Source organism: Microtetraspora fusca (assembly GCF_001570365.1).
GTDB classification, from domain to species: Bacteria; Actinomycetota; Actinomycetes; order Streptosporangiales; family Streptosporangiaceae; genus Microtetraspora; species Microtetraspora fusca.
In genome coordinates, this window is sequence record NZ_BBYK01000083.1 from 1 (window position 1) to 46,297 (window position 46,297).

Below are 46,297 nucleotides of genomic sequence, written 5' to 3' on the forward strand. Positions count from 1 at the left end.
AGGGGTCCAAACCCTGATCCATACCTGCTTCATCGAAGGGCCCGGCTCTCCAGCCGGGCCCTTTCGTTTTGGCCTGAAGCCATAGAGGCACTGCTCGCCCCCGGCCCGCCAACAAGCGGCGGCTGAGCACTGCGGCTCGTCCGTCTCACCACGCTCCCCCGAAACCCCACGGCCACGGCCCCCTTCACGATCACCGTGGTCGTCGCGGCCTCTGTCCGCCGAGGAGCGTCCCCGTCGTTCCCTGTACGCCCCGATGGTTCTCCTCGACAGGAGCAGCGGCTCCGCCGGGGACGGTGACTCAGAACCGGAAGCCGCGGCATTCCGGACAGCGTGGACGAGGGGCGCTGTCCCCCGTAAGCCGGATCGATCGTTGCCGTGACAGCCTGCCCGCTGGCGATTCGCCGCCAGAGACACCTTCTTTCCCCATTTTCGGACGGCGTCAAATAGGCGACCTTCCGCGACCGCTGATCACGATCAGAGCACCGGCGACACCACGACAGAGCGGGGCGACGGCGGATGACCCCGTTCGACTGAGGCTCCGGCGACGCATCTCCGGAGGCGCCGCGTTTGCGGGGGCGCGTTAGACGCGAGACAAGCCGCTTCGGTGCCATGTCGGAAATGTGTTTTACGTCACACAGCCATTTTTCAGGGTCTTTCGGATGTAACGACTTCGCCGCGACGCTCTCGCCCAGGATCGCGGCGTTGATCTGCGGAGATGGAGGGCGCCCGGCCCTCTAGATCAGATTCGAACGTAAGGTCACGGAAAGATCTCTCCGCTCCCTGTGGCGGTCCGGCTCCACCTGACGGCTTTCCTCGCGAAAGATCGCGCCGGTATGTTTCCGGTCATCCCTTTACTGACGCATGGGGCGCAGGATGCGTTCCACGACAGCGCAAGGAGTTCCCTCATGAAGCGCACTCTCGCCTTCGGTGGCCTCGTCGCCACCGCCGGCCTCCTGGCCGCCGGCCTGGCCGCCCCGGCCCAGGCCGCCGGCGACGTGGCCAGCACCCCGCTGGCCGCCAACAAGATCGCCGCCCAGAACGTCGCGGCGTTCTGGACCGCGGAGAACGCGGCCAACCTGATCCAGGCCACGCCGTACAACGTCGAGACCCAGGTCTCGGCCAAGCACGTCTCGACTGGTGGTCCGGCTGCTGACAGCAAGCCTGGCGTCGTCCCGGCCATTGGCGACGAGAAGAAGACCGCCACGAAGTCGAAGAACGTCAACCTCCCGAAGACCACCGGCAAGGTGTTCTTCCTCGGTGCCGACGGCAACCCGCACTGGTGCACCGCGACCTCGGTGCAGTCCTCGTACAAGAACCTGGTCGCGACCGCCGGTAGCTGCGTCTACGACACCAAGAGCAACAAGGCCACCCTGGACCACTGGATCTTCGTGCCTGGCTACTACCAGGGCAAGACCCCGTGGGGCATCTACGTGGGTAAGCAGGCCTTCACCCACTACGACTTCGACGTCTACGAGGACGGCGACCGCGACTACGCCTTCGTGACCGTCTACAACGGTCTGAAGTTCCCCGCCGGCGGCTTCAAGGACTTCAAGGGCATGTCCCGCGAGGAGCGGAAGCAGTACGTGGGCTTCCAGCAGGTCGACAAGGCCACGTACGACGCCTACGTCGCTGCCGACACCGCCAACGACAAGAAGCCCGGCAAGGGCAAGCACGGCAAGCACGGCCGGGGCTACTACGAGGACAAGGACGAGCAGGGCAACCCGACCTACTTCGTCTACAAGTGGACCGACGCCGGCACCCTCGGCGGCAACGTCGGTGGCCAGGGCCTGGCCTACAACCAGAAGATCGGCAAGCCGGTCTTCGTGTTCGGCTACCCGAGCGGCTCCCACCCGGACGGCAACCAGGCCTTCTCCGGCAAGACCCTCAAGTGGAGCTACGGCAAGACCTTCGCCGCCACCGCCCCCTCCATCAAGGGCGAGGAGCTGCAGGGCGTCAAGTCCTCCTTCACCGGTGAGGGCTCGCTCGGCTCCGCGTGGCTGCTCAACTACAGCAACACCCGCCGCGTCGGTTACCTGAACGGTGTCACCATCGCGGTGGCCGACCGTGACGGCAACAAGCGGATCGACACCAGCCTCTCCCCGTACTTCGACGGCGAGACCTACGGCGTCTACAACGCGGCCAAGAACAACTGGTCCGGCTCGATCGCCTAGTTCCCGGCCTGCGGGAACCAGGTGGTCACGGGCCAGGGGTCCAAACCCTGGTCCAACCGCCTGACTCACACAGGGCTCGGCTTCCAGCCGGGCCCTGTGCCTTTCTCTGGAGACGTCTGGGTGGAACGGCGGGCGCGCCGCCTTCCCTCTCGATATGCTCCAGACAACCGAAGGCCCCGGGGCATCCACCCCGGGGCCTTCGCCGTTCTTGGGCCCCTTAGACGTGACCACACGTCGGTTCGGTGCCATCTCACCTATGTGATTTAGCTCACACGATCCATGATCGCTGACTGCGGGGTCACACCGTCATCAAAGCGAGCACTTCACTCTTGATCTGCCCATATGTCATCCGGCGGGCAAATGACTTCCTTCCGAAGGAAGGTAACGGAACGATCACGTCGAGAGGGCGGCGGAATGACCTGATTGAAGTCGCTTCCACGCCGGAAGATCGCGGCTGTATGTTTCCGCCATCCCTTTACTGACGCATGGGGCGCAAGAGGCGTCCCACGACAGCGCAAGGAGTTCCCCCCATGAAGCGCGCTATCGCGTTCGGCGGTGTCATCGCCGCCACCGGTCTGCTGGCCGCCGGTCTGACCTCCCCCGCCCAGGCCGCCGGCGACGTCGCCAGCAAGCCGCTCGCCTCCACCGGCATCGCGGCGAAGAACATCGTGGCCTACTGGTACGCCGAGGACTCGGCGAACCTGAAGGGCGCCACGCCGTACAACGTCGAGACCAAGGCCGTCGCCAAGCACGTCTCCAAGGGCGGCCCGGCTCCCGACAGCAAGCCGGGCATCGTGCCGGCCATCGGCGACGAGAAGAAGGCCGCCGCCAAGTCGAAGAACGTCAACCTGCCGAAGACCACCGGCAAGGTGTTCTTCAAGGGTGGCGACGGCCAGCCGCACTGGTGCACGGCCACCTCGGTGCAGTCCGCGTACAAGAACCTGGTCGCGACCGCCGGTAGCTGCGTCTACGACACCGTGTCCAACAAGGCCACGATGGACTACTGGGTCTTCGTGCCGGGTTACTACCAGGGCAAGACCCCGTGGGGCATCTACGTCGGTAAGCAGGCCTTCACGCACTACGACTTCGACGTCTACGAGGACGCCGACCGTGACTACGCCTTCGTGACCGTTTACAACGGCCTCAAGGCGCCGCACGACGGTGTGCCGCACGGCGACGACAAGCCGAAGAAGAACAACACCGGCGGTGAGGGCTGGGAGAACATCGGCGGCTGGCAGGAGGTCTCCAAGGAGGTCTTCGACCAGTACCGCGACTGGGACAGCTTCCACGGCGACACCCACGAGTACAGGGACCCCAAGGACGGCAAGGTCCACTACTTCATCTGGAAGTTCGAGGACGCGGGTGCCCTGGGCGCCAACGTCGGTGGACAGGGTCTGGCCTACAACCAGAAGGTCGGCAAGCCGGTCTTCGTCTTCGGCTACCCGAGCGGCTCGCACCCGGACGGCAACCACGCCTACTCCGGCCACACGCTCAAGTGGACCTACGGCAAGACCTTCGCCGTCCAGGTTCCGGCCATCAAGGGCGAGGAGCTCGTCGGCACCAAGTCGTCGTTCACCGGTGAGGGCGCCCTCGGCTCCGCGTGGCTGGTGAACTACAACAACGGTCGCCGCCTGGGCTACCTGAACGGTGTGACCATCGGCGTCTCCGACACCGACGGCAACAACCGTTACGACACCAGCTTCTCGCCGTACTTCGACGGTGAGCTGTACGGCGTCTACTCCGCGGCCAAGAACAACTGGTCCGGCTCGATCGCCTAGTCTCCGCTCACGGAAACACAGCGATCCCATGAGAGCAGGGGTCCAAACCCTGCTCTCACAATCGCATCACCCACAGGGCCCGGCTCTCCAGCCGGGCCCTGTGCCTTTTCGGCGGCACCCCTGCCGGAAAGCACGAGAAGTGCCACAGGAAACGCGGAAAGGACGTCACCGGCCTTTATCCCGGCCATCCCCTCGTGGAGGGTGCCGATATCCGTGTGAGCGAGACGTAGGGGTCTCAAGGGGCCGTTTGAGCTCCTCCGAGGAGGGCGTGGCCGAGGGCCGGAGGCGCTGGTCAACAGGGACGTCCCGGCGAAACCCGGATGCGGGATCGGAGAACGGCACCCGTTCCACGTACCCACGTCATTTCCTCCGAGCATCGGCGAACCGGCGCCGGAAACCGCTACGTCGCCGACGATTCTTCGTGGCGAAACGTCTACCGGCTCAGCGAGGAAAGCCGTGGAACAACGGCCCTCGTTTCACCGCGCCACGCGGCTGCGGGCGGAAACTCTTCCACCGTCATCAACGGACGCGGCCCTTCCTGGAGCGGAAACTCTTCCAGCCGCACGCGACCGCAATCGCCATCCGTCCTTATGTCCGTGGAAAGTTGTCAGTGGAAGGCCCCGTCGCCGACTTTCCGCCCGCGGAGACCGCCATTGCGGAGCCGTCCTCGGGGGGCCTCACCGCGTCCCGGCCCCTCGAACGGGTGGCCAGTAGTCGTTCCCAAGTCAGCTCCAAGTGCCCCCACATATGTTGCGTTACATCCCTTTCCTGACGGATGGGACGCAAGTGGCGTCCCACGACAGACCAAGGACAATTCAGATGAAGCGCACTGTGGCATTCGGCGGCCTGGTCGCCGTCGGCGGCCTGCTCGCGGCCGGCCTCGCCGTCCCCGCCAACGCCCAGACCCCGAAGGACGAGGTCCCCACCGTCGTCCTGGCCAACACCAACCTGGCCGCCCGGCAGATCGCCGCCTTCTGGTACGGCGAGCGCCTGGCGAACCTGATCGCCGCCACGCCGTACAACGTGGAGACCAAGGTCGTCGTCAAGCACGTCTCCAAGGGCGGGCCCGCGGCCGACAGCAAGCCGGGCATCGTGCCGGCGATCGGCGACGAGAAGAAGGCCGTCGCCAAGTCGAAGAACGTCAACCTGCCCAAGACCACCGGCAAGGTGTTCTTCATCGGCGCGGACCACAGGCCGCACTGGTGCTCGGCCACCTCGGTCCAGGCCAACTACCGCAACCTGGTCGCCACCGCAGGCCACTGCGTGTACGACACCGAGTCCAACAAGGCCACCCTCGACAAGTGGGTGTTCATCCCGGGCTACTACCAGGGCAAGACCCCGTGGGGCATCTACGTCGGCAAGCAGGCCTTCACCCACTACGACTACGACGTCTACGAGGACGGCGACCGCGACTACGCGTTCGTGACCGTCTACAACGGCGTCCTGCCGGTCGCGGCCGACAAGGAGCGCTACCAGAAGACGTGGAAGACCGAGGCTCTGGCCAAGGCCGACAAGGCCAGGATCGAGAACGACAAGACCACGGGGTACTCGGAGGTCGGGATCGAGGCCGTCCTCACCGGGGACGTCGTCGCGCCGGGGACCGCCGAGTCGCGGAAGGTCGAGAACATCGCGGTCACCGAGTTCAAGCGCCTCAACCCGGGCAAGGACCTGGGCGGCAACGGATCGTGGACCGACGGCACCGGTGCGTCGGCCCCCGTGGAGATCACCAAGGACGCCTACGGGCGCGATGTGGAGTCCTACGTCAGCGACGACGGAAAGACCTACTTCTTCCGCAAGGAGATCAAGGTAATCCCCGCCAGCGCCATGGCGCCCAAGGAGCCCGGCGAGGGCGGCGGCAACGGCGGCGGTGGCGGACGGCCCGGCGGCGGCAACGGCAACCCGGGCGGCGGTAACCCCGGTGGCGGCAACCCGGGTGGCGGCACGGGCGGCGGCACCGGTGGCGGCCAGTCCAAGGAGTACAAGTACTTCAAGCGGACCTTCTGGGCCAACTACGACCTGGACTACCAGGTCTCCGCGAAGTACCTCTCCGTCGGCCTGAAGGACGTCGGGCGGCTGGGTGACAACGTCGGCGGGCAGGGCCTGGCCTACAACCAGAAGCTCGGCGGGCCCGTGTACGTCTTCGGCTACCCGAGCGGCTCCCAGCCCGACGGCAACTACGCCTTCACCGGCAAGACCCTCAAGTGGACCTACGGCAAGACCTTCCCGGTCCAGGCCCCGGCCATCAAGGGCGAGGAGCTCGTCGGCACCAAGTCGTCCTTCACCGGCGAGGGCGCCATCGGCTCGTCCTGGCTGCTGAAGTACAACAACGGCCGCCGCCTCGGCTACCTCAACGGTGTGACCATCGGCGTCTCCGACACCGACGGCAACAACCGCTACGACACCAGCATCTCGCCCTACTTCGACGGTGAGACCTACGGCGTCTACAAGTTCGCCGCCAACCTCTGGTCCGGCAAGATCGTCTGACCCGGGTCCGGCGCAGGACGCCGATCTCCGAGGCCGGAGTCGACGCTGAGGTAAAGGGATGCCCCTCAGACAGGCAGGGGGAGTCCGGCCAGTCGACCGGGGCGTGACGCGCCCGTCACGATCTCGTACGGCACTCTCCCACTGCCTGAGCACAGGGCCTGGCGCGCAGCCAGGCCCTGTGTCATGTCATGGCAAATGAACGGTAATCTTCCTCTTTACCGAGGTAACGGGCGCTGCCAGCGTCCACGCAGAGAGCGCAAGGAGCGTCCGTGAAGCGCGTCGTCCTGGCCGCCACGCGTACGGCGGCCGTCGCCGGGATGCTCTGTGCCGCCACGCTCGCCATCTCCGGCCCGCCCGCACACGCGTACGACATCGCCGCCACCCGCCCCCTCGCCACGGAGGCCCAGGTCCCCTCCGTGCTGGCGTACTGGCTCGGCGGCGACGGCCGCGCCCTCACCGCCGCCACGCCGTACGTGTTGCGACTGAAGGTGACCGCGCGCCAGACGGAGCGCGGCGCGACGGCGGACGGCAAGCGGGGCGGCGTACGGCCCGCCGACAGCAGCCCGGCGGAGGGGAAGGCCGGGCCCGGAAAGACCGCGGACGGAAAAACCGACGCGAAGCCGGAGGGCGGCAAACTCGCCCAGGACGCGACCGATCCGGACCGGACGGCACAGGACGGGAACGGCACGGCCGGCTCCAAGAACGTCAACCTGCCCCGGACCACGGGCCGGGTCTTCTTCGTCGGATCCGACGACAAGCCCCACTGGTGCTCCGGCACCTCGGTCCAGGCCGCGCACCGCAATCTCGTCGCCACCGCCGGGCACTGCGTCTTCGACACCGAGACCGACAGCGCGCCGATGCGAAACTGGATCTTCATCCCCGGCTACCAGCCGGGCGCGGTTCCCTTCGGCGTCTACGCGGGCAAGCAGGCGTTCACCCACCACGACTTCGCGACGTACCGGGACCTCGACCGCGACTACGCCTTCGTCGCCGTCCACAACGGCCTCACGCCGCAGTCGTCGCGCACTCCGGGACGCGTCATCAAGCTGGCCGACGGCGGCCGACTGGGCGACGGCGTCGGGGGCCAGGGGCTCGCCTACAACCAGGAGCTCGGCCGCAGGACCGCCGTCTTCGCACATTCCATGCCACCGGTGCGCGGTGCGACGTTCCCGCTCCAGGATCCGTCCATCCGCGCGGACGCTCTGCTCGGCCTGAAGTCGTCCCGGACGGCCGACGGCTCGTCCTGGCTGATCGGCTACCGCAAGTCCGGGCGGCTGGGCTATCTGAACGGCGTCACCATCGCCATGTCCGGCGGCGCCGCCGTGTCGCCCTATTTCGACGGCGAGCTCTACAGCGTCTACGTCGCGGCCCGGAAGGTCCACTCCGGCACGGTGCCCGGCGGCGTCTTCCGCGACGGCGCAAACGAGATCAACATTCTGTAACAAACCGCTCCGCATATATCAGGACATGGGGGTTCCTGAAGGGGTGCTGTAGGTTTTTTACCATCCCTTTACTGACGATATGGGGCGCAGTAGCGGCCCTCATCAGCGCAAGGAGCGAACCCTCATGCAGAAGCATCTGCTTCTTCCCCTGGGCGGCCTCGCCGCCACCGGCCTCCTGGCCGCCGCCCTGGTAACCCCCGCCACGGCCGCGTCCACCGTGTCGAAGGCCAAGCTCGCCTCCCCCGCGAACGCCGCGGACATCATCGACTTCTGGACCTCCGACAGCGGCGCCAACCTCAAGGCCGCCCAGGCGTACGGCGCCGAGCACAAGCGCGTGCCGAAGCACGTCTCCACCGGCGGACCCGCCGCCGACGGCAAGCCGGGCGTCGTGCCGGCGATCGGCTACGAGAAGGTGGCCGGCGGCAAGTCCAAGAACGTCAACCTGCCCAAGACCGTGGGCCGCGCGTTCTTCGTCATCGGCAACGACCTCTACGCCTGCTCCGCGTCGGCGATCCAGTCGCAGTACCGCAACCTGGTCGCCACCGCCGGCCACTGCGTCTACGACCTCGACAGCAACCGGCAGACCGTGAGCAAGTGGGTCTTCGTCCCCGGCTACTACGACGGCAAGGCCCCGTGGGGTGTCTACGTCGGCAAGCAGGCGTTCACGCACTACGACTTCGACGTCTACGAGGACCTCGACCGCGACTACGCCTTCGTCACGGTCTACAACGGCATCGGGTACGACGCCAAGAAGGAGGCGTTCGTCGACCTCGGCCCGCTCGGCTCCAACGCCGGCGGCCAGGGCTTCGCGTACAACCAGAAGGTCGGCCAGCCGGTCTTCGCCTTCGGCTACCCGGCCGCGCCGCACGACGACGGCAACTACGTCTTCACCGGCGAGAAGATGAAGTGGTGCTACGGCAAGCCCGTCTACCCGGTCGTCGAGAGCAGCGTGAAGGTCGAGGAGCAGATCGGCCTCAAGTGCTCGATGACCGGCGGTTCCTCCGGCGGCCCCTGGATCCTCAAGTACAACAGCAACCGTCGCCTCGGCTACATCAACGGCGTGACCAGCCTCGGCGGTGACACCGACGGCAACCACCGCAGCGACATGATCACCTCGGCCTACTTCGACGGTGAGACCTACGGCGTGTACCGCACCGCCTACTCCCTCTGGTCCGGCTCGCTGGTCAAGAAGGACGGCTCGATCGGCATCACCGAGACGAAGTAACGCGGACGCCCTCCGCGCGCCTTCCTGAGGCGCCGTTCGGCGAAAGCGCAGCCGGAAGTGCCCGCGGCCTCCGACGCGCGTTTTCCCGAACGGCGCCTTTTCCCATGGCGTTCTCCGGTACGGCGTTCTTTCGAGGCGTTCTCCGGTACGGCGTCCTTCCTGAGGGGCGTTCTTCCAAGGCGCTCTCGGGTACGGCGTTCCTCTTGAGGGGCGTTCTTTCACGAGGCCCGGCTCAGGCCGGGCCTCTTCTCATGTCCGCGTTCCCGGTGACGGATCCCCAGGCGCCCCGGCCCCACACGATGGGCCGACACGCTGACGGCAACCCGCCGCACTGGCCCCCAGGCCGGGTCAGCAAATCACGACAAATCCGACAATCGGGCACCCCTGAAGAGGCCACACCGGCGGCGCCCCCTCGGCTCGCGATCGCCTCACCCCTCTCGCCAAACTGTGACTCTTGTCACACCCAAAAAATGCAACCTTTTCCGGACTTCGTGAACCACCCCCGCCCCGAATGCGGCCCCTATCTGCCCATCTGGGGAAATATCTCTTTTCGGTACCAACTCCCTGTGAGTCGAAAAATACCTGTTTGATAACGCTGAGATCACAGGATGCTGTGAGCCGAAGAGGCGCCCAAACAGCCCTTTGGGGGTCGAGATCTTCGCTGTAGGGTCCCGGTCATCCCTTTACTGACGGTTGGAACGCAGAGGCGTTCCACGACAGCGCGAGGAGCGAACCCCCAATGAAGAAGCGCATGCTTCTCCCCCTCGGCGGCGTCGCCGCCGCCGGACTCCTGAGCTCCGCCATGGTCACCCCCGCCCACGCCGCCGGTGACGTCGCCGCCAAGCCCCTGGCGAGCCAGACGCTCGCCTGGGAGATCGCCGCCTTCTGGTACGGCGAGGACAAGGCCAACCTGATCGGCGCCACGCCGTACAACGTGGAGACCAAGGTCGTCGCCAAGCACGTCTCGACCGGCGGCCCGTCCGCGGACACCAAGCCCGGACTCGTGCCCGCGATCGGCGACGAGAAGAAGTCGACCGTCCGGTCCAAGAACGTCAACCTGCCCAAGACCACCGGCAAGGTGTTCTTCATCGGCGGCGACGGCGAGCCGCACTGGTGCACCGCGACCTCGGTGCAGTCCGGCTACCGCAACCTGGTCGCCACCGCCGGCCACTGCGTGTACGACACCGAGTCGAACAGCCAGACGCTCGACAAGTGGGTCTTCATCCCGGGTTACTACCAGAGCAAGACCCCGTGGGGCATCTACGTCGGCAAGCAGGCCTTCACGCACTACGACTACGACGTCTACGAGGACGGCGACCGCGACTACGCCTTCGTCACCGTCTACAACGGTGTCCTCCCGGACAACTCCGGCGCCGAGGTCAGCGAGTCGGAGTACCGCAAGTACCCGCGCACCCCCGACCTGCGTCAGCCCGAGGTCCGGGTGTACGAGACCAAGGCCGAGGCGCTCGCCCACAAGGGCAAGGGCAAGGTCGAGGAGATCGTCGACACCGACCACGTGGTGGCGCACGACACCCCGGGCTCGTCCGACTGGATCGGCATCACCCGTGCGGAGTACCTCCGCCTCACCGGGGGCGCGGAGGAGCAGATCGCCGGCAAGGTCGAGCGGAAGGACACCAAGCTGACCGCCGACGACCCGGCGGTGAAGGGCAAGACGCTCCCCTACGCCAGCTCGGACGGCAAGAAGTACTACTGGAAGAAGGAGATCAAGCCCGCCGAGGGTGAGACTCCGGCCGAGTACGAGTACTACGTCAGCGAGTTCTGCGCGAACTACGACCTGGACTACAAGGTCACGCGGTACTTCGTGCGGACCTTCACCGACGTCGGCCGCCTCGGCGACAGGGTCGGCGGGCAGGGCCTGGCCTACAACCAGAAGATCGGCAAGCCGGTCCACGTCTTCGGCTACCCGAGCGGCTCCCACCCGGACGGCAACTACGCCTACACCGGCAAGACCCTCAAGTGGAGCTACGGCAAGACGTTCGCCGCCAAGGCTCCCGAGATCAAGGCCGAGGAGCTGGTCGGCGTCAAGTCCTCCTTCACCGGTGAGGGCTCGATCGGCTCGTCCTGGCTGCTCAACTACAACAACGGCCGCCGCCTGGGCTACCTGAACGGCGTCACCATCGGGCTGGCCGACACCGACAAGAACGACCGCATCGACACCAGCGTCTCGCCGTACTTCGACGGCGAGCTGTACGGCGTCTACAAGGCCGCGGCCAACCTCTGGTCCGGCAGCATCGTGCCGAAGTACTAGACCACCGGTTCCCCGGGCGGCGCGGTGCCCGCCGCCTGGCAACCCGTACGCGGCCGTCCGCGGCACCCGGACGGCCGCGTACACCGGACGGACCGGCGGGGCACGGCGAAGCGCCTCAAGAGAACGAAAGGGGGCCCGGCCACACGGCCGGGCCCCCTTTCCGATGTCAGCGGCGGGCGACGCCGTCCAGCCGGGCCTGCTCGGCCACGGCCGCGATCACGGCGGGCGCGACGCGGGGGTCGAACGGCGACGGGATCACGTAGTCCTCGGACAGGTCGTCCCCGACCACGGCCGCCAGCGCGTTGGCGGCGGCCACCTTCATGTTCTCGGTGATGGTCCTGGCGCGAACGTCGAGGGCGCCGCGGAACACGCCCGGGAAGGCGAGCACGTTGTTGATCTGGTTCGGGAAGTCGGACCGGCCGGTCGCCACCACGCGCGCGTGCCGCCGGGCCACCTCGGGGTGGACCTCCGGCGTCGGGTTCGACAGCGCGAAGACGATCGCGTCCGGGGCCATCGACATGATGGCCTCCTCGGTCACCGTCGAGCCCGACAGGCCGATGAACACGTCGGCGCCGCTGAGGGCCTCCTCGGTGGAGCCGGTGAAACCGGTCCTGTTGGTGTCCCTGGCCAGGGCCTCCTTGACGGGGTTGAGGCCGTCCCGCCCGGTGTAGATCACTCCCTTGGAGTCCGCCACGGCGACATCGCCGATGCCGGCGCCCAGCAGGATGCGCGTCACCGCCACGCCGGACGCGCCGGCGCCCGCGATGACCGCGCGCAGGTCGCCCAGAGAGCGTCCGGTCAGCCGGGCGGCGTTCTGCAGCGCCGCGAGGGCGACGATGGCCGTGCCGTGCTGGTCGTCGTGGAAGACCGGGATGTCGAGCAGCGAACGGAGCCGGTCCTCGACCTCGAAGCAGCGCGGGGCGCTGATGTCCTCCAGGTTGATGCCGCCGAACGAGGGCGCGAGCCGGACCACGGTCTCGACCAGCGCGTCCACGTCGGTGCAGTCGAGGCAGATCGGCACGGCGTCGACGCCCGCGAATTCCTTGAACAGCAGCGCCTTGCCCTCCATCACCGGCATCGCGGCGGCCGGGCCGATGTCGCCGAGGCCGAGGACCGCGGTGCCGTCGGAGACCACCGCGACGACGTTCGACACCCAGGTGTAGTCGTTCACCAGCTCGGGAGTGTCGGCGATGGCGGTGCAGACCCGGGCGACGCCCGGCGTGTACGCCAGGGAGAGATCGTCGGCGTCACGGACCGGGATGGTGGAGCGGACCTCCAGCTTTCCACCGCGGTGCAGGGCGAATGCAGGATCGACGTCGAGAGCGTCGAGAGAAGCGGGAGTAACAGTCACAGCGACCCCAGTGTCACGAGGAGTTCCTTCGGTAGACGCCGCGCAAGAGCGGTCCGGCCCGGGCTTCGGTAGCCGCCCGGCGGCCGTCGCCGTTGACGGTCGTCTCTTTGGGGGGTACGGGGGTCACCCGTTGTTTGATTGTGCCACATGATGAGATGGCGGCCCCGGAGGCGCAGGGGTTAACAAAGTGTCAGTTTTATTGCGTATGCAACCTAAGCCGCGGCATGTAATACTCGATGTCCGGTCTGATCACTTACAACCGTGGGTCGCACGTGGACTTCACCTCATATGCCAAGCTCGCCGTACTCCTTGTCAACGAGCACGACCGGCTGAGATCCCTCGATTCCCTGCGTGAACTGCTCACCGAGACCGGCCGAAAAGAGGCCGCCGCTCGTGCCACCCGCCGAGATCTCGACGCCATCTGCGAGCTGCGTGAGGAGCTGACGGGCGTCTTCGAGTCCGCGGCGCGGGGAGACGGAGCCGACGCGGTCGAGCGGCTGAACGGCCTCCTCGTCCGCCATCCCGTGCACCCGCAGATCTCCGGCCACGACGGCCAGCCGTGGCACATGCACCTGACCGAGGGCGGACGAGTTGCCGACACCCTCGCCGTCGGGTCGGTCATGGGCCTGGCGACGGTCGTCACCAGCCTCGGCATGGACCGCCTCGGCATCTGCCAGGCGCCGCTCTGCCGCAACGCCTACCTCGACACCTCGTCGAACCGGTCGCGCCGCTACTGCTCGGAGCGCTGCGCCAACCGCGTCAACGTCGCGAACTACCGGGCGCGTAAGCGCGGCACGGCGAGGCGGAAGGCGACGCGCGGCCAGTAGCGCAGCACCACCCGGCCGACGATGTCGGACTCCGGCACCGCGCCGAAGTCCCAGCTGTCCCGCCGTCCCGGCGCGTTCTGGTTGTCGCTCTCGAGCCACCAGCCCTCCCCGGTACGGCGGAACGCGCGCTTGACGATCAGGCCGTGCGTCCGCCGCGCCACCACCAGGTCACCCTCCCTCACGGCGGCGCTGCGCCGTACGAGCAGGCAGTCTCCGGGGCGCAGGACGGGCAGCATCGAATCGCCGACGACGCGCACCGTGGTGAACACATCCCCCTCCACACCTAGATTTCCGAGACGAGTAAGGTCGGTCTTGGACAGTGCTGTCACAGCATTAAGGAAGGATTCCGATGCTCGCACGACTGCTGCGGCCCAAGCACGAGGCGTCCGCCCACTGCGACCTGCCGTGCGGTGTTTACGACCCCGCCCAGGCCCGCATCGAGGCCGAGTCGGTCAAGGCCATCATGGCCAAGTACGCCGACAACGAGGACCCAGTGTTCCGTGCCCGCGCGCTCACCATCAAGGAGGAGCGCGCCGAGCTGGTCAAGCACCACCTTTGGGTGCTGTGGACCGACTACTTCAAGCCGCCGCACCTTGAGCAGTACCCCCAGCTTCACCAGCTGTTCTGGGACGCTACCAAGCTCGCGGGCGCCGCCGGTGCGAAGGGCACCGTCGACGTGGCGAAGGCCGACGACCTCCTGGGCAAGATCGACGAGATCGCGAAGATCTTCTGGGAGACCAAGGCCGCTGCCTGAGCTTGAGATCGTCCAGACCCCGCCCGGTCCACGACCGCGCGGGGTCCGGTGTTTTCCGGGCCGTCCGAACCGTGGAATTCCCCCGTGACGAGCTCCAAGATCGCGACAATCGGCGCGTCCCAGCCGAGCAAACGCGGTCGAGTGGCGGTAGGTTGCAGTGAGCGGCAGTGCGCCGGCTCGATATGGGGCGAGGAGGAACGTGACCGAGGAAACCGAGACGCCTGCGGTGGATCTGGCCGGGATCCGCGACGCTGTGAGTGTCCGGCTGCCCGCCGTGAGCGCCTATCTGTCAGTGCTGCGTACGGCTACCGCCGGGCTGGCCGCCCGGCTGGACTTCACCCTCGACCAGATCGAGGATCTCCGCATCGCGGTGGACGAGGCCTGCGCGATGCTCCTACGGCAGGCCGTACCCGGCACCGATCTGATCGCCGAGTTCGAGCTCACCGGAGAGGAGATGACGGTCCGGGTCGAGGTCAACACGGTCGGAGTGACCGCTCCCAAGCGCGACGACTTCGCCTGGATGGTGCTCACCGCGCTCGCCGACGACGTGGACGCCATCTCCGACTCCCCCGATCACATGGCGATCGTGCTGCGTAAGCGCCGAGGCGCAGCGAGGCCGGCGTGACGGAAAGGACGCGTGCCATGGCCTCCGGCGACTCGGCGGTGCCCGACCGCGTGCGTGCCCGCGCGCTTTTCGGGGAGCTCGTCGAGCTGCCGGCCGACGACCCGAGGCGTCAGCGCATCCGCGACGAACTCGTCGAGCTCCACCTCCCGCTGGTGGAGTACCTCGCCCGCCGGTTCCGCAACAGGGGCGAGTGGCTCGACGACCTCACCCAGGTCGCCACGATCGGCCTGATCAAGTCGATCGACCGCTTCGACCTGGGCCGCGGCGTCGAGTTCTCCACCTACGCGACCCCCACGATCGTCGGGGAGATCAAGCGGCATTTCCGCGACAAGGGCTGGGCGGTCCGGGTGCCGCGCCGGCTTCAGGAGCTCAAGCTGTCGCTCACCAAGGCGATCAGCGAGCTTTCGCAGCGGGAGAGCCGAGCGCCCACGGTCGCCGAGTTGGCGGCCCACCTGCAGATGACCGAGGAAGAGGTCCTCGAGGGCCTGGAGTCGGCCAACGCCTACTCCACCGTCTCCCTCGACGCGCCCGACTCGGGCGACGACGACGCGCCCGCCGTGTCCGACTCGCTCGGCATCGTGGACGAGTCACTGGAAGGCGTCGAGTACCGCGAGTCCCTCAAGCCGCTGCTGGAGCGGCTGCCTCCTCGGGAGAAGCGCATCCTGCTGCTGCGGTTCTTCGGGAACATGACGCAGTCGCAGATCGCGACGGAACTCGGCATCTCGCAGATGCACGTGTCCCGTCTCCTCGCCCGGACCCTCGCCCAGCTTCGCGAGGGCCTGACCGCGGAGGACTAGGTCCTCCCGGCCCGTCCGGCTCAGGACGGGTGCGGCCCGTCCTCGCCCATCAGCGCCTTCGTCGACGGCGGGGCGAGGAGCGTCACCAGGGCGATCGCGACGGCCAGCACCAGCGGCACTCCGTAGGCGTACTGCTGGGACTGGATCAACGTGATCGCCACGGGCAACGCGAAGATCTGGGCGATCACGCCCGGTCCCCTGCTCCAACGCAGCACCTGGAGAACCCCCCAGGCGACCCAGAGCAGGCCGAGGCCGACCAGGATCCCGAAGGCCGCGACGAAGATGGAGGTCACCACGTCGCTCGGCTGTCCGATCAGCGTCTCGACGGCGACGTAACCGCCGAGGATCAGGGCGGCGAGGCCCTCCACGGCCACGGCGGCGGAGGCGACGGTCAGGGTCAGGGGTCGGCTGCTCACAGCGGCCAACACTAACAACCTGGGCGGTAGGGCACGGTTCGTGCTCTACCCTTCAGGGCATGCGGGCTCTCCTTGTCGTCAACCCCAAGGCGACCTCGACCAACCATCGCACGCGTGACGTCCTGATGAGAGCGCTTGGCGCGGCCATGGATCTGACCGTCGAGGAGACCGGCTACCGGGGGCACGCGGCGATGATCGCCGCGACGGCGCACGCCAAGGGGTTCGACGCCGTCGCCGTGCTCGGTGGCGACGGCACCATCAACGAGACGGTCAACGGCCTGCTGCGCGGGCAGCCCTCCGCGACGGCGGCGGAGCGGCCCACATTGATCGTGATCCCCGGAGGGAGCGCGAACGTGTTCGCGCGGGCGCTCGGGCTGCCCAACAACCCGGTCGAGGCGACCGGAGCGGCCCTCGAGGCGCTACGGGACGGCCGGCGGCGCACGATCGGGCTCGGCGAAGCCGTTTGGGACCACGATGTTTCACACGGCGACGCAGGGGCAGTGTCGCCGTCAGGCCCGCACGGGTCACGTTATTTCACATTCTGCGCTGGGCTCGGGTACGACGCCGAGGTCGTCCGGGCCGTCGAGGGGTTGCGAAGCGCCGGCTGCAAGGCGACGCCCGCCCTGTACGTCAAGACGGCGGTCAACCACTACTTCCTGACCGATCGCCGCCGTCCGGCCATGGTGCTGGAGCGTCCGCGGCAGGCGCCGCAGAGCCGGATCTTCATGGCGATCGTGTCCAACGCCTCGCCGTGGACCTACGCCGGGTCCCGCCCGATCAACCCGACGCCGTGGGCCGGGTTCGAGACGGGGCTGGACCTGCTGGCGCTGCGGAAGATGAGGTTGAGCACGGTCCTCGGACTGGTACGGCAGATCATCGGGGAGCGGTCGGGTCTGCCCATGGGTCGGCATCTGGTCCAGGCCCACGATGAGGAGGAGTTCACCCTTTCCGCCTCCCGTCCGGTCGCCTTCCAGTTGGACGGCGACTACCTGGGAGAACGCGAACGGGTGCTTTTCCGGTCTATCCCGGATGCATTACAAGTCCTCGTCTAGCCCGTTACATGCCGTCATAGTGTGACGAATCCGACAGCCATAACCGGCAAAACCTTCTCCCAAACCTCTTGTGCGGTCTTGGCGTCCCTGAAAAGCTGAATGCGACGTCGGAACGTAGGACCTTTCCGGGAGCCACCGCTCCCTGGAGGCCCCGGCGATCAACGGACCCAGCCCGGCACTACCCGTGTTCCGGGCGAAAGTTCACAGCAGTTAGTGAAAGACTTCACAAAGTTGACGGTCAGGAGCCGCGGAGGCTCCACTTACGAAGGAGTGGAACGCATGGACTGGCGCCACCGCGCTGCCTGCCGTGACGTGGATCCCGAGCTTTTCTTCCCGATCGGCAACACCGGCCCCGCGCTCATGCAGATCGAAGAGGCGAAGCAGGTATGCCGGCAGTGCTCCGTCATGGAGCTGTGCCTCAAGTGGGCACTGGAGTCCGGTCAGGACGCCGGCGTCTGGGGCGGGATGAGCGAGGACGAGCGGCGCGCGCTCAAGCGCCGGACCGCCCGTGCCCGCGCCCGCGCGAACGTCTGAATTTCTCCCCAGAGATCCAGAACTGAGACATCTCGCATACCGCCAAATACAACAGCCCTCTTTTTTCGCTGTTGTTTCGGTCACATGAAAGGCGAGGGTCGCGTCCAAGGGACGCGGCCCTTACCCCGTTTGTACGGGAATGCTGATCGTCACTTCGGTCCCGCCGCCCTCACGAGGCGCGATGGACAACCGTCCAGACAGCTCGCCGACCACGAGCGTGCGGACGATTTGTAGTCCGAGGCTGGTCGTCGCCTCCAGGTCGAAATCGGTGGGCAGGCCCTTTCCGTCGTCGGCCACCACCACCTCCAAGTGATTCGCGTCCCGCGACACGGTCACCTGGATGCTCCCGCTCGCGTGCTTGAAGCCGTGTTCCACCGCGTTCTGCAGCAGCTCGGTGAGCACCATCGCGATCGGCGTCGCCACCGCCGCCGGCAGCACGCCGAAGCTGCCGATCCGCTTGGGCGTCACGTGCGCCACCGAGACCTCGGCGGTCATGGCGACGACCCGGTCGGCGATGTCGTCGAACTCGACCATCTCCTCGGGCATCTGGGCCAGGATCTCGTGCACGATCGCGATCGAACCGACCCGCCTGACCGCCTCCTCCAGCGCCTCGCGCCCCTCGGGGTTGCCGAGCCTGCGGGCCTGCAGCCGCAGCAGCGCCGCCACCGTCTGCAGGTTGTTCTTCACCCGGTGGTGGATCTCGCGGATCGTGGCGTCCTTGGTCAGCAGCTCGCGCTCGCGGCGGCGCAGCTCGGTCACATCGCGGATGAGCACCAGCGCCCCGATCCGGCCGCCGCCGACCACGAGCGGGATCGCCCGCAGCAGCACGACGATGCCGCCGCGCTCGACCTCGGTCTCCCTCGGGGCCCGGCCGCTCGCGACGTGCATCAGGTCCTCGTTGATCGGCTCGTCGGAATAGCAGAGATCCGCCGTGGTGCGGCCCAGTTCCGCGCCGACCAGGTCCGCCTGCAGTCCGAGCCGCCGGTACGCCGAGAGCGCGTTGGGCGACGCGTACGTCACCCGGCCCGCCCGGTCGAGCCGGAGCAGGCCGTCGCCGACCCGGGGCGAGCGGACGAGGGTCGGCTCCTCCTCGGGGAACGGGAACCTGCCCTCGGCCACCATCTGGGCCATGTCCGAGGCGCTCTGCAGATAGGTCAGCTCCAGCCGGGACGGCGTACGGGCCGAGGACAGGTTGGTGGAGCGCTGGATGACGCCGATGAACTCGCCGTCCAGGCCGCGCCGTACGGGGATGGTCTCCTCGCGGACCGGCACCCCGCTGGACCAGTCCGGGTCGCCCTCACGGCAGATCCGGTGCTCGTTCCAGGCGGTGTCGATCAGGGGGCGCTCCCCCTCGGCCACGACCGCGCCGACGACGTCGTCGTGATAGACGGTGGGCCCGGTGGTCGGCCGCATCTGCGCGACGGCCACCCAGCCGGCCCCCTCTTTGCGCGGGATCCACAGGATGAGGTCGGCGAACGACAGGTCGGCCAACAACTGCCAGTCGGAGACGAGAGAGCGCATCCACTCGATGCCCGCGGCGTCGAGCGCGGTTTGGCGGGACACCATGTCGCTGAGAGTCGGCACCTCTGCATCATGCGTCCCGAACCGGCCCGAAAGCGAATCCACCCGTCCGACCTGCAAAGATGCACCCATGAGTAGGCCACTCGACAGACTGCGCGCGGCCGCCGCCGACCGCGAGGCGGCGGGCCTGCGGCGCGCCCTGCGCCCGCGCGGCCCCGACCACGACGGCCTGATCGACCTGGCCTCCAACGACTATCTCGGCCTCTCCCGGGACGACCGCCTGGTCAAGGCGGCCGTACGCGCGACGGAGAAGTGGGGCACCGGCTCCACCGGCTCGCGGCTCGTGACGGGCTCCACGTGGCTGCACGCGGAGCTGGAGACCCGCCTCGCCGCCTTCGCCGGCGCTCCGCGCGCCCTCGTCTTCTCCTCGGGCTATCTGGCGAACCTGGCGGCCGTGACGGCGCTCGCCCGCGGCGGCCTGGTGGTGTCCGACGCGGGCAACCACGCCTCCATCGTGGACGCCTGCCGCCTGTCCCGGGCCCGGGTGGTGGTCACCCCCCACGGGGACGTGGCGGCCGTGGAGGCGGCCCTGCGCGAGCGCGCCGAGGAGCACGCCGTCGTCGTCACCGACGCCGTCTTCTCCGTTGACGGCGACCTCGCGCCGCTCCCCGCCCTGCACGCGGCGGCCGTACGGCACGGTGCCCTTCTCGTGGTGGACGAGGCGCACTCGCTCGGCGTGGTGGGCGAATCCGGCCGGGGCGCGGTATACGCGGCGGGCCTCGCGAGGGATGCTCGTATTGTGAGAACCGTCACGCTTTCCAAGTCGCTCGCGTCTCAGGGCGGGGCGGTGCTCGGCGCCCCCGAGGTGGTCGAGACGCTGATCGACACGGGGCGGTCGTTCATCTTCGACACCGGGCTCGCCCCCGCGTGCGTGGGCGCCGCGCTCCAGGCGGTCGAGATCCTGGCGAAGCAGCCTGAGCTGCCGGAACGCGCGTCGTCGATGGCGCGGACGCTCGCCGGGGCGGCGCGCGAGCTCGGCCTGGAGACCGCCGATCCGGCCGCCGCCGTGGTCCCGATCGTGCTCGGCCGGCCGGATGACGCGGTCTCCGCGGCGACCCTGTGTGCGGAACTCGGCGTGCGCGTGGGATGCTTCCGCCCACCATCGGTGCCCCACGGGAGGTCGTCTTTGAGGTTGACCGCTCGGGCCAATCTGAGGTCCGATGACCTCGCGGTGATCAGGCGGGCGCTCACCGCCGTGGTCGAACGGAAGGTGGGCAAGTGAGCCGGCGAACCATCGATGACGTCGTGAGGGAGGCATCGTGACCGAGCTGACCGAGGACGCGCCGAGAGTCCCGAAGTACTACGACGTCAAGCGGAGCCTCCTGGAACTCACCAAGAGCCTGCCTCCGGGCAGCGCGCTGCCGCCCGAGCGCACGCTCGCCGTGCGGTTCGTGACGTCGCGGACGACCGTGCGCCAGGCGCTGTCGGAGCTGGTGGTGGAGGGCCGCCTGCTGCGCATCCAGGGCAAGGGCACGTTCGTCGCCCAGCCCAAGGTCGCCCAGGTGCTCCAGCTCACGTCCTACACCGGGGACCTGCGCACCGTGGGCCTCGAACCGGACACCAAGATCCTGGACATCAGCTACATCACCGCCGACGAGCAGCTCAGCCGGCGGCTGGCGATCAACCCTGGCGGCCGGGTGCTGCGCATCCACCGGCTGCGCCTCGCCAACGGCGAGCCGATGTCGATCGACACCACGCACCTGTCCGCCCGCAGGTTCCCGCGGCTGCGGCGGGAGCTGGAGGCCCACTCGTCGCTGTACGAGACGCTGCACAACGCCTACAACGTGCGGCTGACCGACGCCGAGGAGGTCATCGAGACCGTCCTCGCCACGCCGTACGACGCCCAGGTGCTCGGTGTGGACGTGGGGCTGCCCATGCTCCTGCTCACCCGGCACGCCTTCGACGCGGACGGCCACCCGGTGGAGTACGCCCAGTCGCTCTACCGCGGCGACCGCTACAAGTTCGTCACACGTCTGCGCAGGCCCAGCCCCTAGGGTTGCCGAATGAGCATCCTCATCGTCTCCGGCACCGACACCGGGGTGGGCAAGACGGTGGTCACCGCGGCGGTGGCCGCACTGGCGCGGGAGCGCGGAGCCGCGGTCGCGGTGGTGAAGCCGGCCCAGACCGGCGTGGCGCCGGACGAGCCGGGCGACCTCGACGAGGTCATCCGGCTCTCGGGGGTCACGACGACGTTCGAGTTCGCCCGCTTCCCCGCGGCGCTCTCCCCCGCCGCCGCGGCGCGCGAGGCGGGCCTGCCGCCGGTCTCCCTGACGGAGTCGGCCCGGCGGATCCGCGAGATCGCCGAGTCGCACCGGCTCGTGATCGTGGAGGGGGCGGGCGGCCTGCTCGTCCGCTTCGACGACGAGGGCTGGACGCTGGCGGATCTGGCGCACCTGCTGCACGCCCCGGTGCTCGTGGTCGCGCGGGCGGGGCTCGGCACGCTGAACCACACCGCCCTGACGCTGGAGGTGATGGCGGCCCGCGGCGTCGAGCCGGCCGGTGTGGTCGTGGGGAGCTGGCCCGCCGAGCCGGGGCTCGCGGAGCGCCACAACATCGGCGACCTGGAGATGCTCGCCGCGCGACCGCTGGCCGGCGCGCTGCCCGAAGGCGCGGGCATGCTTGACCGCGCCGCGTTCACCCGCGTGGCGAGGGCGGGGCTCGGCCCCACCCTCGGCGGCGCGTTCAACCCGGCCCGCTTCCGATCGACGCTCCGGCTCACCCCCTGACGGAGGCCGTCCCTCGCATTCTGAGGCGGCCGGCAGAAGGGGGTTCCAGGCTCGTGGAGAGCGCTATTTCAGGTGTAGATCCGCCGCCCAGCGGGCAGGGGCGACTCATCTATCCCCCTATGTGACTGGCTGGTAGGTTTCCCGGCATGGAGTCAGCAGCGAAGCACGCGGGCGACGTCGCGGTCGCCGTTTCCAAGGCCTACGGCGTCGAGACGATGTTCACGCTGTCCGGGGGGCACGTCTTCCCCCTGTACGACGGCGCGGTGCACGAGGGCATGCGCATCCTGGACGTACGGCACGAGCAGAGCGCCGTCTTCGCGGCCGAGGCGACCGCCCGGCTCACCCGCGGCCCCGGCCTCGCCGTGCTGACCGCGGGTCCCGGCATCACCAACGGCGTCTCCGGCGTGGCGACGGCCCACTTCAACGGCTCCCCCGTCGTCGTCTTGGGCGGCCGGGCGCCGCAGTCCCGCTGGGGCTCCGGGGCGCTCCAGGAGATGGACCACCCGCCGCTGTTCGACTCCATCTCCAAGCTCGCGTTCACCGGCTCCAGCGCCGAGACGATCGGCCAGGACGTCGAGATGGCCTTCCGGACGGCGCTCGCCCCGCACCGTGGCCCGGTCTTCCTCGACTTCTACATGGACCACCTGTTCGCGCCGTCGCCCGCGCGGGACACCGAGACGCTCTCCCCGTCGCCGCTGGAGCCGGACACCGACGCGCTCGCCGACATCGCCAAGCTGATCGCCGCCGCCGAGCGGCCGGTCCTGGTCCTCGGCTCCGACGTGTGGATGGACCGCGCCGAGGAGGCCGCGCGCGACTTCGCCGAGGAGTACCGCCTGCCGGTCATCCCGAACGGGCAGGGCCGGGGCATCCTCCCCGCCGGGCACGAGCTGCTCGTCACCCGGGCCCGGGGGCTCGCCTTCGGCCAGGCCGACCTGGTCATCGTGGTCGGCACGCCGCTCGACTTCCGCCTCGGATACGGCTGGTTCGGCGGCAAGGACGGCGCTCCCCTGGCCAAGGTCGTCCACATCGCCGACGCGGCCTCCCAGCTCGCCACGCACGTCGGCCTGGCCGCGTCCGCCGCCGGAGACCTCTCCCTCACCTTCTGGGGCCTCGCCGCGGCCTGCTCGACCGCCGGTGTCGATCCGAAGGCGTACGCGCCGTGGGTGGCCACGCTGGCCGAGGCGTCCGCCGCGGCGATCGCCGGGGACGCCGAGCTGCTCGCCTCCGACGCCGACCCGATCCACCCCATGCGCATCTACGGCGAGCTCGGCAAGATCCTCGCGGACGACGCGGTGGTCATCGGCGACGGCGGCGACTTCGTGTCCTACGCCGGCAAGTACGTCGAGCCGCGCAACCCGGGCAACTGGCTCGACCCCGGCCCGTACGGATGCCTGGGCACGGGCCTCGGCTACTCGATCGCCGCCCGGCTCGCCCGCCCCTCCTCCCAGGTCGTGCTGCTCCTCGGCGACGGCGCGGCCGGCTTCTCCCTGATGGACGTGGACACGCTCGTCCGGCACCGGCTGCCGGTCGTCATGATCTGCGGCAACAACGGCATGTGGGGTCTGGAGAAGCACCCCATGCAGCTCCTGTACGGCTACGACGTGGCCGCCGACCTCCAGCCGCAGTGCCGGTACGACCAGGTCGTGACCGCGCTCGGCGGCGGCGGGGAGCTGGTGACGTCGCCCTCGGAGATCGGGCCGGCGCTGCGACGCGCCTTCGACTCCGGCGTGCCGTACCTGGTGAACATCGCCACCGACCCCGCGGTCGCCTACCCGCGCAACACGACCGGGATCTAGTGATCTAGTGCGGCGACGGGCTGGCGTCCGGGGTGGCCGGGGGCGACAGGCTGGGTGAGGGGCTCGGGCTCGGCGCCGTACAGGCGATCTTGGTGACCGCGATCTTGAGCGTGGCGCCCTCGGGTGCCTCCTCCCCGCCCTTCGGGTCCTGGGCGGTGACCTTCGTGCACATCCCGTCGCCTCCGGCGGAGCTCACCCTGACCTTGAACCCGAGGCTCCTCAGCTTGGCGGTCGCCTTCTCCTCGGTCAGCCCGATGACCGAGGGCACCTTCTCCATCGGCTCGTCACTCGGGCTGGGGCTCGGGCTGGGCGACGGGGTCGGCGTCGCCGACGGTGATGGCGAGGGGCTCGGCGACCGGGGGACAACGGCCGGCTGCGACGGCTGCGCGGTCGGCGTGGGCGTTTTGCTGCGCCGTGGCCTGGGCGTCGACGGGCCGATCGTCGGCGTGTCCGTCTCGTAGATCAGCGGGGACGTGGAGGGACCCGCCTGCTCGTCGCCGGACGCGGCCAGGGCGTTGATGCCGAGCGCCGCCAGGCCGGCGAAGACGGCGAGCCCGGCCGCGCCCGCCGCGATCGGGGCCTTCCGGCTCTTCCTACGGCGCGATCCCCTTGGCCCCGGCGTGGTCGCCGCGGTGGCCGTCTCCGGGGGGACCGGACGGTCCTCCCACGCCTCGGCGCCGTACGAGCGGTCCGCCTGGGTGGGGTAGTCGGACGACGCGTACCCGCCGGTCGCCGGGCCGTACCCGCCCGTGGCCGGGGAGTATCCCCCAGTGGCCGGGGAATAGCCGCCCGTGGCCGGGGAATAGCCGCCCGTGGCCGGGGAGTAGCCCCCGGTGGCCGGGGAATAGCCGCCCGGAGCCGGGCCACCGAGGTCGAGCCCCGCGGGCGCCGCGCCGGCGTCGTGCGGGAACTGCGGATGGGCGGGCTGCCGCGCATCGGGCAGCACCGATCTGCGCGCGGCGTCGCTCATCGCGGCCGCGTCCGGCCAGCGCCGGGCCGGATCCTTGAGCAGCGCCCGCTCCACCACCATGCGCACGGCCGGGGGCACGTCCCGTGGCAGCGGCGGCGGCTCGTCCCGGATGTGCTGCAGCGCGATCGCCACCGGCGACTCGCCGTCGAAGGGCCGCCGTCCCGCGAGGCACTCGTACGCCACGACCCCGAGGGCGTAGACGTCCACGGCGGGCGTGACGGGCTGGCCTTCGGCCTGCTCAGGCGCGCAGTACGCGGCGGTGCCGAGGACCATGCCCGCGTCGGTGAGGCGGCTCGCCGAGTCGGCCCGCGCGATGCCGAAGTCGGTGAGCACCAGCGTGCCGTCCGAGCGGACGAGCAGGTTGCCCGGCTTGACGTCCCGATGGACGATGCCACGCGCGTGTACGGCGTGCAGAGCGGCCGCCGCCTGGGCGATGAGCTCCATGGCCGGCTCGGGGCCGATCCGGCCGAGACGGGTCAGCAGCCGGTCGAGCGGCTCGCCGTCCACGAACTTCATCACGAGGTACGCCGTGGGCCCGTCCCCGGGGACGTCGGTCACGCCGTAGTCGTAGACGTCGACCACGCCGGGGTGGTTGACGGTCGCCATCGCCCGGGCCTCACCCTGGAAGCGGACGGCGAAGCCGGGGTCGTCGAGCCTTCCGGGGAGCAGCACCTTGACGGCGACGGTGCGCGCGAGAACCATGTCCTCGCCGCGCCACACCTCGCCCATGCCGCCGGCGCCGAGCCGGGCGTCCAAGCGGTAGCGCCCCGCCAGCGTCATCCCCTGGGCCACCATGTGCCCAATACCCCCTCAAGTTCCCCGGAGTTGTCCAACCAAGCAGACCCGTGTCTCGGCAATGTCACACCCGGGTCACGGAAGCCCGCCTGTCGGGGGCCTACGCGCGGGTGATCCCGTGCTCAGAACAACGGGCGGACCACCCGCACCGGTTCACCTGGACGACCAGGCGCCTGCGGCGCCGCGAGGGTGGCGCGGCGCCTCAGGGCACGGCGGCGACGCAGACCACGTAGTCTCCCTCGCCGGACGGTCCACCACAATGGTGGCAGAACACGCTCACGGCCTCCGAGCGTACGACTACTAGGCTGGAAAATATGACGCTAGCTCCTGGTCTACGCGCCAATGTCCTCATCATGGTGGAGCGAGAGGACACCGCGATCAGGGTGGGCAGCGGGGACGTGCCCGTCCTGGGCACGCCGCGGCTGCTCTCCTTCGCCGAAGGGGTCACCGTCAAGGCCGTCCAGCGCTATCTGGAGCCGGGACAGACGTCGGTGGGCACGCGGGTCGAACTGGAACATCGCGCACCCAGCCCCGTCGGCATGCACGTCGAGATCTCCGCCGAGCTGACCGACGTGGACGGCAGGCGGCTCGGCTTCGCCATCACCGCCGTCGACAAGACCGGACGGCTGGTCGCCACCGGGAGGATCGAGCGGGTGGTGGTCGACCGGGAGCGGTTCCTCGGGTCGCTCTGACCTCGTGCCTACTCGATGACGGCGATCAGGTCGCCCTCCTGGATGACGTCGCCCTCGGCGACCTTGAGCTGGGCGACGACGCCCGCGTCCTCGGCGATGACCGGGATCTCCATCTTCATCGACTCCAGGATGACGAGCGTCTCGCCCTCGGCCACCGTGTCGCCCTCGGCGACGACGATCTTCCAGACGTTCGCCACCATCTCGGCGCGTACTTCCGCCACCACAACTCCTCTTCAGTCATTCCACTCACCGGGCCGGCGTTCTCGCCGGACCGGCGTCCATCACGACCAGGCCCGCGGCGTCACGACCGCATGCGGGACACCAGCCCGGTGTCGTAGTCCCCACTCGCGAACTCGGGGTGGTCCAGGAGTTCGGCGCAGAAGGGCAGGTTGTTCTTCGGCCCCTCGACGCGGAACGCCGCGACGGCCGCGCGGCCACGCTCAAGCGCCTCCGCGCGGGTGGCGCCGTGGACGCAGAGCTTGGCCATCAGCGGATCGTAGAACGGCGTGACAGTGTTTGCCGCGACATATCCGGAATCGACCCGAACTCCCTCGCCGGACGGCTCCTCCCAGACCGAGATCTTGCCAGGTCCGGGGAAGAACCGCTTCGGGTCCTCGGCGTAGATCCGGAACTCGATGGCGTGCCCGCGCGGGGCGACCTCGACGGGGTAGACCTCGCCGGCCGCGATGCGGAGCTGGTGCTCGACCAGATCGCTCCCGGTCACCAGCTCGGTGACGGGATGCTCCACCTGGAGCCGGGTGTTCATCTCCAGGAACACGAAGTCCTGCTTGTCCGCGTCGACCAGGCACTCGACCGTGCCGGCGCCGCGATAGCCGACCGCCTCGCCGACGCGCACCGCCGCCGCGAGCAACCGCTCGCGCAGCTCGGGCGTGATGCCCGGGGACGGGCTCTCCTCCACGACCTTCTGGTGGCGCCGCTGCACGGAGCAGTCGCGCTCGCCCAGCGCGACCACCGTGCCGTCGGCCAGGCCGAGGATCTGCACCTCGACGTGGCGGGCGCGTTCGATGTAGCGCTCGAGCAGGATCGCGGCACCGCCTCCGAACCGCGCGGCCGCCCTGGACGCCTGCTCGAACGCCTTGATCAGGGACTCGTCGTCGTAGGCGACACCCATGCCGATCCCGCCGCCGCCCCCCGCGGTCTTCACCATGAGGGGGTAGCCGATCTCCTCGGCCGCGCGCAGGGCGTCCTCCAGCGTGGTCACCGGCTCGCGGGTGCCCGCGGCCACCGGGACCCCGGCGTTCTCCATCAGGTTCCTGGCGTTGATCTTGTCGCCCATCTGGACGATCGTCTCGGGAGCCGGGCCGATCCAGACCATGCCCGCCTCGATGACGGCACGGGCGAAGTCGGCGTTCTCCGAGAGGAAGCCGTAACCGGGGTGGACGGCCGCCGCGCCGGACTTGCGGGCGGCGTCGAGCACCTTCTCCACGTCCAGGTAGCTCTGGGCGGGACTCGCCGGGCCGAGCAGCACGGCCTCGTCCGCCTCCTGCACGAAGGGGAGGTCTGCGTCGGCCTCGGAATAGACCGCGATCGCGCGCAGCCCCATCCGCCGGACCGTCCGGATGACCCGCCTGGCGATTTCGCCGCGGTTGGCGACAAGAACTGACTCGAACACGCAGCCAACCCTACGGCGGTGCCCCGCTGATCCCCTGCGCTTGATTCCGACTGAACGTGTCCGGGGAATCTGTAGGGTCGGCACAAAAACAACGGTCATCGCCCCGGCTACGGGCCGATCCGGTGCGAATCGCGCTACAAGCGGGTCGCCACGGTGACCCGGTCGACCGCCCGGGCCATGGCCTCGACCACGGCCGGGTCGTACTCGGTGCCGACGCCGAACCTGAGCCGCTCCAGCGCCGCGGCCGCGCGGTCCCGGTCGGGCGAGCCCCCCATCAGGTCGTCGTACGCGTTGGCGGCCTTGATGACCCGGCTGGCCATGGGCGGGGAGTGGTCCACGGTTTCGCACTGGCGGCGGACGATCTCGGCCACGCCGTGCAGCACGCCGGTCTTCCTGATCACCTCCGCGCCCAGCTCGGCGATCCGCTTCGCCTGCGCCGGATCGGTGAGGACGGTGGCCCCGCCCGGGATCGGGTCGCTGAGAGAGAGCTGCCCGATGTCGTGCATGAGCGCGGCGTACTCGAGTTCGAGCAGTTGCGGCTCCGGCATGCCGAGCTCCCTGCCGACGGCGACCGCCAGCATGCTGACCCTCCGGGAGTGCCCCGGCTCGACGTACCCTCCGACCTCGGTCACCCGGCTCAGCGCCCGGACCGTCTGCAGGTACGTCGCCCGGATGCCCGCGTACTTGCGGAACGCCACCTGGGTCACCAGCAGCGGCGCGGCGAACACCAGGAGCGCCGTCATGTTCATGCTGTGCGCGGCGAGCGCGAGCAGCGTCCCCGAGGCGGCCACCGCCGCGCCCAGCGGCGCGGCCATCCGTAGCTCGTCGCGTACGGCGACGCCGAAGGCGGTCCTGACCTGCTCGGCCCGGAGCATGGCGGCGATCACCACGTCGGCCGTCAGCATGAGTGCGACGAGGGCCGCCATCACGCCGAGCGCCGGCCACCAGTTGCCGTCGATCGCGATCGAGCGGAGCGAGCCGGTCAGCGGACGGTAGGCGAAGGCCAGCAGCGATCCGGTGAGCAGCCTCCGGGCGATCGCGTCCAACCGCGGCGGGCGACCCACGGCGAGGTGCGGCAGCGCCCCGGCGATCATCCCGACCGACATGACGGCGACGACCTGGAGCGCGGACTGGCGGGCCAGCTGGCCGCCCACATCGAGCAGGAGCGCGTAGCCGATCGCCGCGGCGGTGGAGATGGGCGCCACCTCGCGGTTGCCCGGCATGGTGAGCCGGGCCAGCTCGCCCACCGCGATCAGCGCGCCGAAGCCGATCGCGACCTGCGGATCGACCGGGCCGCCCGCCGCTGTGTGGGAGATCCCGGCCACCGTGAGCATCCCTGCGGCGCAGATCAACAGCAACTGGCCCGAATCGAGCCCGCGCATCGCCCTGGCGGCGGTCATGAGTCCTCGCCCTCAGCGTTCCGAGATGACCTGGATGGGCATGGTGGGGTCGTCATGGTCCTTGGCCGCGGCCACCGCGGGCTCCGGCGGCGCGGACACCGCGCGCGGCGGCTCCCAGCCGTGCCGGTCGAGCGCCTTGATGAAGGTGTTCACCATGACGGGGTCGAACTGGGTGCCCGCGCCCTTGCGCAGCTCGGCCACCGCCTCCTCGATCGACTTCGCCTTCCGGTACGCCCGGTCGGACGTCATCGAGTCGAAGGCGTCGGCCACCGCGATGATACGGGCGAACTCGGGGATCTCGTCTCCGGCGAGCCCCATGGGGTAGCCCTTGCCGTCCTGCCGTTCGTGGTGGTGCATGATCCCGGCGAACGCCTCGTCGAGGAAGTCGATGCCGTGCACGATCTCCAGCCCGCGCATGGGGTGGAGCTGGATGGCGGCGAACTCCTCCTCGGTCAGCTTGCCGTCCTTCTGCAGGACCTTGGTCGGCACGCCCAGCTTGCCGACGTCGTGCAGCATCCCGGCGTACCGGATGGCGCGCAGCCGTTCGGTGCCCATGCCGATCTCCTCGGCGATCATGGACGAGGCCCGCGAGACGCGGGTGCAGTGGCCCCGGGTGTAGTAGTCCTTCGTCTCGACCGCCTGGCACAGCGCGGCGATCGTCGCTTCGTAGGAGCGCTGCTGAGCGTGGTAGTGCCCGAACGCCCAGCGGGCCACGAACAGCGGGATCAGCACCAGCACCGCCGAGATCGACTGCACGGTCGCCCACAGCCCGGCGATCAGCAGGCCGAAGGTCGCGTAGCCGAGATAGGACCCCAGGATCTGCACCGTGCCGCGGAGCGGCACCTGGTCCTTCCCCACGCCCTCGGCCAGCAGCAGGATGATCGCGGTCAACGCGAAGTTGATCAGTACGAACGCCGCCGTGGCCGCGCCGTACGGGACGATCACCCCGGGGAAGTCGTCCTCGCGCGGCAGGCCGACGGTGCCGCCGGCCAGCTCGAACGCCACACCCGCGGCGTATCCGCAGATCACGAACTGGGCGCCGTTGAAGAGGCGCTTCACCACCGGCAGGCCGGGCCGCACGCTGATGACCGCCATGAGCCCGACCAGCGCCGCTCCCTCGGGACCGACGAGCACGACGGCCGCCAGCGCCGCGGAGAAGCTCACCGAGATCGCGGCCTGTGGCACGTTGAGCACCGTGGGCACGGACTCGCACACCAGAAAGAGCAGCGCCAGCACGATGAGCGTCGGCAACTCGGCCTGGTCGAACCACCCGGGGGTGACGGCGCTCTCGACGACCAGCGCGACGGCGGCGGCGTTCAGTACGACGAAGTAGACCTTCGCCGGCCACGGCAGTTCCCGCATGCGGCCACCTCGCGGCTCAGGTCCAGGAGATCCCGGAGGTCATGCCGGTCTCGGCCACGAACACCACCATGGGCGTGAGCAGCATCAACGCCGCCAGCAACTTGGTGGCCACTCTGTTGAACATCGCTGCCTCCACATCGAAATCCGCCCACAGGCTACAGAAGCCCGCGTGCCCGGTCAGATAGCTCGGCGAACCGCAGCCAAACCGTGACCAACCAATCACGCTGTGCGCATTCGCCCTGGTTCGCCCGGTGGTTCGAGGCACGCCCGCGAGCCCGCGCTGCCCGCTGTCACGCATGGTGAGGCGGGAACGCCGGCTCTGGCCGTTCGGCTCTCGACCGTCCGGAACTCGGTGACGTGCCCGTCACGCCGGCCCGGCAAACCCCACCGGCCTCAGCGGCGACGGTTCAGGAGCGGGACAGAGCCCAGGAGACGGTGGCCTTGAGGCCGGTGGCGAGATCGGTGCGCGGGCGCCAGCCCAGCCCCTCGCGGGCCGGCTCGGGGTCGACGGCCATGGCGGGCAGGTCGCCGAGGCGGGCCGGGGCCAGGCCGGGCTCGTCGGGGGCGCCGGCCGCGGCGGCGACGAGCATGTGCAGTTCTCGGTCGGTCGTCTGAACTCCGGTGCCGAGGTTGAACCTGCGCCCGTTCCCGGCGGAGCCGCACGCGCGGGCGAAGCCGTCCACGACGTCCTCGACGAAGATGTAGTCCCGTGTTTGGGAGCCGTCGCCGTACAGGACGGTGGGACGTCCGGCGAGGAGCGCGTCGGTGAAGATCGCGACCACCCCGGCCTCACCCTCGGGTGACTGGCGCGGGCCGTACACGTTGGACAGGACGAGCGTGGTGTATTCCAGCCCGTGCAGCGCGCTGTAGGCCGACAGGTAGACCTCGCCGCTCAGCTTGGAGGCGGCGTACGGCGAGCGCGGGTCGGTCGGCGCGTCCCCGGGCACCGGGATGGCGGCGGGCCTGCCGTACACGGCCACCGAGGAGGCGTAGACGACCTTGCGGGCGCCGCTGCGGCGGGCGGCCTCCAGGACGTTGAGGGTGCCCTCGACGTTCACCCGGGCGTCGTGCAGCGGGTCGGCGACGCTCTTGCGGACGCTGATCTGGGCCGCCAGGTGGCAGACCACCTCCGGACGCCACGCCTCGGCCATCTCGACGAGGGCGGGGTCCCGCACGTCCATCGTGTGCAGGGCGGCGTCGGTGTTGCGGATGTTCCCGGAGGACAGGTCGTCCACCACCGCGACGTCGTGCCCGTCGGCCAACAAGCGGTCGACGAGGTTCGAGCCGATGAATCCCGCCCCGCCGGTGACCAGTATGCGCATGCCCGCCCCTTCGTCAGGTGTACGGGCTGATCCTAATCGGCCAGCTCGGACCGTACCTGCGCGATGCGGGCGAGGACTTTGTCGCGCAGGTCCCCGGGCACGGGATCACACCCGCAGTGCTTGGCGACGAGCTGCTTGACGACGTTCTCCAGGCCGTACTCCTCCAGGCAGGGCCCGCACTCATCCAGATGCTGGCGGATCTCGGCCCGTCTGCTGTCGTCCAGCTCGCCGTCGAGGTAACTGTAGACCCGGTCAAGGACCTCGCCACAGTCTGTGTCGTGGTGATCGCCGCAGCTCATCGCCCCTCCTCGTCCCGCACCAGGCCGCGAGCGCGCGCGTAGTCCTCAAGCTGCGTCCGCAGTTGTCTCCGCCCGCGATGCAGCCGCGACATCACGGTCCCGATGGGGGTCCCCATGATGTCGGCGATCTCCTTGTACGGGAAGCCCTCGACGTCGGCGAGGTACACCGCGATGCGGAAATCCTCGGGGAGCGCGGCGAGGGCGTCCTTCACATCGCTGTCGGGCAGATGCTCCAGCGCCTCGACCTCGGCCGACTTCAGCCCGGTCGAGGTGTGCGACTCGGCCCGGGCGAGCTGCCAGTCCTCGATCTCCTCGGTCCCGGCCTGCTTGGGCTCCCGCTGCTTCTTCCGATAGCTGTTGATGAACGTGTTCGTCAGAATGCGGTAGAGCCAGGCCTTGAGGTTGGTGCCCTCCTGGAACTGGTGGAACGAGGCGAACGCCTTGGCGAAGGTCTCCTGAAGAAGGTCCTCGGCGTCTGCGGGATTCCGGGTCATCCGGAGCGCGGCGGAGTACAACTGGTCGAGATACGGCATGACGTCGCGCTCGAACCGCTCGCTGCGCTGCTCCAGAGTCTCCTCAGCTGTCTTGGAGACCGGACCCACCCCCTCTAGGACACCGTACCTAGCCGAGAATACCGGCAGCGTAGTGGCGTCTTCCTCCTGGGCTGCGGGCGTGAGCAACGCGTTCATGCACAACTGCAACAGGGCGGGCGTAGAGTCTGTTCCCGGTACGTTTTCGCGGTACGAACACCCCTGTTTGGGGAAGGACCTACGTACCGGCTGGTAGCCCGGAAACCGATTTCCGCTATCTCATGTCGCTTTCTGAGGTAGCCATAGTCCAGGAGCCGCTCGTGCTGCCCATTCCGGCCAACGAACTCAACGGCTCGGGAGCGCTCGGGCCGTACTGGACCTTCTATCACGCGGTCGTCGCCGAACAGCTCCGCCGATGGCTGCCCGAGCGCCCCTCCCTGCTGCTCGACCTGTCCGGCGGCCGCGGCCGCTGGACGGCTCAGGCCGCACGGGCGGGACACCGGGTCATCCAGGTGATGGACTTCCGGCGGCTGTCCGAGCCGTGGCTGCGCGACGCGTCCGGCCGCGTGCAGAAGGTCCGCGCCGACGATCTCGGCTTCCTCCCCGACGCCTGCGTGGACGCGGTGATCGCGGAGGAGCGCGCCCTCTCGGTCGAGATCATGGCCGAGTCCGTGATCGGGGATGTCGCCCGCGTGCTGAAGCCGGGCGGTCGGACGCTGGTCTGCGTCGACTCGCTGGTCCTCGGCATGGCGATCCTCGCCGAGCAGAACTACTGGGCGCACCTGTGCCAGACCGGCGAGGTCATGCTCGTGCCCTGGCCCGACGGCAGCATCACCCGGTGCTTCACCAGCGTCCAGCTCCGCGAGCTGATGACGGCCGCCGGGCTGGAGGTGGAGTGGGTGCGGCCGCGCACCGTGCTGTCGCCGTCCACGGTCGATCACGTGCTCGCCACCGGCGGTCACTCCCTGGCCCGGCTCGTACGTACCGAGCTGGCGACCCGGCCGGAGGAAGAGGACACGGTCGGCATCCACCTCGTGGCCAGCGCCCGCAAGAAGGGCTGACCCCCGTCCGGCGGGCCAGGCTGTAGGTCCAGGCTGTAGGTCCAGGTTCCGTTCAGCGGCGGCGCTCGCGCCTCGACTGGCACTGGACGCAGCGGGCCGCCTCCGGGCGAGCCTCCAGCCTGCCCTCCGGCACGAGGCCGCCGCAGTCCACGCACCTGCCGTACACGCCGTCGTCAAGCCGGCGCAGCGCGTCCAGTACGGCGAGGCGGTGCTGGAACTCGACGTCGATCACCGCCTGTGCGCGTTCGGCGTCGAGCGGGTCCGTCTCCTGGAGCGCGCCGATGGAGCGGTCGAGTTCGTCGAGCAGGGAGTGCAGCCGCATGCGGGCGGTCGCGGGATCCACGGTCCGCACCTCCGGGGGCAGGGGTGATTCCATGGGTTTTGAGGAAAGGAGCCCCCGGCCTCCCTTTCCTCACCGGATGCCCGCTTGGTGCGGTCTTTACACTCCGCGTTCAGAAGAGCACGGCGCGGTCACCGTCATCCTTGAGCGGCTCGAGGAGGTCGGGACCGTTGTTGCGGACGTTGTTGACCGCGGTCGAGACGGGATAGGCCTCCAGCCGCCCGGCGAGCGCGGGGACCAACAGCCGGCTCGCGTCGTTCACACGGGGGTCGAGCCATTCGGCCCACCTCTCCCGCTCGATCATCATCGGCATGCGCTCATGGATGTGGCCGACCCCGTCTTCGGCGTCGGTCGTGATCACGGTGCAGGTGCACAGCCATTTGAGCGGGTCGTCGTCCGGGCGCGAGGGGTCCTTCCAGAACTCGTACAGCCCCGCCATGGCCATGACGCCGCCGTCCTCCGGATGGATAAAGTACGGCTGCTTCGCGGGCTTGGCCCCCTCGGGCGCCTTCATCCACTCGTAGAAGCCGTCCGCGGGGAGCAGGCAGCGGCGCGAGGCGAACGCCCTGCGGAAGGCCGGCTTCTCCGCGACGGTCTCCACCCTCGCGTTGATCATCCGGGATCCGATCGACGGGTCCTTGGCCCAGCTCGGCACGAGCCCCCAACGGACCACCCTGAGCTGGCGCACCGGCCGCTCCGCGCCCTCTTCCCTGCCCTCTTCCTTGGGCACCCGGCTCATCACCGCGTAGACCTGCTTGGTAGGCGCGACGTTGTAATCCGGGCCGATCTCCTCGCCCGTGTCGAGTTCGACCTCGAACTCCTGCAGGAGCTCGTGCCGCTTGCGCGTGGACGCGTACCTTCCGCACATACCCCCCACCTTGCACCATCCAGGCCGTCGAACGGCACCCCGACGCGGCCCGGACCTGCCGGTAGGCTTTCAGCCATGCCGACCCAGCCCCTGTGGCCTGCTCCCGTAGCGACCGGGCCGATCCACGCGACCGTCCGCCTGCCCGGCTCGAAGTCCGTGACCAACCGGGTGCTGCTCCTGGCCGCGCTGGCCGAGGCCCCCGGGTCCGTACGGCTCGCGCTGCGCAGCAGGGACGCCGACCTCATGGTCGCGGCACTGCGCTCACTCGGCGCGGAGATGACCGCGTCGAACGAGAACGTGTCGAGCGTGGACTGGGCGATCACCCCCGGCCCGATCAGGGGCGGCGCCTCGATCGACGTCGGCCTGGCGGGCACCGTCATGCGGTTCGTGCCGCCGGTCGCGGCGCTCGCGGACGGCGAGGTCTTCTTCGACGGCGATCCGCACGCCCGCAAGCGGCCGATGGGCCCGATCCTGGGCGCGCTGCGCGCCCTCGGCGCGAGCGTGAGCGCGGACGCGCTGCCGTTCACCGTACGCGGCCCGATCAGGGGCGGCGAGGTCGTGCTGGACGCCTCGGTCTCCTCGCAGATGGTGTCCGGCCTGCTGCTGGCCGCGCCGCGCTTCGAGAAGGGCCTCACCGTACGGCACAGCGGGCCCCCGGTCCCCTCGATGCCGCACATCGCGATGACCGTGCACCTGCTCCGCGAGGCGGGGGTCGAGGTCGACGACTCCGAGCCCGACGTGTGGCGGGTCGAGCCGGGCCCGATCGCGGCACGCGACGTCGTCGTCGAGCCCGACCTGTCGAACGCCGCGCCGTTCCTGGCGGCCGCGCTCGTCACCGGCGGAGCGGTCACCGTGCCGGACTGGCCCGAGGAGACCACGCAGGGCGGAGACCTGCTCCGCGAGCTGCTCGCCGAGATGGGCGCGGACGTCGCGCGCACGCCGGAAGGGCTGCGCGTGACCGGCACCGGCCGGGTGCGCGGCATCGAGGCCGACCTGCACGAGGTCAGCGAGCTGACGCCCACGATCGCCGCGCTCGCCGCGCTGGCCGACGGCCCGTCGCGGATCAGCGGCGTGGCGCACATCCGGGGGCACGAGACCGACCGGATCGCCGCGCTCGCCACCGAGATCAACCGGCTCGGCGGCGACGCCCGCGAGACCGACGACGGCCTGGAGATCCGGCCGCGCCCGCTGTCGAGCGGGGTCTTCCACAGCTACGAGGACCACCGGATGGCCACGGCCGGCGCGGTGATCGGCCTGGCGGTGCCGGGGGTCGAGGTGGAGAACATCGCGACCACGGGCAAAACCCTGCCGGACTTCGCCCGTATGTGGACCGACATGCTGGCCGGCTCGGGGGACGTTACGGACAGGACGGACGCCATCGGCACGCGGTGACCGGGGCGCGCCGTACCCGCGCGGGGAGCGCGGGCGCACGAGAGGGACGGACACTCTGAGAAAGCGGCACTACGACGAGGACGACGTCAGGATCCGGCCGGGCAAGGGGTCCCGGCCGCGGACCCGGCTGCGCCCTGCGCACGACAAGGCCGTCGAGGGGTTCGTCGTGGCCGTCGACCGCGGGCGCTACACCTGCCTGGTGGGTGACGTCACCGTCGTCGCGATGAAGGCGCGCGAGCTGGGCAGGAAGGGCATCGTGGTCGGTGACCGCGTCGCCCTCGTCGGCGACGTGAGCGGCCGTCCGGACACGCTCGCCCGGGTGGTCCGGGTGGAGGAGCGTCGCTCGATGCTCCGGCGCAGCGCCGACGACACCGACGACGTCGAGCGTCCCGTCGTGGCCAACGCCGACCAGCTCGTCATCGTCACCGCGCTGGCCGATCCCCCGCCGCGCCCCCGCATGATCGACCGGCTGCTGGTCGCGGCGTACGACGCCGACATCGATCCGCTGCTCTGCCTGACGAAGGTGGACCTCGCGCCCGCCGACGAGTTGGTCGCGCATTACGACCCGCTCGGCGTGCCGTACGTCGTGGTGAGCAAGGGCGGGCCGCTGGACGAGCTGCGCGACCATCTGAGAGACCGGATCAGCGTGCTCGTGGGCCATTCGGGGGTCGGCAAGTCGACGCTGGTCAACGCGCTCGTCCCGACGGCCGAGCGGGCGGTCTCGCACGTCAACGTGGTGACCGGTCGCGGCCGGCACACCTCGACCTCGGCCGTGGCGCTGGAGCTGCCCGAGGGCGGCTGGATCATCGACACGCCCGGGGTACGCAGCTTCGGCCTGGCGCACGTGCATGTGGAGACCGTGCTGGCGTCCTTCCCCGACCTGAACGAGGCGACCGTCGAGTGCCCCAAGGGCTGCACGCACCTCGGCGACGGGTGCGCCCTCGACCGTTTCGTGGCCGAGGGGCACGCCGACCCCGCCCGCCTGGAGTCCCTGCGCCGGCTGCTCACCAGCCGCGAGGGCGGCGACGACTGACGCTCTCCGGCATGAACGCCGGAGATTCAGCCTGTGCCGCGACCCGCGACATCTCCACACAGGCTTCCACGCCTGCCCGCCCGTCCGGGCCGGTGTGAAACGTTCCCGTTACGCCGGAGAGTCACCCCCGGCCTGAACGCGCACATTGGGGCGCAGGGTCCAGGAGAAGGCCACCTCGGAGACGACGACGTCGTCGGCGTTCCTGATCTCCACCGCGACGGTGAACTCGGGCCGCTTCCCCTCGTCCAGCAGGGCCACGACCTCCGCGCGGTCGGCGCGCAGCGTCGCGGTGGCGGTCACCTCTCCCTTGGCCAGCTTGAAATAGCGGATCTCGGCCGAGGCGGTGAGGGGGACGGCCCGGGAGAGCTGGTCGCCGAAGGCCGACAGCATGGCCGCACCCGAGGCCGACTCCGCCAGCGAGAAGAGCGCGCCCGCGTGCGGCCCGCCGACGTGATTGTGCAGGTCGCCGCGGTCGGGCAGGCGGGCGATCGCCGTCCCCGTGCCGACCGAGTCGAAGGAGATGCCCAGCAACCGGGCGAAGGGCACGCTGTCGAGGAGGAAAGCACCGATGTCCATGACGGAATGTTACTCGGTAGTAAATTCCGGAGCGATGCCCGATCTGATGTGACCGGCGCGGGTCGCGATAGCGTTGATCCCTGTGACCGGCTACACCGACGATCTGCGTCTCGCGCACGTGATGGCGGACGCCGCCGACGACATCACCATGCGCCGCTTCAAAGCGGTCGACCTCAAGGTCGACACCAAACCCGACCTCTCACCGGTCAGCGACGCCGACCGCGCGGTCGAGGAGGCCATTCGCGGCACCCTGCGCCGGGCCCGGCCGCGCGACGCCATCGTGGGCGAGGAGTTCGGCAAGACCGGGTACGGCATGCGCTCGTGGGTGATCGACCCCATCGACGGTACGAAGAACTACGTGCGCGGCGTCCCCGTCTGGGCCACTCTCATCGCGCTGATGGAGGAGGGCAAGGTCGTCGTCGGCGTCGTCTCCGCCCCGGCGCTCGGCCGCCGCTGGTGGGCCGTCCGGGGCGGCGGCGCGTGGACCGGCCGCAACCTGACCAAGGCCACCCGTTGCCAGGTCTCCGGCGTGGCCCGGCTCGCCGACGCGTCGTTCTCGTACTCCAGCCTGACCGGCTGGGAGGAGCAGGGGCGGCTCGACAACGTGCTCGACCTCATGCGCGGTGTCTGGCGCACCCGGGCGTTCGGCGACTTCTGGTCGCACATGATGGTCGCCGAGGGCGCGGTCGACATCTCCGCAGAGCCCGAGCTGTCGCCCTGGGACATGGCCGCGCTCACCGTCATCGTGGAGGAGGCGGGGGGCACCTGCACCGCCGTGGGCGGCGGCGATCCGCTTGAGGGCGGCAGCATGGTCTGCACGAACGGCCCGCTGCACGACGAGGTGCTCAAGCGGCTGAACCGCGACTGATCCCGCTAAGTCGTCGTTTCGCCGGTCACAGGGCGAGGGTCTGCGACACCGCCGACAGCAGGCTGCCGCGGTAGGCCTCGCCGTACAGGCAGACGTGGACGAGCAGCGGGTGAAGCTGGTGCATCGGCACGCGCTCGCGCCACCCGTCGGCCGGCGGCGCGGCCTCGCGGTACGCCGCGAGGATCGTGTTCAGATGCGGCGCGCCGAAGAGGGCGAGCATGGCGAGGTCCGTCTCCCGGTGCCCGCCGTGTGCGGCCGGATCGATGAGGACCGCCCGCTCCGCGCCGGACGCGCCGGACGACGCCGTCCAGAGCACGTTGCCGCTCCAGAGGTCGCCGTGGATGCGGCTGGGCGGCTCGGCCGGGCCGCACACCTCCGGGATGAGGTCGCACGCCTCCTCGATCAGCTTCACGTCCGCGTCCGTCAGCGCCCCGCCGTCCCGTGCCAGTCGTACGAACGGGAGGACACGGTGCCGCACGTAGAAGGACGGCCAGTCCGGCTCGGGCGTGTTGTCCATGGATAGCTCGGCGATATAGCCGGGCCACGGCGCGCCGAAGCCGGGCGCGCCCGCGCGGTGCAGCGCCGCCAGCTCGCGGCCGAACCGCTCGGCCGCGGCGGCGGTCGCGTGCGCGGGCTCGATCCACTCCAGGGCCAGGGTTCCGTCGCCGGCCTCGATGACCTCGGGTACGGCGACCGCCCCCGCCTCGGCCAGCCAGCGCAGCCCGGCCGCCTCGGAGGTGAAGTCCGCGCCGCGCTTGACGAAGACCCGGCGGCCGTCGATCTCACCCTCGTGCAGCGTCCAGGCGTGGCTGGAGCCCAGATCCCTAGTGATCCGCAAGGTGCCTCGCCAGCCCTTCCGAGGCGGCCTCCACCATCCTGAGCACGTCGAGGAAGCCCGAGCGGCCTCCGTAGTACGGATCGGGCACCTCCGCCCCCGGGGGCGAGGCGGGGTCGAAGGAACGGAACAGCCGCACATCCGCCTCCGGCGGGGCGATCCTGCGCACGGCGCTCAGGTTCTCCGCGTCCATGACCAGAACGAGGTCGCGCTCGGCGAACCAGGCGGGGTCGAACCGCCTGGCCCGGTGTGTGGAGCCGTCATACCCGCCCTCGGCCAGCGTCGCCAGCGCCCGCTCGTCCATGGGCTGGCCGACATGCCAGCCACCGGTGCCCGCGCTGTCGACCTCGATGTCGAGGCCGTGTTCCTCCAGCGTGCGGCGGAGCACGAACTCCGCCATCGGCGAGCGGCAGATGTTGCCCATGCAGACCAGGCAGATGCGCTTCATGTGCTCATGGTCCCAGTTCCTCGCGTCCCCAAGGGAATCGGCACAAGAGCGACTGTGGCCGTTCACTGCCCGTTCACCTTTAACGGGGCATTAAGTCACCTTGACTCTTTACCGTCCTACTCGTTGAAAGAGCAACGTGGGAGGACATAACCGTGAAGTATGCAGGCCGGCTCGCCGCGGCCGCCATCGCCGGCGTGCTTTCGCTCGCTGCGTGCGGCACCGATAACAACACCGGCGCCGACAGTGGTGCCACCGCCGCTGGTTCCCCCGCCGCCGCCGGCGGTCTGTCCGGAACCATCAACGCGGCCGGCTCCTCCGCACAGGGCCCCGCGATCGAGGAGTGGAAGAAGTCCTTCCAGTCCGCAAACCCGGGTGTGAGCCTCAACTACCAGGGCAGTGGCTCCGGCGCGGGCGTCCAGGCGTTCATCCAGGGCACCGTGGCCTTCGCGGGCTCCGACTCCGCTCTCAAGGACGACAAGGGTGAGCCGGAGCAGGCCGACGCCCGTTGCAAGACCGGCAAGGCGATCAACATTCCGATGGTCACCGGCCCGGTCGCGGTCGTCTACAACCTTCCGGGTGTCGACGGGCTGCAGCTCTCCCCGAAGACGATCGCCGGCATCTTCAACAGCCAGATCACCAAGTGGGACGACCCGGCCATCAAGGCCGAGAACCCGGACGCCAAGCTTCCCTCGACCGCGATCCAGGCGTTCCACCGCTCGGACGAGTCGGGCACCAGCGACAACTTCACCAAGTTCCTCAAGGCCACGGCGGACTGGCCGTACGAGCCGGCGAAGGCATGGCCGGCCGAGGCCAAGGGCCAGGGCTCCAAGGGCAGCGACGGTGTCGCCTCCTCGGTGAAGAGCACCGAGGGCGCGATCAGCTACGTCGACCTCGCGTACGCGGAGAACTCGCAGCTCCAGAAGGCCAAGGTCTCCAACGGCTCCGGTGAGTTCGTCGAGCTCACCCCGGAGAGCGCGGCCAAGACCGTCGAGTCGGCCGAGATCACCGGCACCGGCAACGACCTGAAGCTGTCGATCGACTACGCCACCAAGGCCGCGGGCGCGTACCCGATCGTCCTGGTGACCTACGAGATCACCTGCGAGAAGGGCCTGTCGGCCGAGGACGCCAAGCTGGTCAAGTCCTTCCTGACCTACACGTCCAGCGACGAGGGCCAGCAGGCGCTCACCGGCCTCGGCTACGCCCCGCTCCCCGCGAGCCTGCTCACGAAGGTCCGCACCGCCGTCGAGGCGATCTCCTAACCCAGATGGTCACGACATCACCTACACGTGAAGGCGGACCGGCCGTGCGCCGGTCCGCCTTCCGGCGCAGCCGTGGCGACGTGCCGTTCCGTGTCGCCTCGATCGGAGCGGGCATCGTCCTACTGGCGATCATGGCGGCCATCGGCGTCTTCCTGGTCGTCAAGGCCATCCCCGCGCTCCAGGCGAACACCTCGAACTTCCTGACCGAGAAGATCTGGACCCCCAACGCGACGGAGCCGAAGTTCGGCATCGCCGCGCTCGCGTTCGGCACCGTGCTCGGCTCGTTCCTGGCGCTGATCATCGCGACGCCGGTCGCCATCGGCGTGGCGCTGTTCATCTCCCACTACGCGCCGCGCCGCCTGGCCGCCGTCCTCGGCTACGTCGTCGACCTGCTGGCCGCGGTGCCCAGCGTCGTCTACGGCCTGTGGGGCGTCGCCTTCCTGGTGCCGTTCATGCGCGGCCCGTCGGAGTTCCTGAACACGTACTTCGCCTGGATCCCGCTGTTCGGCGGAGACCAGGTCGTCGGCAAGTCCATGCTGACCGCCTCGATCGTGCTGGCGATCATGATTCTGCCGATCATCGCGGCGATCTCGCGCGAGGTGTTCCTCCAGGCGCCGAAGATGCAGGAGGAGGCCGCGCTCGCCCTCGGGGCCACCCGGTGGGAGATGATCCGGATGTCGGTGCTGCCCTTCGGCCGCCCCGGCATCATCAGCGCGGCGATGCTCGGCCTCGGACGGGCCATGGGCGAGACGATCGCGGTCGCGCTCATCCTCCCCGCGACCTTCGGGATCTCGTTCCAGATCCTCGGTCCGAACGGCAACAGCATCGCCGCCAACATCGCCAACGGCTTCGGCGAGGCGACCACCATCGGCCGTGGCGCGCTGATCGCGTCCGGCCTTGTCCTCTTCCTGATCACGCTGGTGGTGAACATGGGCGCCCGCCTGATCATCGCCCGCCGGAAGGAGTTCGCGAGGGCCGCATGACCACTGTGCAAACGGGCATTCAGCCCATCTCGACCAGCCGCCGGGTGAAGGACCGCGTCGTCCAGGCGCTGGTCTATCTCGCATTCGCCATCGCGGTCGTCCCCCTGCTGTCGGTGCTGTGGCTCGTCGTCAAGAACGGCCTGGCGCGCTTCGACCTGGAGTTCCTCACCCACTCCATGCGCAACATCGGAGCCAGGGACGCCGGCGGCGGCGCGTACCACGCGATCATCGGCACCCTGGAACAGGTCCTCCTCGCCTCGCTCATCGCGGTGCCGATCGGCCTGCTCACCGCCGTCTACCTGGTGGAGTACGGCGCCGGCGGACGGCTCGCCCGGTGGATCAGCTTCTTCGTGGACGTCATGACCGGCGTCCCATCAGTCGTTTCCGGCCTCTTCGTGCTGGCCTTCTGGGTCCTCGCCCTCGGCATGCCGTTCTCGGGCTTCGCCGGCGCGATGGCGCTGTCGATCCTGATGATGCCGGTCGTGGTCCGCTCCGCCGAGGAGATGCTGCGTCTCGTGCCGAACGACCTGCGCGAGGCGTCGTACGCGCTGGGCGTCCCGAAGTGGCGCACCATCGTCAAGGTTGTGCTGCCCACCGCGTTCACCGGCATCGTGACCGGCGTGATGCTCGCCGTCGCCCGCGTCGCCGGTGAGACCGCCCCGCTGCTGCTCACCGTCTTCTTCACCGACTCCATCAACAACGACCCGTTCAGCGGGCCGCAGATGGGCCTCCCCCTGTACGTCTTCGACCAGGCGGGACGGCCGACCGACACGGCGATCGACCGCGCGTGGACCGGGGCGCTGACCCTGATCCTGATCGTCATGCTGCTCAACCTGGTGGCGCGCCTCATCGCGTGGTGGCGCTCGCCCGCGAAGAGAGGTTAGGACATGGCCAAGCAGATCGAGGTCGCCGGACTCGACGCCTACTACGGGGCGCACAAGGCCATCGAGGACATCACGATGACCATCGAGCCGCGCACGGTGACGGCGTTCATCGGCCCGTCCGGGTGCGGCAAGTCCACCTTCCTGCGGACGCTCAACCGGATGCACGAGGTCGTCCCCGGCGCCCGCGTCGAGGGCAAGGTCCGCCTCGAGGATCAGGACCTTTACGGCCCCGACGTGGATCCCGTCTCCGTACGCCGGACCATCGGCATGGTGTTCCAGCGGCCCAACCCGTTCCCGACGATGTCCATCTACGACAACGTCGCCGCCGGCCTCCGGCTCAACGGGCGGTTCTCCAGGTCGGAGCTGGACGGCATCGTCGAGTCCTCCCTCAAGGGCGCCAACCTCTGGAACGAGGTCAAGGACCGCCTGAACAAGCCCGGCTCGGGCCTCTCCGGCGGTCAGCAGCAGCGCCTGTGCATCGCCCGGGCCATCGCCGTACGCCCACAGGTCCTGCTCATGGACGAGCCCTGCTCGGCCCTCGACCCGATCTCCACGCTCGCGATCGAAGACCTCATCTCGTCGCTCAAGCAGGACTACACGATCGTGATCGTGACGCACAACATGCAGCAGGCCGCCCGCGTCAGCGACAAGACCGCGTTCTTCAACCTGGCGGGTCAGGGCCAGCCGGGCAAGCTCATCGAAATGGACGACACGTCCAGGATCTTCACCAACCCCGGGCAGAAGGCGACCGAGGACTACATCACCGGCCGCTTCGGCTGACCCCGGCCCGGATCTGGGCGCGGTCTCGGCTTCTTCGTGAAACGGAAACGCAAGGAAGTGGAGGAACCCGGGTGACGGTACCCGCAGTGGAGGGGGACACTCGGTCGGCACCCATACTCCTGGTGGCCGATCCGGACAGCGACCTGATCCGGCAACTCACGGCCGCTCTGGAACCCGAAGGCGTCGAGGTCACCGGCGTGCCCGATGGCGCCCAGGCGCTGCTCCAGGCGGGCGCCCTCCAGCCCGACGCCGTCCTGATCAGCGCCTCGCTGCCCATCATCGGCCCGCTCGACTTCGTCCGCGCCGTACGGCTGGCGCGGGCCGTACCGGTCCTGCTCGGCATCGATTTCGGCAGCGATGCCGAGCAGGCCGTACGCGCCCTCGCCGCGGGGGCTACGGCCTGCGTGGCCCGGCCGTACCGCGTCCCCGAGTTGCTCCCCCTCGTCCAGGCCGCCTTCCGGCGCCAGGAGATCGAGCGGACCGTACTGACGATCGGCAACGTCGAGTTGGACGTCACCGCCTACCAGGTCAAGGTCAACGGGAAGATCGTGCATCTCCCCCTCAGAGAGTTCGAGCTCCTGTACTACCTGATGCGCAACGCCGACCGTACGGTGACCCGCGACCAGATCATGCGGCACGTCTGGCACTCCCCCGACGCCATGTCCACGAACACCATCGCGGTCCACGTGAAGCGCCTCCGCGCCCGCCTCGGCGACGTGGACGACCAAATGATCCAAACCGTCCGCGGCGTCGGCTACCGCCTGGTTTCCAGCTGAGCTTCCTCTCGGACTCCAGGCTCGTGGGGCACGAGGGGCGATACGTGGGGCCCGCCGGCCCTGGGGTAAGGCGGTAGCCGTGGCCGACCGTCTCCGCTCAGGGATAAGCGCCGCTACCCGAGCGCGTGTCCGGCGGAACGGCCGAGCATGCGGCGCAGCCGTCCGGGGCGGCGAGGCGGGCGAATGACCACGCTGCCACCGACGATCTCTCCGGTCACGATGATCCGGTGGACGATCGGCGCGTCCGGCGGGGCGTCCTTGGCGGACCGGTCGCGCACGGAGCCGCCATGCATACTCACCTCATTTCCGTCCACGGCATAGCCCGGCGGGACGACGATGCGCAGCGATCCTCCGCGCATGTGCACGTTCACCTCGGTCATCGCGCCCGCGACGGTCGCGCGGGTGAAGTCGAGGAGCACGGAGCCTCCGCGCACGTCCAGATCCAGCCTCTTCGGGACGATCCAGACACCCTCATATCTGACGCTGCCGCCGACCCGCTTGACGTGCACGACATCTTTGGACTGCACCGGCGGAGCGGAGAGCGACTCGCCCAGCGCTGCCAGCGCGCCCGAACCGAGCCCGGGCAGATCCCCCAGCAGCGGCGCCAGGTCAGCGTAGGTTCGGGCGCCGAAGGCCGCCTCCAGCCGCTCGTCGAGCTCCTCCATGGTCAGCCGGCCATCCCCGGCGGCCACCCGCAACGCATCGGCGACCCGGTCGCGATCCTCGTGCGAGACCCGCATCTCCTTTGGGTCTCTCGGTTCCATGGGCGTCGGCAGGCTCATGATCCGCACGATATTGCATCCGCGGCCTATCGGTCACTCGCGAGTTACCGGGCACCCATTCGTTGGCCGAGCCTCCTAGCTAGCTGGTGCGCATGGCTGAGGCCCGTAGGCACTGCGCATGGCCAAGGCGCGTAGGCACTGCGCATGGCTGAGGCGCGTAGGCACTGCGCATGGCTGAGGTCCGTAGGCGCTGCGGCGGGGGCTGCTCCGGCCGGCCGTGATAGTTGCGCTCTGGTGATGCCGCTCCCGCAGCCGTCGCAGGCGCGGTGGTACATGGCACGGTCCTACGCCGGCCTCCACAACCCCCGCCTCCGCGCCAACCTCCCCCGCCGCACCCCGGCCACCACCACGACCGACCCGAGAGCCACACACCAAAACCGGAGCCGCAGCAACACGACCAAGGGCAGAGACACTGCCAACCAGACCCAGCCACACCGAACCAACAAAACCAGCCCCAGGCAGCAAAAGCCAGACATAACCCCCGAAAACAAAAAGGGACCCCCCACAAACACCACACCACCACAAACACCACACCACCACCAGCCGGGCCAGCCAGAACACCACAACCCGCCAACCCCGGG

The 46,297-nt window shown here is 69.5% G+C and carries 45 protein-coding genes; 26 read left to right on the top strand and 19 right to left on the bottom strand.

What is annotated here, in order from left to right:
- The first annotated feature begins 905 nt into the window (after positions 1-905).
- The 6 genes from AWQ68_RS37395 to AWQ68_RS45490 all read left to right on the top strand — a co-directional run bounded on the left by AWQ68_RS37395 (position 906) and on the right by AWQ68_RS45490 (position 11,369).
- Positions 906-2,171: a trypsin-like serine peptidase gene (locus tag AWQ68_RS37395; RefSeq protein WP_066950593.1), complete on the top strand. Its 1,266-nt coding sequence runs from the start codon at positions 906-908 to the stop codon at positions 2,169-2,171.
- A 530-nt stretch (positions 2,172-2,701) separates the two neighbouring features.
- The gene (locus AWQ68_RS37400) at positions 2,702-3,949 is read left to right on the top strand and encodes a trypsin-like serine peptidase (protein WP_066950597.1); all 1,248 of its coding nucleotides are present in this window, start codon (positions 2,702-2,704) and stop codon (positions 3,947-3,949) included.
- Between the two features lie 819 nt (positions 3,950-4,768).
- Positions 4,769-6,433, top strand: coding sequence for a trypsin-like serine peptidase (locus AWQ68_RS45485; RefSeq protein ID WP_245656501.1), 1,665 nt, complete (start codon positions 4,769-4,771; stop codon positions 6,431-6,433).
- A gap of 269 nt (positions 6,434-6,702) precedes the next feature.
- The gene (locus AWQ68_RS37410; protein ID WP_066950600.1) at positions 6,703-7,875 is read left to right on the top strand and encodes a trypsin-like serine peptidase; all 1,173 of its coding nucleotides are present in this window, start codon (positions 6,703-6,705) and stop codon (positions 7,873-7,875) included.
- 124 nt (positions 7,876-7,999) lie between these two features.
- Positions 8,000-9,100 (top strand): trypsin-like serine peptidase, encoded by a 1,101-nt coding sequence (locus AWQ68_RS37415; protein ID WP_066950602.1) that lies wholly within the window; start codon positions 8,000-8,002, stop codon positions 9,098-9,100.
- 739 nt (positions 9,101-9,839) lie between these two features.
- Positions 9,840-11,369 (top strand): trypsin-like serine peptidase, encoded by a 1,530-nt coding sequence (locus tag AWQ68_RS45490; protein WP_066950605.1) that lies wholly within the window; start codon positions 9,840-9,842, stop codon positions 11,367-11,369.
- Positions 11,370-11,535: 166 nt separating this feature from the next.
- Here the strand turns inward: AWQ68_RS45490 and AWQ68_RS37425 are convergent, their stop codons facing one another.
- On the bottom strand, positions 11,536-12,720 hold the full coding sequence (locus AWQ68_RS37425; RefSeq protein WP_066950608.1) for an NAD(P)-dependent malic enzyme: 1,185 nt from the start codon (positions 12,718-12,720) through the stop codon (positions 11,536-11,538).
- 236 nt (positions 12,721-12,956) lie between these two features.
- Between AWQ68_RS37425 and AWQ68_RS37430 the strand changes: the two genes are divergently transcribed.
- Positions 12,957-13,547, top strand: a complete 591-nt coding sequence (locus AWQ68_RS37430; RefSeq protein WP_245656503.1) for a CGNR zinc finger domain-containing protein — start codon at positions 12,957-12,959, stop codon at positions 13,545-13,547.
- On the opposite strand, the gene AWQ68_RS37435 is transcribed toward AWQ68_RS37430, so the two are convergent.
- On the bottom strand, positions 13,493-13,816 hold the full coding sequence (locus tag AWQ68_RS37435) for a S24 family peptidase (RefSeq protein ID WP_084464841.1): 324 nt from the start codon (positions 13,814-13,816) through the stop codon (positions 13,493-13,495). The genes AWQ68_RS37430 and AWQ68_RS37435 overlap by 55 nt on opposite strands.
- A gap of 80 nt (positions 13,817-13,896) precedes the next feature.
- On the opposite strand from AWQ68_RS37435, the gene sodN reads away from it, so the two are divergent.
- The 3 genes from sodN to AWQ68_RS37450 all read left to right on the top strand — a co-directional run bounded on the left by sodN (position 13,897) and on the right by AWQ68_RS37450 (position 15,723).
- Entirely contained in the window at positions 13,897-14,301 is a 405-nt protein-coding gene (sodN, locus tag AWQ68_RS37440; protein WP_066950610.1) for a superoxide dismutase, Ni, read from the top strand.
- Positions 14,302-14,500: 199 nt separating this feature from the next.
- On the top strand, positions 14,501-14,926 hold the full coding sequence (locus AWQ68_RS37445) for an ATP-binding protein (RefSeq protein ID WP_066950612.1): 426 nt from the start codon (positions 14,501-14,503) through the stop codon (positions 14,924-14,926).
- A gap of 17 nt (positions 14,927-14,943) precedes the next feature.
- The gene (locus AWQ68_RS37450; protein ID WP_174550665.1) at positions 14,944-15,723 is read left to right on the top strand and encodes an RNA polymerase sigma factor SigF; all 780 of its coding nucleotides are present in this window, start codon (positions 14,944-14,946) and stop codon (positions 15,721-15,723) included.
- A 20-nt stretch (positions 15,724-15,743) separates the two neighbouring features.
- On the opposite strand, the gene AWQ68_RS37455 is transcribed toward AWQ68_RS37450, so the two are convergent.
- Positions 15,744-16,139 (bottom strand): hypothetical protein, encoded by a 396-nt coding sequence (locus tag AWQ68_RS37455; protein WP_066950615.1) that lies wholly within the window; start codon positions 16,137-16,139, stop codon positions 15,744-15,746.
- 59 nt (positions 16,140-16,198) lie between these two features.
- Here AWQ68_RS37455 and AWQ68_RS37460 point away from each other — a divergent pair, with 59 nt between their 5' ends.
- Complete coding sequence (locus AWQ68_RS37460; RefSeq protein WP_066950617.1) at positions 16,199-17,191, top strand: diacylglycerol/lipid kinase family protein; 993 nt, start codon at positions 16,199-16,201, stop codon at positions 17,189-17,191.
- 279 nt (positions 17,192-17,470) lie between these two features.
- A complete protein-coding gene (locus tag AWQ68_RS37465) occupies positions 17,471-17,725 on the top strand; it encodes a WhiB family transcriptional regulator (RefSeq protein WP_066950619.1) in 255 nt (84 codons plus the stop codon).
- Between the two features lie 120 nt (positions 17,726-17,845).
- Here the strand turns inward: AWQ68_RS37465 and AWQ68_RS37470 are convergent, their stop codons facing one another.
- Entirely contained in the window at positions 17,846-19,309 is a 1,464-nt protein-coding gene (locus AWQ68_RS37470) for a sensor histidine kinase (RefSeq protein ID WP_066950621.1), read from the bottom strand.
- 67 nt (positions 19,310-19,376) lie between these two features.
- Here AWQ68_RS37470 and AWQ68_RS37475 point away from each other — a divergent pair, with 67 nt between their 5' ends.
- From AWQ68_RS37475 to AWQ68_RS37490, 4 genes are all read left to right on the top strand, one after another.
- Positions 19,377-20,528: an 8-amino-7-oxononanoate synthase gene (locus AWQ68_RS37475; protein ID WP_066950624.1), complete on the top strand. Its 1,152-nt coding sequence runs from the start codon at positions 19,377-19,379 to the stop codon at positions 20,526-20,528.
- A gap of 46 nt (positions 20,529-20,574) precedes the next feature.
- Positions 20,575-21,300: a GntR family transcriptional regulator gene (locus AWQ68_RS37480; protein ID WP_066950686.1), complete on the top strand. Its 726-nt coding sequence runs from the start codon at positions 20,575-20,577 to the stop codon at positions 21,298-21,300.
- A gap of 9 nt (positions 21,301-21,309) precedes the next feature.
- Positions 21,310-22,032: a dethiobiotin synthase gene (gene bioD, locus AWQ68_RS37485; RefSeq protein WP_066950626.1), complete on the top strand. Its 723-nt coding sequence runs from the start codon at positions 21,310-21,312 to the stop codon at positions 22,030-22,032.
- A 146-nt stretch (positions 22,033-22,178) separates the two neighbouring features.
- Complete coding sequence (locus AWQ68_RS37490) at positions 22,179-23,828, top strand: acetolactate synthase (protein ID WP_066950629.1); 1,650 nt, start codon at positions 22,179-22,181, stop codon at positions 23,826-23,828.
- A 4-nt stretch (positions 23,829-23,832) separates the two neighbouring features.
- Here the strand turns inward: AWQ68_RS37490 and AWQ68_RS41750 are convergent, their stop codons facing one another.
- The gene (locus AWQ68_RS41750; protein WP_245656505.1) at positions 23,833-25,578 is read right to left on the bottom strand and encodes a serine/threonine protein kinase; all 1,746 of its coding nucleotides are present in this window, start codon (positions 25,576-25,578) and stop codon (positions 23,833-23,835) included.
- Between the two features lie 115 nt (positions 25,579-25,693).
- Entirely contained in the window at positions 25,694-25,762 is a 69-nt protein-coding gene (locus tag AWQ68_RS46475; protein WP_505782722.1) for a hypothetical protein, read from the bottom strand.
- A gap of 145 nt (positions 25,763-25,907) precedes the next feature.
- Here AWQ68_RS46475 and AWQ68_RS37500 point away from each other — a divergent pair, with 145 nt between their 5' ends.
- A complete protein-coding gene (locus AWQ68_RS37500; protein ID WP_066950632.1) occupies positions 25,908-26,285 on the top strand; it encodes a thioesterase family protein in 378 nt (125 codons plus the stop codon).
- An 8-nt stretch (positions 26,286-26,293) separates the two neighbouring features.
- Here the strand turns inward: AWQ68_RS37500 and AWQ68_RS37505 are convergent, their stop codons facing one another.
- The 7 genes from AWQ68_RS37505 to AWQ68_RS37535 all read right to left on the bottom strand — a co-directional run bounded on the left by AWQ68_RS37505 (position 26,294) and on the right by AWQ68_RS37535 (position 32,903).
- Positions 26,294-26,506, bottom strand: a complete 213-nt coding sequence (locus AWQ68_RS37505) for a biotin/lipoyl-binding carrier protein (RefSeq protein ID WP_218007215.1) — start codon at positions 26,504-26,506, stop codon at positions 26,294-26,296.
- Between the two features lie 80 nt (positions 26,507-26,586).
- A complete protein-coding gene (locus AWQ68_RS37510) occupies positions 26,587-27,918 on the bottom strand; it encodes an acetyl-CoA carboxylase biotin carboxylase subunit (RefSeq protein ID WP_066950634.1) in 1,332 nt (443 codons plus the stop codon).
- 134 nt (positions 27,919-28,052) lie between these two features.
- The gene (locus AWQ68_RS37515; RefSeq protein WP_066950637.1) at positions 28,053-29,318 is read right to left on the bottom strand and encodes an HD-GYP domain-containing protein; all 1,266 of its coding nucleotides are present in this window, start codon (positions 29,316-29,318) and stop codon (positions 28,053-28,055) included.
- A gap of 12 nt (positions 29,319-29,330) precedes the next feature.
- Positions 29,331-30,680, bottom strand: coding sequence for an HD-GYP domain-containing protein (locus tag AWQ68_RS37520; RefSeq protein WP_066950639.1), 1,350 nt, complete (start codon positions 30,678-30,680; stop codon positions 29,331-29,333).
- A gap of 407 nt (positions 30,681-31,087) precedes the next feature.
- Positions 31,088-32,002: an NAD-dependent epimerase/dehydratase family protein gene (locus tag AWQ68_RS37525; protein WP_066950642.1), complete on the bottom strand. Its 915-nt coding sequence runs from the start codon at positions 32,000-32,002 to the stop codon at positions 31,088-31,090.
- Between the two features lie 32 nt (positions 32,003-32,034).
- Positions 32,035-32,301: a mycothiol system anti-sigma-R factor gene (gene rsrA / locus AWQ68_RS37530; protein WP_066950646.1), complete on the bottom strand. Its 267-nt coding sequence runs from the start codon at positions 32,299-32,301 to the stop codon at positions 32,035-32,037.
- Positions 32,298-32,903 (bottom strand): sigma-70 family RNA polymerase sigma factor, encoded by a 606-nt coding sequence (locus tag AWQ68_RS37535; protein WP_066950648.1) that lies wholly within the window; start codon positions 32,901-32,903, stop codon positions 32,298-32,300. Before AWQ68_RS37535 ends, rsrA begins: the two co-directional genes overlap by 4 nt.
- 248 nt (positions 32,904-33,151) lie before the next feature.
- On the opposite strand from AWQ68_RS37535, the gene AWQ68_RS37540 reads away from it, so the two are divergent.
- Positions 33,152-33,892 carry a class I SAM-dependent methyltransferase gene (locus tag AWQ68_RS37540; RefSeq protein WP_066950650.1) on the top strand — a complete coding sequence of 247 codons (741 nt, stop codon included), beginning with the start codon at positions 33,152-33,154 and terminating at the stop codon, positions 33,890-33,892.
- Between the two features lie 52 nt (positions 33,893-33,944).
- Here AWQ68_RS37540 and AWQ68_RS37545 read toward each other — a convergent pair whose 3' ends face one another.
- A complete protein-coding gene (locus AWQ68_RS37545; protein ID WP_066950691.1) occupies positions 33,945-34,235 on the bottom strand; it encodes a TraR/DksA family transcriptional regulator in 291 nt (96 codons plus the stop codon).
- 109 nt (positions 34,236-34,344) lie between these two features.
- Positions 34,345-35,100, bottom strand: coding sequence for an SOS response-associated peptidase (locus AWQ68_RS37550; protein WP_066950652.1), 756 nt, complete (start codon positions 35,098-35,100; stop codon positions 34,345-34,347).
- A gap of 75 nt (positions 35,101-35,175) precedes the next feature.
- Between AWQ68_RS37550 and aroA the strand changes: the two genes are divergently transcribed.
- Complete coding sequence (gene aroA / locus AWQ68_RS37555; RefSeq protein WP_066950655.1) at positions 35,176-36,492, top strand: 3-phosphoshikimate 1-carboxyvinyltransferase; 1,317 nt, start codon at positions 35,176-35,178, stop codon at positions 36,490-36,492.
- Positions 36,493-36,658: 166 nt separating this feature from the next.
- Positions 36,659-37,525: a ribosome small subunit-dependent GTPase A gene (rsgA, locus tag AWQ68_RS37560; protein WP_373281575.1), complete on the top strand. Its 867-nt coding sequence runs from the start codon at positions 36,659-36,661 to the stop codon at positions 37,523-37,525.
- A gap of 108 nt (positions 37,526-37,633) precedes the next feature.
- On the opposite strand, the gene AWQ68_RS37565 is transcribed toward rsgA, so the two are convergent.
- Positions 37,634-38,101 carry a DUF4442 domain-containing protein gene (locus AWQ68_RS37565; RefSeq protein ID WP_066950660.1) on the bottom strand — a complete coding sequence of 156 codons (468 nt, stop codon included), beginning with the start codon at positions 38,099-38,101 and terminating at the stop codon, positions 37,634-37,636.
- A gap of 82 nt (positions 38,102-38,183) precedes the next feature.
- On the opposite strand from AWQ68_RS37565, the gene hisN reads away from it, so the two are divergent.
- Positions 38,184-38,969 (top strand): histidinol-phosphatase, encoded by a 786-nt coding sequence (gene hisN, locus AWQ68_RS37570; protein ID WP_084464843.1) that lies wholly within the window; start codon positions 38,184-38,186, stop codon positions 38,967-38,969.
- Between the two features lie 25 nt (positions 38,970-38,994).
- Here hisN and AWQ68_RS37575 read toward each other — a convergent pair whose 3' ends face one another.
- Together AWQ68_RS37575 and AWQ68_RS45495 are read right to left on the bottom strand one after the other, a co-directional pair.
- Complete coding sequence (locus AWQ68_RS37575) at positions 38,995-39,807, bottom strand: fructosamine kinase family protein (protein WP_066950662.1); 813 nt, start codon at positions 39,805-39,807, stop codon at positions 38,995-38,997.
- Positions 39,794-40,252 carry a low molecular weight protein-tyrosine-phosphatase gene (locus tag AWQ68_RS45495; RefSeq protein ID WP_066950664.1) on the bottom strand — a complete coding sequence of 153 codons (459 nt, stop codon included), beginning with the start codon at positions 40,250-40,252 and terminating at the stop codon, positions 39,794-39,796. Before AWQ68_RS45495 ends, AWQ68_RS37575 begins: the two co-directional genes overlap by 14 nt.
- Before the next feature lie 152 nt (positions 40,253-40,404).
- Between AWQ68_RS45495 and pstS the strand changes: the two genes are divergently transcribed.
- The 5 genes from pstS (at position 40,405) to AWQ68_RS37605 (ending at position 44,934) form a co-directional block, all read left to right on the top strand.
- On the top strand, positions 40,405-41,511 hold the full coding sequence (gene pstS / locus AWQ68_RS37585) for a phosphate ABC transporter substrate-binding protein PstS (RefSeq protein WP_066950667.1): 1,107 nt from the start codon (positions 40,405-40,407) through the stop codon (positions 41,509-41,511).
- A 5-nt stretch (positions 41,512-41,516) separates the two neighbouring features.
- Entirely contained in the window at positions 41,517-42,494 is a 978-nt protein-coding gene (gene pstC / locus AWQ68_RS37590) for a phosphate ABC transporter permease subunit PstC (protein ID WP_066950668.1), read from the top strand.
- Positions 42,491-43,378, top strand: coding sequence for a phosphate ABC transporter permease PstA (gene pstA / locus AWQ68_RS37595; protein WP_066950671.1), 888 nt, complete (start codon positions 42,491-42,493; stop codon positions 43,376-43,378). Before pstC ends, pstA begins: the two co-directional genes overlap by 4 nt.
- A 3-nt stretch (positions 43,379-43,381) precedes the next feature.
- Complete coding sequence (gene pstB / locus AWQ68_RS37600) at positions 43,382-44,158, top strand: phosphate ABC transporter ATP-binding protein PstB (RefSeq protein WP_066950673.1); 777 nt, start codon at positions 43,382-43,384, stop codon at positions 44,156-44,158.
- Positions 44,159-44,229: 71 nt separating this feature from the next.
- Positions 44,230-44,934, top strand: coding sequence for a response regulator transcription factor (locus AWQ68_RS37605; protein WP_066950676.1), 705 nt, complete (start codon positions 44,230-44,232; stop codon positions 44,932-44,934).
- A 113-nt stretch (positions 44,935-45,047) separates the two neighbouring features.
- Here AWQ68_RS37605 and AWQ68_RS37610 read toward each other — a convergent pair whose 3' ends face one another.
- A complete protein-coding gene (locus AWQ68_RS37610; protein WP_157546383.1) occupies positions 45,048-45,716 on the bottom strand; it encodes a DUF1707 SHOCT-like domain-containing protein in 669 nt (222 codons plus the stop codon).
- Positions 45,717-46,297 lie beyond the last annotated feature (581 nt).

What these genes read in the sequence shown, in the direction of transcription:
- AWQ68_RS37400 (WP_066950597.1), top strand. Translation starts at nt 2,702, where the DNA reads ATGAAGCGCGCTATCGCGTTCGGCGGTGTCATCGCCGCCACCGGTCTG.
- AWQ68_RS37525 (WP_066950642.1), bottom strand. Translation starts at nt 32,002, where the DNA reads ATGCGCATACTGGTCACCGGCGGGGCGGGATTCATCGGCTCGAACCTC.
- rsrA (WP_066950646.1), bottom strand. Translation starts at nt 32,301, where the DNA reads ATGAGCTGCGGCGATCACCACGACACAGACTGTGGCGAGGTCCTTGAC.
- bioD (WP_066950626.1), top strand. Translation starts at nt 21,310, where the DNA reads ATGAGCATCCTCATCGTCTCCGGCACCGACACCGGGGTGGGCAAGACG.
- AWQ68_RS37490 (WP_066950629.1), top strand. Translation starts at nt 22,179, where the DNA reads ATGGAGTCAGCAGCGAAGCACGCGGGCGACGTCGCGGTCGCCGTTTCC.
- AWQ68_RS37550 (WP_066950652.1), bottom strand. Translation starts at nt 35,100, where the DNA reads ATGTGCGGAAGGTACGCGTCCACGCGCAAGCGGCACGAGCTCCTGCAG.
- AWQ68_RS45490 (WP_066950605.1), top strand. Translation starts at nt 9,840, where the DNA reads ATGAAGAAGCGCATGCTTCTCCCCCTCGGCGGCGTCGCCGCCGCCGGA.
- AWQ68_RS37520 (WP_066950639.1), bottom strand. Translation starts at nt 30,680, where the DNA reads ATGCGGGAACTGCCGTGGCCGGCGAAGGTCTACTTCGTCGTACTGAAC.
- AWQ68_RS37515 (WP_066950637.1), bottom strand. Translation starts at nt 29,318, where the DNA reads ATGACCGCCGCCAGGGCGATGCGCGGGCTCGATTCGGGCCAGTTGCTG.
- AWQ68_RS41750 (WP_245656505.1), bottom strand. Translation starts at nt 25,578, where the DNA reads ATGACGCTGGCGGGGCGCTACCGCTTGGACGCCCGGCTCGGCGCCGGC.
- sodN (WP_066950610.1), top strand. Translation starts at nt 13,897, where the DNA reads ATGCTCGCACGACTGCTGCGGCCCAAGCACGAGGCGTCCGCCCACTGC.
- AWQ68_RS37395 (WP_066950593.1), top strand. Translation starts at nt 906, where the DNA reads ATGAAGCGCACTCTCGCCTTCGGTGGCCTCGTCGCCACCGCCGGCCTC.
- AWQ68_RS37450 (WP_174550665.1), top strand. Translation starts at nt 14,944, where the DNA reads ATGGCCTCCGGCGACTCGGCGGTGCCCGACCGCGTGCGTGCCCGCGCG.
- AWQ68_RS37415 (WP_066950602.1), top strand. Translation starts at nt 8,000, where the DNA reads ATGCAGAAGCATCTGCTTCTTCCCCTGGGCGGCCTCGCCGCCACCGGC.
- aroA (WP_066950655.1), top strand. Translation starts at nt 35,176, where the DNA reads ATGCCGACCCAGCCCCTGTGGCCTGCTCCCGTAGCGACCGGGCCGATC.
- AWQ68_RS37565 (WP_066950660.1), bottom strand. Translation starts at nt 38,101, where the DNA reads ATGGACATCGGTGCTTTCCTCCTCGACAGCGTGCCCTTCGCCCGGTTG.
- AWQ68_RS37460 (WP_066950617.1), top strand. Translation starts at nt 16,199, where the DNA reads ATGCGGGCTCTCCTTGTCGTCAACCCCAAGGCGACCTCGACCAACCAT.
- AWQ68_RS37475 (WP_066950624.1), top strand. Translation starts at nt 19,377, where the DNA reads ATGAGTAGGCCACTCGACAGACTGCGCGCGGCCGCCGCCGACCGCGAG.
- AWQ68_RS37610 (WP_157546383.1), bottom strand. Translation starts at nt 45,716, where the DNA reads ATGAGCCTGCCGACGCCCATGGAACCGAGAGACCCAAAGGAGATGCGG.
- AWQ68_RS37465 (WP_066950619.1), top strand. Translation starts at nt 17,471, where the DNA reads ATGGACTGGCGCCACCGCGCTGCCTGCCGTGACGTGGATCCCGAGCTT.
- pstA (WP_066950671.1), top strand. Translation starts at nt 42,491, where the DNA reads ATGACCACTGTGCAAACGGGCATTCAGCCCATCTCGACCAGCCGCCGG.
- AWQ68_RS45485 (WP_245656501.1), top strand. Translation starts at nt 4,769, where the DNA reads ATGAAGCGCACTGTGGCATTCGGCGGCCTGGTCGCCGTCGGCGGCCTG.
- AWQ68_RS37500 (WP_066950632.1), top strand. Translation starts at nt 25,908, where the DNA reads ATGACGCTAGCTCCTGGTCTACGCGCCAATGTCCTCATCATGGTGGAG.
- AWQ68_RS37430 (WP_245656503.1), top strand. Translation starts at nt 12,957, where the DNA reads ATGTCCGGTCTGATCACTTACAACCGTGGGTCGCACGTGGACTTCACC.
- AWQ68_RS45495 (WP_066950664.1), bottom strand. Translation starts at nt 40,252, where the DNA reads ATGAAGCGCATCTGCCTGGTCTGCATGGGCAACATCTGCCGCTCGCCG.
- pstB (WP_066950673.1), top strand. Translation starts at nt 43,382, where the DNA reads ATGGCCAAGCAGATCGAGGTCGCCGGACTCGACGCCTACTACGGGGCG.
- pstC (WP_066950668.1), top strand. Translation starts at nt 41,517, where the DNA reads ATGGTCACGACATCACCTACACGTGAAGGCGGACCGGCCGTGCGCCGG.